35 protein-coding genes and 2 pseudogenes are annotated in these 57287 nt (G+C 71.0%); 12 read left to right on the plus strand and 25 right to left on the minus strand.

The window, feature by feature from the left end:
• Positions 1-270: isocitrate/isopropylmalate family dehydrogenase (locus tag MCBG_RS34055; RefSeq protein ID WP_043325991.1), on the minus strand; the 270-nt coding region annotated here is incomplete at its 3' end.
• Positions 271-489: 219 nt separating this feature from the next.
• On the opposite strand from MCBG_RS34055, the gene MCBG_RS13595 reads away from it, so the two are divergent.
• Complete coding sequence (locus MCBG_RS13595) at positions 490-1362, plus strand: FAD:protein FMN transferase (RefSeq protein ID WP_043325992.1); 873 nt, start codon at positions 490-492, stop codon at positions 1360-1362.
• A gap of 296 nt (positions 1363-1658) precedes the next feature.
• A complete protein-coding gene (locus MCBG_RS13600; protein ID WP_030500876.1) occupies positions 1659-2012 on the plus strand; it encodes a hypothetical protein in 354 nt (117 codons plus the stop codon).
• Positions 2013-2073: 61 nt separating this feature from the next.
• Here MCBG_RS13600 and serA read toward each other — a convergent pair whose 3' ends face one another.
• The 5 genes from serA to MCBG_RS13625 form a co-directional block, all read right to left on the minus strand.
• Positions 2074-3672 (minus strand): phosphoglycerate dehydrogenase, encoded by a 1599-nt coding sequence (gene serA / locus MCBG_RS13605; RefSeq protein ID WP_043325995.1) that lies wholly within the window; start codon positions 3670-3672, stop codon positions 2074-2076.
• Between the two features lie 315 nt (positions 3673-3987).
• A complete protein-coding gene (ilvC, locus tag MCBG_RS13610) occupies positions 3988-5001 on the minus strand; it encodes a ketol-acid reductoisomerase (RefSeq protein WP_043325996.1) in 1014 nt (337 codons plus the stop codon).
• A 59-nt stretch (positions 5002-5060) separates the two neighbouring features.
• Complete coding sequence (gene ilvN / locus MCBG_RS13615) at positions 5061-5576, minus strand: acetolactate synthase small subunit (protein ID WP_018786257.1); 516 nt, start codon at positions 5574-5576, stop codon at positions 5061-5063.
• A complete protein-coding gene (locus tag MCBG_RS13620; protein WP_043325998.1) occupies positions 5577-7472 on the minus strand; it encodes an acetolactate synthase large subunit in 1896 nt (631 codons plus the stop codon). It lies immediately after the preceding gene.
• 180 nt (positions 7473-7652) lie between these two features.
• A complete protein-coding gene (locus MCBG_RS13625; RefSeq protein ID WP_043325999.1) occupies positions 7653-10100 on the minus strand; it encodes a putative bifunctional diguanylate cyclase/phosphodiesterase in 2448 nt (815 codons plus the stop codon).
• Positions 10101-10210: 110 nt separating this feature from the next.
• Between MCBG_RS13625 and ilvD the strand changes: the two genes are divergently transcribed.
• Positions 10211-12058 carry a dihydroxy-acid dehydratase gene (ilvD, locus tag MCBG_RS13630; RefSeq protein WP_083296934.1) on the plus strand — a complete coding sequence of 616 codons (1848 nt, stop codon included), beginning with the start codon at positions 10211-10213 and terminating at the stop codon, positions 12056-12058.
• Positions 12059-12108: 50 nt separating this feature from the next.
• On the opposite strand, the gene MCBG_RS13635 is transcribed toward ilvD, so the two are convergent.
• From MCBG_RS13635 to MCBG_RS13675, 9 genes are all read right to left on the minus strand, one after another.
• Complete coding sequence (locus MCBG_RS13635) at positions 12109-14226, minus strand: DEAD/DEAH box helicase (protein WP_043326002.1); 2118 nt, start codon at positions 14224-14226, stop codon at positions 12109-12111.
• Entirely contained in the window at positions 14223-15524 is a 1302-nt protein-coding gene (brxD, locus tag MCBG_RS13640; RefSeq protein ID WP_043326004.1) for a BREX system ATP-binding protein BrxD, read from the minus strand. Before brxD ends, MCBG_RS13635 begins: the two co-directional genes overlap by 4 nt.
• Positions 15521-18265, minus strand: a complete 2745-nt coding sequence (gene pglZ, locus MCBG_RS13645; protein WP_043326006.1) for a BREX-2 system phosphatase PglZ — start codon at positions 18263-18265, stop codon at positions 15521-15523. The genes brxD and pglZ overlap by 4 nt, the downstream gene beginning before the upstream one ends.
• Positions 18262-22050 carry a phage resistance protein gene (locus MCBG_RS13650; RefSeq protein ID WP_043326008.1) on the minus strand — a complete coding sequence of 1263 codons (3789 nt, stop codon included), beginning with the start codon at positions 22048-22050 and terminating at the stop codon, positions 18262-18264. Before MCBG_RS13650 ends, pglZ begins: the two co-directional genes overlap by 4 nt.
• A 228-nt stretch (positions 22051-22278) precedes the next feature.
• Entirely contained in the window at positions 22279-23751 is a 1473-nt protein-coding gene (locus MCBG_RS33015; protein ID WP_198033299.1) for an HNH endonuclease, read from the minus strand.
• 2 nt (positions 23752-23753) lie between these two features.
• Positions 23754-23927, minus strand: coding sequence for a hypothetical protein (locus tag MCBG_RS13660; RefSeq protein ID WP_157560782.1), 174 nt, complete (start codon positions 23925-23927; stop codon positions 23754-23756).
• A gap of 13 nt (positions 23928-23940) precedes the next feature.
• On the minus strand, positions 23941-27462 hold the full coding sequence (gene pglX / locus MCBG_RS13665; RefSeq protein ID WP_043326011.1) for a BREX-2 system adenine-specific DNA-methyltransferase PglX: 3522 nt from the start codon (positions 27460-27462) through the stop codon (positions 23941-23943).
• The gene (gene pglW, locus MCBG_RS13670; RefSeq protein WP_043326013.1) at positions 27459-31568 is read right to left on the minus strand and encodes a BREX system serine/threonine kinase PglW; all 4110 of its coding nucleotides are present in this window, start codon (positions 31566-31568) and stop codon (positions 27459-27461) included. Before pglW ends, pglX begins: the two co-directional genes overlap by 4 nt.
• A gap of 120 nt (positions 31569-31688) precedes the next feature.
• A complete protein-coding gene (locus MCBG_RS13675) occupies positions 31689-33707 on the minus strand; it encodes a DUF2075 domain-containing protein (protein WP_043326015.1) in 2019 nt (672 codons plus the stop codon).
• 192 nt (positions 33708-33899) lie between these two features.
• Between MCBG_RS13675 and MCBG_RS13680 the strand changes: the two genes are divergently transcribed.
• The 3 genes from MCBG_RS13680 to MCBG_RS13690 all read left to right on the plus strand — a co-directional run bounded on the left by MCBG_RS13680 (position 33900) and on the right by MCBG_RS13690 (position 37045).
• Positions 33900-34610, plus strand: a complete 711-nt coding sequence (locus MCBG_RS13680; RefSeq protein WP_043330571.1) for a hypothetical protein — start codon at positions 33900-33902, stop codon at positions 34608-34610.
• Positions 34611-34931: 321 nt separating this feature from the next.
• Entirely contained in the window at positions 34932-35816 is an 885-nt protein-coding gene (locus MCBG_RS13685; protein WP_043326017.1) for an inositol monophosphatase family protein, read from the plus strand.
• On the plus strand, positions 35762-37045 hold the full coding sequence (locus tag MCBG_RS13690; RefSeq protein WP_223201212.1) for a hypothetical protein: 1284 nt from the start codon (positions 35762-35764) through the stop codon (positions 37043-37045). The genes MCBG_RS13685 and MCBG_RS13690 overlap by 55 nt, the downstream gene beginning before the upstream one ends.
• Before the next feature lie 258 nt (positions 37046-37303).
• Here MCBG_RS13690 and MCBG_RS33020 read toward each other — a convergent pair whose 3' ends face one another.
• Both MCBG_RS33020 and MCBG_RS13695 read right to left on the minus strand, forming a co-directional pair.
• Positions 37304-37477: a hypothetical protein gene (locus MCBG_RS33020; RefSeq protein WP_181373735.1), complete on the minus strand. Its 174-nt coding sequence runs from the start codon at positions 37475-37477 to the stop codon at positions 37304-37306.
• A 53-nt stretch (positions 37478-37530) separates the two neighbouring features.
• On the minus strand, positions 37531-38235 hold the full coding sequence (locus tag MCBG_RS13695) for a TetR/AcrR family transcriptional regulator C-terminal domain-containing protein (RefSeq protein WP_084789519.1): 705 nt from the start codon (positions 38233-38235) through the stop codon (positions 37531-37533).
• An 85-nt stretch (positions 38236-38320) separates the two neighbouring features.
• Here MCBG_RS13695 and MCBG_RS13700 point away from each other — a divergent pair, with 85 nt between their 5' ends.
• Positions 38321-39004, plus strand: a complete 684-nt coding sequence (locus MCBG_RS13700; protein ID WP_043326021.1) for a DUF4386 domain-containing protein — start codon at positions 38321-38323, stop codon at positions 39002-39004.
• On the opposite strand, the gene MCBG_RS13705 is transcribed toward MCBG_RS13700, so the two are convergent.
• The 6 genes from MCBG_RS13705 to MCBG_RS13730 all read right to left on the minus strand — a co-directional run bounded on the left by MCBG_RS13705 (position 39001) and on the right by MCBG_RS13730 (position 46768).
• Positions 39001-40695, minus strand: coding sequence for a SulP family inorganic anion transporter (locus MCBG_RS13705; protein WP_043326022.1), 1695 nt, complete (start codon positions 40693-40695; stop codon positions 39001-39003). The genes MCBG_RS13700 and MCBG_RS13705 overlap by 4 nt on opposite strands.
• Complete coding sequence (locus tag MCBG_RS13710) at positions 40692-41030, minus strand: ArsR/SmtB family transcription factor (RefSeq protein ID WP_043326024.1); 339 nt, start codon at positions 41028-41030, stop codon at positions 40692-40694. The genes MCBG_RS13705 and MCBG_RS13710 overlap by 4 nt, the downstream gene beginning before the upstream one ends.
• A gap of 81 nt (positions 41031-41111) precedes the next feature.
• On the minus strand, positions 41112-43559 hold the full coding sequence (locus MCBG_RS13715; RefSeq protein ID WP_043326026.1) for a glycoside hydrolase family 2 protein: 2448 nt from the start codon (positions 43557-43559) through the stop codon (positions 41112-41114).
• On the minus strand, positions 43556-44416 hold the full coding sequence (locus MCBG_RS13720) for a carbohydrate ABC transporter permease (protein WP_043326027.1): 861 nt from the start codon (positions 44414-44416) through the stop codon (positions 43556-43558). The genes MCBG_RS13715 and MCBG_RS13720 overlap by 4 nt, the downstream gene beginning before the upstream one ends.
• A complete protein-coding gene (locus tag MCBG_RS13725; protein ID WP_043326029.1) occupies positions 44413-45414 on the minus strand; it encodes a carbohydrate ABC transporter permease in 1002 nt (333 codons plus the stop codon). Before MCBG_RS13725 ends, MCBG_RS13720 begins: the two co-directional genes overlap by 4 nt.
• A 70-nt stretch (positions 45415-45484) precedes the next feature.
• On the minus strand, positions 45485-46768 hold the full coding sequence (locus MCBG_RS13730) for an ABC transporter substrate-binding protein (protein ID WP_043326031.1): 1284 nt from the start codon (positions 46766-46768) through the stop codon (positions 45485-45487).
• A 339-nt stretch (positions 46769-47107) separates the two neighbouring features.
• Here MCBG_RS13730 and MCBG_RS13735 point away from each other — a divergent pair, with 339 nt between their 5' ends.
• A complete protein-coding gene (locus tag MCBG_RS13735) occupies positions 47108-48133 on the plus strand; it encodes a LacI family DNA-binding transcriptional regulator (RefSeq protein ID WP_043326033.1) in 1026 nt (341 codons plus the stop codon).
• An 11-nt stretch (positions 48134-48144) separates the two neighbouring features.
• Here MCBG_RS13735 and MCBG_RS13740 read toward each other — a convergent pair whose 3' ends face one another.
• The gene (locus tag MCBG_RS13740; RefSeq protein WP_223201213.1) at positions 48145-50502 is read right to left on the minus strand and encodes a bifunctional diguanylate cyclase/phosphodiesterase; all 2358 of its coding nucleotides are present in this window, start codon (positions 50500-50502) and stop codon (positions 48145-48147) included.
• A gap of 307 nt (positions 50503-50809) precedes the next feature.
• On the opposite strand from MCBG_RS13740, the gene MCBG_RS13745 reads away from it, so the two are divergent.
• Positions 50810-51193, plus strand: a complete 384-nt coding sequence (locus MCBG_RS13745; RefSeq protein WP_043326035.1) for a PH domain-containing protein — start codon at positions 50810-50812, stop codon at positions 51191-51193.
• Here the strand turns inward: MCBG_RS13745 and MCBG_RS13750 are convergent.
• Positions 51187-52112, minus strand: a pseudogene (locus tag MCBG_RS13750) (2-hydroxyacid dehydrogenase). The gene MCBG_RS13745 and the pseudogene MCBG_RS13750 sit on opposite strands and share 7 nt — an antisense overlap.
• 142 nt (positions 52113-52254) lie before the next feature.
• On the opposite strand from MCBG_RS13750, the pseudogene MCBG_RS13755 reads away from it, so the two are divergent.
• From MCBG_RS13755 to MCBG_RS13765, 3 genes and pseudogenes are all read left to right on the plus strand, one after another.
• Positions 52255-54059: pseudogene (locus MCBG_RS13755) on the plus strand (SpoIIE family protein phosphatase).
• 45 nt (positions 54060-54104) lie between these two features.
• Entirely contained in the window at positions 54105-55280 is a 1176-nt protein-coding gene (locus MCBG_RS13760) for a PQQ-dependent sugar dehydrogenase (RefSeq protein ID WP_043326037.1), read from the plus strand.
• 53 nt (positions 55281-55333) lie between these two features.
• Positions 55334-56953, plus strand: coding sequence for a metallophosphoesterase family protein (locus MCBG_RS13765; protein WP_043326039.1), 1620 nt, complete (start codon positions 55334-55336; stop codon positions 56951-56953).
• Positions 56954-57287: the final 334 nt, after the last annotated feature.

A 57287-nucleotide genomic window follows, 5' to 3' on the forward strand; every position in this document is an offset into this window, starting at 1 on the left:
GGCGAACCGGAGCTTGAGCAGCAGGCCGCGCTCCAGCACGCCCGGCGGCACGGTCGGGTCGCCGACCGCGCCGAGCAGGATCGCGTCGTGACCGGCCAGCTCGTCGAGGACGGAGTCGGGCAGCGCCTCGCCGGTGCGGTGCCAGCGCGCCGCGCCCAGGTCGTACTCGGTGGCCTCGATGCCGGGCAGCACCGCGTCGAGGACCTTGCGGGCCTGCGCGACCACCTCGGGTCCGATGCCGTCGCCGGCCACCACCGCGATGCGTGCCACCTGATGCTCCTCGTCTCGACGTTCCCGGCAACGGTACGTCGGTGTCCCGTCCCCCGGTACGAATCTTCCACCATTCGGGAACGCGAGTCACAGGATCCTCCCAGCTGACACCCATGGCGCGGTCATCTCCACTGCTTAGGGTCGGGTTTCATCGGGTCGACGCAGGCCCGGAACCGGCCACCGCCGCGACACGGCGGCGACCACCGAGGGGCAGGTGTCATGCGGATCGAGCACCGGCGGACCCACTGGGCGGACGAGCAACCACGTACCCGCTGGGTCGACCAGTCCGCGTTCCGCCCGGTCCGTCCGGACCTGCACCTGGGCGCCAGCAGCCACCGCGTCGAGCGGCCCGGCGCCGGCGCGTCCGGCCGGATCACCGTCCGGCACACGGTGGCCACCTCGACCGCCGACTACACACTGCTGCTCAACGCGCCCGAGTGGCTGGGCCACCGGGTGGTGGGCGAGGCGCTGCGGGACGCCGTCGCCGAACTGCGCGCCATCGACCTCACCTACGGACCGAACCGGCCGGACAGCCTCGTGTCCCGGCTGCGCCGCGACGAGATCAGCCCCGACTCGTACCCCCCGCTGGCCGACCTGATCGACCTCTGCGCGTCGATGCGGGCGGCGACCGACGGCTGGTTCGACGCCTGGGCCGTGCCCGGCGGCTTCGACCCGGGCGGCCTGCTCGGCGGCTGGGCCGTGGAGCGGGCCGCGGCGCGGTTGCGCGCCGCCGGCATCCACGACTACGCCGTGCTCAGCGGCGCCGACCTGACGGTACGCGGGCGCGCGGCGCACGGCGGGCCGTGGCGCGTGGCCGTGCACCACCCCACCGACACCCGGCGCACGCCGCTCGTGCTGGAGATGACGACCGGCGCGGTGGGCACCTCCGGTGTCACCGGGCGGCGGGGGCACGTGATCGACCCGCACACCGGCGAGCCGACCGACCGCCTGGCGGCCGCCACCGTGATCGGCCCGGACCTCGCCGTCGCCGACGCCTACGCCACCGCCCTGTACGCCGCCGGACCGGCCGGACTGGCCTGGTTCCGCCAGGACTCGGACTACCGCCCGCTGTTCGCGCAGCACCGGCGCTGAGCCGCGATCGGCCCCCGCGGTCTCGGCAACGACCGTGGGGGCCGGTCAGCGACGAGTGCGCGTGGCTCGCGCAATCGAGGGGTGCGGGCCGACGGGGCGGACGCCCGACCGCGCCACCCGAAGACGGGCCGGGGAATCGACTCAGCCGGAAACCGCAACGGTACGCTAGCGAATCGACGCAACTCGACGCAAGAGTCTCCACAGCGGACGCCGGGGAATCGGTGTCGGCAATCAGCCGGTGAACGCACGGTGGGGCAGAGGTGACGGGCCGGGCCCGGGATGGCACGCTGTCCGCCGTGAGTTTCGATCTGAGCGTGTGGGCCCTGCCGAACGGGGCGACACCGGAGCAGGTGCGGGCGGCGGTGCAGCAGTGCCGCGAGGGCTGGCACGGCAAGCAGCAACCCGACCCGAGGCTGGTCGCCTTCTACCGGGCGATCACGGCGAGCTACCCCGACGGTCCGACCCGGCCGGGTACGCCCTGGGAGGCGCCGCTGCACACGGCCGCCGACCACATCGAGATGAACCTGAACCCGACCTGCCCGGACCAGGTCCTGCTGGACATCGAACGGCTGGCCGGCGAACACGACCTGATGCTCTTCGACGCGCAGGACGGCTCGGTCTACCCGCCACCGGCCCGCGTGCGTTCCTGACCGGCCGGAACGACGAAGGGCCCGGCCGCATCCGGCCGGGCCCCGATGTGTCCTGTCCGGACTACACGTCGCGCAGGTCGGCCGCGCTGGCCGCCACCGCGCCGATCGAGTCGGCGGCGGAGGTGAGCAGGTCGGCGCCGAGCGCCTGGTCGACGGTGAGCGTCATCAGCGTCTCGCCACCGGCCTCACGGCGGGCCACCTGCATGGCGGCGATGTTGACGCCGGCCTCGCCGAGCAGCGTGCCGACGGTGCCGACCACGCCGGGCCGGTCGGCGTAGCGCAGGAAGACCAGGATGCCCTCCGCGCCGATCTCGACGTCGAAGCCGTCCACCTCGGTCAGCTTGAACACGTCCCGGGCGCCGGTGTGCACCACGGTGCCGGACACCCGGACGGTACGGCCGTCCGGCAGCGCGCCGCGCACGGTCACCAGGTTCGGGTGGTCGACCGTCTCGCCCGGCGTGGCCAGCGTGACCTCGACACCCCGCTCGGCCGCCAGGTGCGGCGCGTTGACGTAGGTGACCTGCTCCTCCACCACGGAGCTGAACAGGCCCTTGGTCGCGGCCAGCTTGAGCACCGACACGTCGTGGGCGGCGATCTCGCCGCGCACCTCGACGGTGACGCTGGCGGCCACCCCGCCGGCCAGGGCGGTGAACGCCCGGCCCAGCCGCTCGGCCAGCGGCAGCAGCGGGCGTACGTCCTCGGCGACCACGCCGCCGGCCTGCACGTTCACCGCGTCCGGCACGAACTCGCCCTGCAGCGCCAGCTTGACGCTCTTGGCCACGGCCAGACCGGCCTTGTCCTGCGCCTCGTTGGTGGAGGCGCCCAGGTGCGGGGTGGCCACCACGTTGTCGAAGGCGAACAGCGGCGAGGAGGTGCAGGGCTCCTTGGCGTACACGTCGACGCCGGCGCCGGCGACCCGGCCCTCCGCGATCGCGTCGGCGAGCGCCTGCTCGTCGACCAGCCCGCCCCGGGCCGCGTTGACGATCCGGACGCCCGGCTTGACGATCGCCAGCTCCTTCTCGCCGATCAGGCCCACCGTCTCCGGCGTCTTCGGCAGGTGGATCGAGATGAAGTCGCTCTCCCGCAGCAGCTCCTCCAGCCCGACCAGGCGGACACCGAGCTGCGCGGCGCGGGCCGGCTGGATGTACGGGTCGTACGCGATCAGCCGGGTGCCGAACGCGGCGATGCGCTGGGCGAACAGCACGCCGATGCGGCCGAGGCCGACCACGCCCACGGTCTTGCCCTGGATCTCCACGCCGGTGTACTTGGACCGCTTCCACTCGCCGGCCTTGAGCGCGGCGCTGGCGCTGGCGGTGTTGCGGGCCACCGCGAGCAGCAGCGCGACGGCCTGCTCGGCGGCGGAGACGATGTTCGAGGTGGGCGCGTTCACCACCATGACGCCCCGGGCGGTGGCGGCGGGCACCTCGACGTTGTCCAGACCGACGCCGGCCCGGGCGACCACCTTGAGCCGCGGCGCGGCCGCGATCGCCTCGGCGTCGATCTGGGTGGCGCTGCGTACGATCACCGCGTCGGCCTCGGAGAGGGCGGAGAGCAGGGCCGGGCGATCGGTGCCGTCCACGTGCCGCACGTCGAAGTCGTGGGCGAGCACCTCGATGGCGGCGGGGGCGAGTTCTTCGGCGATCAGTACGACAGGATTCATCGGTCCTCGTAGACGCTCGGTAATGGTGCGGCCTGGGACGCCGGGGCGCCGCGCTGCGCCCTACGCCGATCCGTGCCATGGCCGTCGGGTGCGCCGGGGCACCACACCAAGGATGGTAGGTGGCTGCCCGCCCGGCGTGTCCCGGAGTGCGGGGTGAGGGCCCTCACAAAGGCCCGTCGCACGCCCGTCATCCCCCGTTAACGGGTGCGGTACGGGACGAGGCGCTACTCACCGTGTCTCAACACGTGAACGCACGGCGGCCCGCAGCCGGACGCCGGGGAGAGCGTCGGGCCACGGGCCGCACGAGGGAAGAACTCAGGCGGTCTCGGTGATCGGCCGGTCGACCCAGCTCATCATGCCGCGCAGCTTCTGCCCGGTCTCCTCGATCGGGTGCGCCGCGCCCTCGGCCTGCCACTTGGCGAAGTTCGGCCGGCCGGCCTCGTCCTCGGCCACCCACTCGCGGGCGAACTCGCCGGACTGGATCTCGCCGAGGATCTTGCGCATCTCCTCCTTGACCCGCGAGTCGATCACGCGCGGGCCACGGGACAGGTCGCCGTACTCGGCGGTGTCGGAGATGCTGTAGCGCATCCGGGCGATGCCGCCCTCGTACATCAGGTCGACGATCAGCTTCAGCTCGTGCAGGCACTCGAAGTAGGCCACCTCGGGCGCGTAGCCGGCCTCGGTGAGCACCTCGAAACCGGTCTGCACCAGCGCCGCCGCGCCGCCGCAGAGCACCGCCTGCTCGCCGAACAGGTCGGTCTCGGTCTCCTCGGTGAACGTGGTCCGGATCGCGCCGGCGCGGGTGCCGCCGATCGCCTTGGCGTACGCCAGGGCCAGGCCGAACGCGTTGCCGCTGGCGTCCTGCTCGACGGCGACCAGGCAGGGCACGCCCTTGCCGTCGACGTACTGGCGGCGGACCAGGTGACCGGGGCCCTTCGGGGCGACCATCGCCACGTCCACGTCGGCCGGGGGCTTGATCAGGCCGTACCGGATGTTGAAGCCGTGCCCGAAGAACAGCGCCTTGCCCGCGGTCAGGTTCGGCGCGATGGCCTCGGCGTAGATGTGCCGCTGGGCCGTGTCCGGCGCCAGGATCATGATCACGTCGGCCTCGGCGGCCGCCTCGGCGGGCGTGAGCACCCGCAGGCCCTGCTCCTCGGCCTTCGGCCGGCTCTTCGACCCGGCGGGCAGGCCGATCACCACGTCGACGCCCGAGTCGCGCAGCGACAGCGCGTGCGCGTGGCCCTGGCTGCCGTACCCGATCACGGCGACCTTGCGGCCCTGGATCAGGCCCAGGTCGGCGTCGTCGTCGTAGAACACCTCAACGCTCATTGACTTCCCTTTCGTACGGCGGAGCCCGTCGGCCCGTCGAAAAAACTTGTGGGTACGGATCAGGCGGCGCGCAGGGCCGGGCCGGCGGTGATGGCCCGGGAACCCCGCCCGATGGCCACCGTGCCGGACTGGACCATCTCCTTGATGCCGAACGGCTCCAGGTCACGCAGCAGCGCGTCGAGCTTGTCCGGCGTGCCGGTGGCCTCGATCGTCAGCGTGTCCGGCGCGACGTCGACCACCCGGGCACGGAACAGGCCGACCGTCTCCAGCACCTGGGCGCGGGCCGTGCGGTCCGCGCGGACCTTGACCAGCAGCAGCTCCCGCGCCACCGACACCTGCGGGTCCAGCTCCACGATCTTGAGTACGTTGACCAGCTTGTTGAGCTGCTTGGTCACCTGCTCCAGCGGCGAGGACTCGGCGTTGACCACGATGGTGATGCGGGAGACGTCCGGGTTCTCGGTCTCGCCGACGGCGAGGCTGTCGATGTTGAACCCGCGCCGGGAGAACAGCCCGGAGACCCGGGCCAGGACGCCCGGCTTGTTCTCCACCAGCACGGACAGCGTGTGCATCGTCATTTAGAGTTCGTCCTCGTCGAAAGCAGGGCGCACGCCCCGCGCGAACATGATCTCGTCGTTGCTGGTGCCGGCGGCGACCATCGGCCAGACCATCGCGTCCTTGCCGACCACGAAGTCGATGACCACCGGCGCGTCGTTGATCGCCATGGCCGCCTCGATGGTCTTGTCCACGTCGGCGGCGTTCTCGCAGCGCAGCCCGACGCAGCCGAGCGCCTCGGCGAGCTTGACGAAGTCCGGGATGCGGTGCTTGTGCGTGCCCAGCTCGGTGTTGGAGTAGCGCTCCCCGTAGAACAGGGTCTGCCACTGCCGCACCATGCCCAGGTTGCCGTTGTTGATCACGGCGACCTTGACCGGGATGCCCTCCAGCGCGCAGGTGGCCAGCTCCTGGTTGGTCATCTGGAAGCAGCCGTCGCCGTCGACCGCCCACACGGTGGTGTCCGGCTTGCCGACCTTGGCCCCCATCGCGGCCGGGACGGCGTAGCCCATGGTGCCCAGGCCACCGGAGTTGAGCCAGGTGTGCGGCTTCTCGTACGAGATGAACTGGCTGGCCCACATCTGGTGCTGGCCGACGCCCGCCACGTAGATCGCGTCCGGGCCGGCGATCTCGCCCAGCCGCTTGATCACGTACTGCGGGGAGAGCGTGCCGTCGGCCGGCTCCTCGAAACCGAGCGGGTACCGCTCGCGCAGGTCGTCGAGCTGCGCCCACCAGTCGGTCAGGTCGACCGACGGGTGCGCGGCCTGCTCGGCGGTGACCGCCGCGATCAGCTCGTCGATGACGTGCCGCGCGTCGCCCACGATCGGGACGTCGGCGTGCCGGTTCTTGCCGATCTCGGCCGGGTCGATGTCGGCGTGGACCACAGTCGCGTCCGGCGCGAACGAGTCGAGCTTGCCGGTCACCCGGTCGTCGAAGCGGGCGCCCAGCGCCACGATCAGGTCGGCCTTCTGCAGGCCGTAGACCGCGGCCACGGTGCCGTGCATGCCCGGCATGCCCAGGTGCTGGCGGTGCGAGTCGGGGAACGCGCCGAGCGCCATCAGCGTGGTGACCACCGGGATGCCGGTCTGCTCGGCCAGCTTGCGCAGCCCCTCGGTGGCGCCGGCCTTGAGCACGCCGCCGCCGACGTAGAGCACCGGACGGCGGGCATTGGTCATCAGCCGGGCCGCCTCGCGGATCTGCTTGCCGTGCGGGTGCAGCGTGGGCCGGTAGCCGGGCAGGTCGAGCGCGGGCGGCCAGGAGAAGGTCGCCGGCGCCTGGAGCACGTCCTTCGGGATGTCGACGAGCACCGGGCCGGGCCGGCCGGTCGCGGCCAGGTGGAACGCCTCGGCCAGCACCCGCGGGATCTCGTCGGCCGTCTGCACCAGGAAGTTGTGCTTGGTGATCGGCAGCGTGATGCCCTGGATGTCCGCCTCCTGGAAGGCGTCCGTGCCGATCGACGGCCGGGCCACCTGGCCGGTGATCGCCACCATCGGCACCGAGTCCATGTAGGCGTCGGCGATCGGCGTCACCAGGTTCGTCGCGCCCGGGCCGGAGGTGGCGATGCAGACGCCCACCCGGCCGGTGGCCTGCGCGTAACCGGTGGCCGCGTGCCCGGCGCCCTGCTCGTGCCGGACCAGGATGTGGCGGACCGTGGAGTCGTAGAGCGGGTCGTACGCGGGCAGGATCGCACCGCCCGGAATGCCGAAGACCACGTCGACGCCGAGCGCCTCCAGCGACCGCACGAGCGAACCGGCGCCCGAGACCTGCGCGGTGGCGGGCTCCCGTACGGGCGTCTCGGTGGTGGCGGCCGCCGGGGCGGCACGGCCGGGGCGGGCGGCGGAGTCGGAGTCACCGGCCGCGCCGGTGCCGGAACGGGCACGGCGGGCGGTGTGGGCGAGGGTCTCTGGCGTGGGTCTCGTCATGGCGGTTCAAGCCTTCGGAAGTGAGTGGGTGACGCGCTTCTCAGGATGGGACGCGGAGGTCCCGCGATGGGTCCGACGGCAACAAAAAAGCCCACGTGCAGGATGCACGGGGCCAGCGCACTCTCGGTGGGAGAGTGCGCTCAGGTAAGTACTCGCGGCGACCGGTTCGACGACATGCGGCTAAGCCTGACGCATCTCACGCGATGAGTCAACTGATCCCACATTTTGGTTCACGGACGTGGGCGTTTCGGTACCCGGCATGCCCTCCACCCCCGGTGCCACCTGCGAAGATCCCTCCATCGGAGGACGCTGCGCGGGCACCGTGGCCGGCGGGTTGTTGCGCAACCGGGGCAGCAACGGCGACGGGCTGTGCGCCGGCGGCGCGGGTGGCGTCTGCGGCATCGCGGTGTGCCGGTTCCCGGGCGCGGTCGCCGCCTCCAGCATCGCCTCCAGGTGCTCGGCCGGCACGCCCCAGCCGAACAGCGCCCCCTGACCGAACCGGCAGCCGGCGGCCACCACCGCGGCCAGCTCGGTCGGATTGGTCACGCCCTCGGCGATCACCTCCAGGCCGAGCTGATGCCCCAGGCGCATGACGATGTCGACCATCGGCGCGAACGCCGGACCGTCCCGCCCGACCGGCCGGACCGGCTCGTGCTCGGCGACCAGACTGTGGTCGATCTTGAGAATGTCGATCGGCAGCCGCCGGAGCTGGCCGAGCGACGAGTAGCCGGCGCCGAAGTCGTCCAGCGCGATCCGGACGCCGGTCAGCCGCAGCGCGGTGAGCCGCCGGATCAGCTCGTCCAGGTCGGTGGCGACCGCGTGCTCGGTCACCTCCAGCACCAGCCGCTGCGGCGGCACGTGGTGCGCGCGCAGCGCCTCGGCGACCTGGACCACGTACTCCGGCGCGTGCAGCTCGCGCGGTGAGACGTTCACCGACACCCACACGTCGTGCCCGTCGGCGAGCCAGCGGGAGAGCTGGTAGCAGGCCTGGTGCAGCACCCACGCGCCGAGCTTGGCGATCATCCCGCACTCCTCGGCGAGCGGGATGAACTCGTCCGGCCGGACGTTGCCCAGCTCCGGGTGCCGCCAGCGCAGCAGCGCCTCGGCGCCGACCGGGCGCACCGACGGCAGCGAGGCCACCGGCTGGAAGACCAGCCGCAGCTCGTCGCGCTCGATCGCGCCGCGCAGCTCGTGCTCCAGCCGGGTACGCCGGCTCAGCAACTGGTCGTACGTGGCGTCGTAGCGCTCGATCCGGTTCTTGCCCCGCTGCTTGGCGTAGCGCAGCGCCAGGTCGGCGTTGCGCAGCAGCAGCTCCACGTCCGCGTCGCCGTGCCCGGCCGCCACGCCGATGCTCACCGACAGGAAGACCGGACCGTCCCCCTGCTCGTACGGGCGGCCGAGCACCCCGAGCAGCCGGTCGGCCACCGGGCCGGGATCGGCCGACCCGTGCATCAGCACCGCGAACTCGTCGCCGCCGAGCCGGGCCGCCAGGTCACCCGGCCGCAGGTTGCCCCGCAGCCGCCGCCCCACCTCGATCAGCACCGCGTCGCCGACGTCGTGGCCCCGCATGTCGTTGACGTTCTTGAACCCGTCCAGGTCGAGCCCGAGCAGGACGCAGGGGACGCCCGACTCGGCGCAGCGGTGCAGAGCCCGCAGCAGCCCGCGCCGGTTCGCCAGCCCGGTGAGCGGGTCGGTGTGCGCCAGCTCACGGAAGTGCGCCTCCCGCTCGGCCAGCCGGCCCGCGTAGCCGCGTACGTCGTTGAGCGCCAGGTACTGCCGGGTGACCAGGGCGAAGCCCTCGACCGTGCCGGCCACGATGGCGTACCCGTCGAACCCGCCACCCTGCACCAGGTGGTACATCGCGGAGGCGGCGATGGCGAACATCGGCACGAAGGCGTACTCGCCGTCGCGGCGGATGAGATCGACGTCGAGCTGCGTCAGGTCGGCCCGGCGTCCGGCCACGGCGGTGGCGAGCAGGCCGGCGGCGGTCAGCGTGGCGCCGGTCAGCGCCAGGCCGGGACCGGCCTGGCAGAGCCCGGCCGAGACGCCCAGCCCGCCCGCGGTGACCGCTATCGCGCCGACGCCGAGCAGGGTCAGCCACCCGCGTGGCGGCGCGACCCGCAGCACCAGGATCACGGTCAGCCCGGTGGTCAGCGCCGCGATGATCGAGGCCAGCACGATCGGCAGGCAGGCGACCGGGGTGGCGTCACCGAGCAGCCGGGTCGGCTCGCTGAACGCCACCCAGCCGACGAACCAGAGCGCGCTGCCCATGATCAGGCCGTCCAGCAGCAGCCGGGCGGTGGCGGCGCGGGTCGCGGCGGCGCCGGGCAGCCGGAGCACGGCGGCGCCGAGGCCGAGCCCGGCGAGCGTGGTGCCCACCGCGACCACTGCCGCCCAGCCGGTCCGCTGGCCCTGCCGGTGCGCCCAGTGGTCCCCGGCCGCGAGCAGACCGCCGAGACCGACCAGCAGGCTGAGCAGGGCCGCCCCGGCGGCGACGGCCAGCAGCAGGTGGGCCTGCCGCCGAGGGCCGGTGCGACGCCGCGCGGACGCGGCGAGCAGCACCGTGGCGGCGGCCGCGGCGATCCCGCTCAGCGCCGCGACGGTGACCATCCCCGGGGACGACTGCACGCGTCAACTGTGCCGGATGAGCGCCCCCCGTGGGGCACCGGGTGTGCAACTGTTGGGACACAGGGTGCGCGGCGGGGGCGCGCCGCCGGGATGGTGTCAGACTGGTTGTCATGCCTGAGCTGCGGTCGAGGACCTCCACCCACGGTCGGACGATGGCCGGCGCCCGGGCCCTGTGGCGGGCCACCGGGATGACCGACGACGACTTCGGCAAGCCGATTGTCGCCATCGCCAACAGTTTCACCCAGTTCGTACCCGGTCACGTCCACCTCAAGGACCTCGGCGGCCTGGTCGCCGACGCGGTGGCCGAGGCCGGCGGCGTGGGGCGGGAGTTCAACACCATCGCCGTGGACGACGGCATCGCCATGGGCCACGGCGGCATGCTCTACTCCCTGCCCAGCCGGGAGCTGATCGCCGACGCGGTCGAGTACATGGTCAACGCGCACTGCGCGGACGCCCTGGTCTGCATCTCCAACTGCGACAAGATCACCCCGGGCATGCTGCTCGCCGCGCTGCGGCTCAACATCCCCACCGTCTTCGTCTCCGGCGGCCCGATGGAGGCCGGCAAGACGGTGGCGATCGAGGGCGTCGTGCACTCCAAGATCGACCTGATCGACGCCATGATCGCCTCCTCGAACGAGGCGGTCACCGACGACCAGCTCGGCGAGATCGAGCGCTCCGCCTGCCCGACCTGCGGGTCCTGCTCCGGCATGTTCACCGCCAACTCGATGAACTGCCTCACCGAGGCGATCGGCCTCGCGCTACCAGGCAACGGCTCGACGCTCGCCACCCACGCCGCGCGCCGGTCGCTGTTCGTCGAGGCCGGGCGCACGATCGTGGAGATCGCCAAGCAGTGGTACGAGAACGACGACGCCTCGGTGCTGCCGCGCTCGATCGCCGGCCGGGAGGCGTTCGAGAACGCGATCGCCCTCGACGTGGCCATGGGCGGCTCCACGAACACGGTGCTGCACCTGCTCGCCGCCGCCCGCGAGGCGGAGCTGGACTTCGGCGTCGCCGACATCGACGCGATCTCCCGCCGGGTGCCGTGCCTGGCCAAGGTCGCCCCGAACTCGCCGAACTACCACATGGAGGACGTGCACCGGGCCGGCGGCATCCCGGCCATCCTCGGTGAGCTGGACCGCGCCGGGCTGCTGCACCGAGACGTGCGCGCGGTGCACTCCCCCGGCCTCGACAAGTGGCTGGCCGACTGGGACGTGCGCGGCGGCGCGGCCACGCGAGAGGCGATCGAGCTGTTCCACGCCGCCCCGGGCGGCGTGCGCACCACCGAGCCGTTCTCCACCACCAACCGCTGGTCGTCGCTGGACACCGACGCGGCCGGCGGCTGCATCCGGGACCGGGAGCACGCGTACAGCGCGGACGGCGGCCTGGCCATCCTGCACGGCAACCTCGCGCCGGCCGGCTGCGTGGTGAAGACCGCCGGCGTGCCCGAGGAGTGCCTGACGTTCCGCGGCCCGGCCAAGGTCTACGAGTCGCAGGACGACGCGGTGACCGCGATCCTCGCCAAGGAGATCGTCGCCGGGGACGTCGTGGTGATCCGGTACGAGGGCCCGAAGGGCGGCCCCGGCATGCAGGAGATGCTCTACCCGACCTCGTTCCTCAAGGGCCGCGGGCTGGGCCGCTCCTGCGCGCTGCTCACCGACGGCCGGTTCTCCGGCGGCACCTCCGGCCTGTCCATCGGGCACGTCTCCCCGGAGGCCGCCTCCGGTGGGCTGATCGCGCTGGTCCGCGACGGCGACGAGATCGTCATCGACATCCCGGGCCGGTCGATCGAGCTGAACGTGCCCGCCGACGAGCTGGAGGCGCGCCGGGTGGCCGAGGAGAAGCGGGACCGCCCGTACACCCCGGTCGACCGGCAGCGTCCGGTGTCGGCGGCGCTGCGCGCGTACGCCTCGATGGCGACCTCGGCCAGCGACGGCGCCTACCGCCGCGTCCCCGAGTGACGTAAGGAAGGGCCCCTTCTTAACGCCTCCGGTAGAGGAGGGGGCCCTTATTAACACCCGACGTCCGTGAAGCGAACCGGTTCGGCCAGTACGGCTGCCGCCGCATCCAGGTCGGCGAGGCGTGCCGCCAAGGTCGCGACGGCGAGCCGCTCGGGTAGGGCTGCGCCGAATTTGAGGCCGGCGACAGCCCGCCTGTCGATGTCGGGAAGACACAACCGCTGACCGGCGTCGGTCACCAGGGCTCGCCACTGGGCCCTTGTCACATCCCGGCGGAGGCGGATGGCACAGTCGTCGAAACGCTGCGAGGGGTCGACCACCTCACTGAGCGTGGCGGCCAGCGTAGCGTTGCCCCGTAGACCCGCCCAGGTCCACCAGTGCAGATCTCCGCGAGAACGCACCACACAGGTGCCGCCTGGGTGTACTTGGGACGAACGCTCCTCACGGATCGCCGCGAGCCGGTTCGACGCCCGCGTGGTCAATCGCACCGGCGGGTCCTTCCCGAGCAGTACCTGCCGCATGGCTTGAGTCACCGGAAAGCTCGACCCGAGCCAACCCTGCGACGTCCACCGGGCCCGGCCGCCGCCGTCCGCGGGTTCCACGAAGCAGCGCCGCCGTCGCCAGTCGACGTAGTTGACCCGCCAGCTCCGGCCGCCCAGCAGCAGTCGGCGGTCTCCCCGCACCTCCTCGGTGAGCAGGCTCGGGTCGATTCGCCCCAGCTCCTGCCGCCCGTGCAGGACGGTGAACTCCGGCGGACCGGTGAATACAGCGGTCAGCTCCATGAAGTGCCGCCGGCCGAACCGCTGTTCTGCCTGCAGGCCGATGAACAGCAGCCCGCCGTCGCTGTCGAGGTAGCCCTGGTCCGTCAGATGGCGCATGACCGGCTCGGCGCTCCGGTCGAACGGGGGCAAGCCGTTCCACGCCTGCGCCCAGAGCCGGTCTCCGACGCGGCCTTCCTGCAGACAGAGCGCGAGCATCTGCTGGGCGACGATATGGCGAGGTTCAGGCGGGGGGAGGACGGGCTCCACCCAGCCTTCGCCCCACAGCGACAGCAGAGCGGCGGCCCTGGTCAGCTCCATCGCGCTGCGGCAGAGGAAGAGGCAGTTGCGCGAACTGCCCGGTCTGCGCCCACTGCGACCGAGCCGCTGCAGGAATGACGCGACGGTCGTCGGAGAGTCGATCTGGATCACCCGATCCAGGTCACCCACGTCGATACCGAGTTCCAGCGTGCTGGTGGACACGATGACACAATCCCGGGCCTCGGCGAATGCGTGCTCTGCCCGGCGTCGCTCGTCGAGTGAGAGCGAGGCGTGGGACAGGAAGGTGGTGACGCCGCGCTCGCGGAGCAGCTGTGCCAGTTCCTCGACCGTCTGCCGGGACTCGCAGAAGACCAGCCGCTTTTCCCCCCGGTGCAGGGCGGCGATGACAACGGCCGCGTTGGCCAGCGATCCCACGTAGTCGAGTTCGACCTCACCTGGTGGAGGCCCACCAACGGGACGAACGTCGGTGACCTGGCCGGGGGCGACGACGGTGCCCGGACGGCTGCCCGCTCCCGACCCCTGCAGCCAGGTGAGAAGCTGTTCCGGGTTGCCCACGGTGGCGGAGAGTCCGACCCGCTGCAGAGGCCGGCCGGTCACCCGCACCAGTCTTTCGAGCAGTGCCAGCAGGTGCCAGCCACGGTCGTCGCCGGCGAAGGCATGCACCTCGTCCACCACCACCGCACGCACCCCGGCCAGGAAGAGCCTGTGGTCCACGTTAGCGCTGACCAGCATGGACTCGATCGATTCGGGTGTGGTCAGCAGAATGTCAGGGTGTTGCCACAATGCTCGGCGGCGAGCCGTCGCGCTCACATCACCGTGCCAGAGTGCGACGGTGCGCCCCAGCCAACCGGCGTACCGTTCCAGTCGCGGATGCAGGTTGTTGAGCAGCGCTTTCAGTGGGCACAGGTAGAGCAGCGAGGTGCCGCTCCAACGCTCGCCCGCCATGCGGGTGAGCAGCGGGAAGATCGCAGCTTCGGTCTTGCCTCCGGCCGTCGCGGCGAGCAGCAGCGCGTCGTCGCCGCGCGCCACCGGCGCGAGGGCGGCACGCTGCAGCGGACGTAGGTCCGGCCAGCCGAGGCTGTTGACCACGTGATGCAACAGCACCGGGTCCAGCGGGACGCCCTCGCTCACATCGACAGCTCGACGTCGTCGGCCGCGACCACGTTTCGCTCGACGTCGGTCAACTCATCGGGCCGCAGGGTCAGTCCGTAGTGCTGGCGCGGGTCCCAGTCGGGGAACTGGTCGACGCGGTCGAAGACGTCCGCGACGAGCTTCTTGAGATAGACCCGGGGTGCCACCCCGACCTGGCCACCCAGCCGTCCGGCTACCGCGCGGGCAAGTTCGCCGAGGTAATCATCGTCGACGCGCGCGGAAACCCGATCACCACCGTAGATGTCCCGCACTCGCACGCCGAGGTGAACCAGGGAGTCCTCGGTGAAGCCGGGGAGCCGGAGCTGCGTGGCGCGGGGATTGTCCCAACGGTGTTCCGGGCCGAAGTCGGTGGCGAGTCGTTGAGCAAGCGGGGCGAGCCGCTGGACGCCCTGCGGGCCGTCAAAAAACGCCGGTGTGCCAGTGATCATCAGGAAGAGCCCGGGGAATCGGCCAGCGTAGATGTCGTCGACGAGTTGCCGCAAGGCGTTGAGTGCCTTGTCCCGTGCATCCGCGCGAACCCGCTGCAGCGTCTCGACCTCATCGAGTACCAGAAGCAGACCAGGGTGGCCGCTGTCGCGCAGCACGGCCAGCAGGCCACGTAGGAAGTTGAGCGCACCGAAGTGGTCAAGATCGCCCTTCACCCCAGCGACTCGCCGGGTGGCCGCAGCGACGTGCGGCTGGCCGCCCAACCAGGCGGCGAGACCACCCGCAGTGACATCGTCGCCGTCCGCGAGCGCGGTGCGGTAGCCGCGCAGTGCCGCCGCGAACGCGGGGGTGCTCCGCGAGATGTCCGCCAAGCGGCTTTCGAGCAGCGCACCTACCGCGCGGTCGAGCGCTTCGGCGTCCGCCTCGGTAGCCGTGCCGGCCGCCAAGACATCTTCCTCCAAGGCGAAGATCCAGTTGTCGAGTACGGGCCGCAGCGCGCTCGGTGTGAACTGTTCGGTGGACAACTGCTCGACGAGTCGCCGGTAGACCGTCTCCATCCGGTGCAGCGGCGTCTCGAGTTCGGAGATCTGCACTTCGGCCACCGCGAAGCCGCGCCGTTTCGCCCGTTCGCCGAGCCACCGGGTGAAGAAGGTCTTCCCGGCCCCGTACTCACCGCGGACCGCCTTGAACACGCTGCCCGCACCGGCCACCCGGTCCAGGTCCTCGTCGAGGGCTGCCGTGAACCGGTCCAGACCGACCGCGAGCGCGTCCAGGCCATTGGCCGGCACTACGCCCCGGCGCAGCGCGTCGATGATGTCCCGTCGGCGGCGGGCGCTGACCTCGACCGTCATGAGGGCCCCAGCACAAACTGCTCGATCATCAGGGGGATATCCAGTTTCGCGGTCCGTCCGTCCGGGTCAAGGCTGAGCACCGGATAGCCCTCGACCTGCAACAGCCGCCGGAGCGCGGTGAAGGTGGCGGAGATGCGGTGCACCGGCACCTCCGCCCGGGTGGCAAGCGTCTCCAGCGTCGCTCGGCCGTTGCCGGCGAGCAGCGCGGTGACCATCGCAGCCACCCGCTCGTCGGGGACGGGTGCCCGACTTCCCCGCCGGTCGGCGTAGACCGGGCTGGCGAGCAGCGCCTCGACGAGCGCGGACGATGGGTCGATCGGGGCCGGCGGACCGGCGGGCGGGGGCAGGACCGCCGCCACCGGCGCCTGGGGCGGCACATCGAACAGGCTCTCGTCCTGAACCGCCGCACGGGGACGGCGGGTCGGACGGGCCGCCGCCGTGCGAGGGACGGGCAGTGCGGGCTGCTCCTCGGGTGCGGTCTGCCGAACCGGTTCCCGCCACCAGTCCGGGCTGGCGACCGGCGCTCCCGACCATCCGGGGACGGCCTCATCGTCACCGGAGGCGAAGAGCAGCAGTGGGATGACCGCCTCGGCCGGGCTCGCGCCCCCGTGGTAGCCGGCCTTGCGGGGGCCGTACCGCAGTTCCTCCCTCCAGGGCAGAATCAGGTCGCCCCCACCGAGCGCCACCCGGCTGCCGCGGAAGCGCAGCTCACCGTCGGCCGGCTCGCCAGTGGCGGGACGCCATCGGTTCTCACTGCTCTCCGACCGGCACAGCAGGGCCTCGGAGCCGCGGTCGACGACGTGCCCGTGGTCGGAAACCAGCACCACTACCCGGTCCTGGGCGACAGCAATCAGGTCACGCAGTCCTCTGACCGTGTCAGCGCTCCACTCGACGGTACCCGGGTCGCTGCGGTCGAGCGCATCGTCGATGGTGTTGATGACGGCGGCGACCAGTGGCACCGCCGGATTCTCGATCGCCGCGGCGACCTCACGGTCGACGGCGACACCGGCCGACGTACGCAAATCGGCCTTGTGCAGCAGCACCCCGTCCGGGAACCGGGCCGCGAAGCCCTTCACCTCGTCGTTGCGGTCACCGACCCTGATCATGCCGCTGAACAGGCTGCACCGGTTGACGGCGGTGACCGTCGGCAGCGCGGCGAGGACGCCGGTGCGCTGCCCGCCGTGCGGGGTGAGTTCGGTCCAGGCACCGCTACGCCCCAGTGACTCGGCGATCTCGATACCCGCCGCCGCTCCCATACCGTCGAGAAGCAGCAGCAGAACGCGCCGGCCGTGGTCCAGGATCGGCTGGACCACTCGGTCCAGCAGGTCCTCCACGCGCAACAGGGCACCGGGGTCACGCTCCGCGCCGGTGGTGTCCTGCAACAGCTCGGCAAACTCACGGTCGTGACGGGACCTGCGGGCGTGTACTGCCTGGTGCAGGATCCGGTACGCCTCGGCAACCTGCTGATCCACGTCACCGTCGAACACGTCAAGCCGTGCCCGGTCGACCCAGCCGTCCTCGCGGATCTGCCGGTGCACGGCGTCGGGCATGGTGGCGGGCGACGCCTGATCGGGTGTGGCCAACCAGCGCAGGAGCCGAACCGCCATCCGGGCGGTCTCCACCCGTGCCCGGTCCGCCGACCGGTGGGCTTCCACCTCGGCCAGCCGATCCTGCGCCCGTTCGATCAGGTCAGCGGCGGGCGCGGCACCTCCGGCAACCGGCAGTGCCAGCCGTACCGCGGCGCCGAAGGCGCGCATCCGCTGGGTGAAGCCGGCCGGCAACAGGGCGGAAGCGGCGAGCCGGCCGGCCACTCCGATCTCCCCGGCGACCTCCTCGGCCCGGCGCAGCAGCCGGTGCGCGTCGTGCCGGACCGCCTCGTCGTCGAGAGCCCGGTAGATCCACGCCTCGGCGGCATCGGTGAACGCCCATGCCTGCGTTTCGGTGAGCCGGGTACCGGCGAAACGCGGCTCCAGCCGGGTCCGGGCCACCGCGAGTTCGACATCCGACGCCTGCGCGGAGTCACGCGGCCAGAGCACGCCGGTCAGCAGGCCCAGCGGGATGGCATCGACCCCTTGCCCGGCGCGCACGGCCGCCAGCACCGGTACGGCGACCGGACCGGCAACGTCGACCATGAACGTGCCGAGCCCGTCGATCCATTCGGCCGGCAGTTCGCTGAGGCGCATCTGCGCCGCAGCGTCGGTGCTCCAGTGCAGCAGTCCCGCGGCGTCCAGCCCGTCGGGTTCGAGTCCGAGTACCGTCCCGGCGAGGTGCCTCAACGCGTGGTCGCGGGTCAGGATGGTTCCCGTCGGCGGCGGCCAGCCCTCGGCCGGCGCCAGTTCGGTGAGCGCGTCGGCAACCCAGCGACCGATGCGCACCAGCGTCGAGTCCGGTCGCACCTGGCCACCGAACGCCTGGCTGACCAGGTCCCAGGGATCCACGCTGCGTCCGGTCTGAAGGCTGACGTGCGCCAGCAGCCCGTCACCCAGCTCGCTGTCGGTGAGGTCGGTGAGCAGGACGAGCTTCTCCTGCGCCGACCGGTCCGCCAGGGCAGCACGCGCCGCCAGAGGCGTCGGGCAGGGCACCACCCGCACGGTTCTGCCACCCACGGTCAGCACGGGCTCATCGGTCCAGTACGGCCGGGCCAGCAGCACGATGGCGTCGGCGTCGTCCCGCTCGGCGAGCCACGCCTCCACCTTTCGCCGCACCGCAGCCGGACGGACGGCGGCCCTTGGCACGCTCATACCTGCTGCTCCGGAAGGACGACCCGCCAGACGATCGAAACCGGACGTCCGGCGGAAACCACCGCTCGAATCCCAAGGACAACTTCCTCCAGCGCATCCAGGTCGTGGACTGTCGTCTCCCCGGGGACCGCCGGTGTCGGCTCGACGGGCGTGTTGCTGCCGTTCCCTCGCTGTCGGGGGATCAACGGCTGGACGACGTCCGGCCCTGAATCGACGACCGGGTCATGGTTCCCTCGTGCGACGCCCTTCCCCGGAGGGGGCGGGGGCGGCGGGGTCACCGGTCGCTGTGCCGCGAGCATCTCGACCGACGCTTCGACAGCTCGTCGCACCGCCTCGGCCAGATCCGTACCGTGCTGCTCGTCACGCCCCGCGGCGTGCAACTGGTCCATGATGCTTCGGGCGCGCGGGTCGTCCTGCGCCGCTGACAGCCGGCTGATCGCGTCGATCACCGACCACTGCGCGTCGGTCAGCGCGTCGGTGAGTTCCTGCGCCCGCTTGAACACCTGGCTCGCGGCGTGGCCGTCCACACCGCCGAGGCGCCGCTCGCCCTCGGCAACCACGGCGACGAGCACCACGTCGTCGGGTTCCTGGGCGACCTCGGTGAGTAGCTGCGCGACCCGCCGTGCGGTGGCCAGGCGACCGCACTCGGCGAGCGGGTCGAGTCCGAGACGCGTCGCGTTCGACTCCAGCTTCTCCACGAGCTGACCGGCGGGCCGTGCATACCGGGTGGCGACCTGACGCATGGTGCCGGCCAGAGTGCCGAGGTTGGCAGGGTTGCGAAACCGAGGCAGCACCTCGCCGAAGAAGGGCTGGCCGAAACTCACCGCCGCCTTCCAGGTCTCGTCGTCCGGCATCGGCGGGTGGCGCAGCTCGAAACGGTCCTCCACGCCGTTGACCGCCGCTACGCTGATCTTGCCCCCGGTGTCGTACCAGCTGAGCTGCTGCTCGAACGCGAAGACCGCAATGATCAGATTCTGCAGCTCGCGATCGAAGCCGCGGGCCTTGGGCAGGTCGAGCAGCTTGCGCAGCGCGTGTACCGGCCAGCGGTCCCGGTAGTCCTGCCGGGCCGCCTCCTGCAGCAGGTGCCGGCTCCAGAAGCAGGTGCTGATGTCGAGAACGTAACGGTGGTCGACCACCTCACCGAGCTGCAGCGGGTTGCAGATTCGGCGCAGCGTCTTCTGGTCGGCCGGGGAGTCGATGGAGACGCCGTGGGTGGGGTCCGCCGCCGCCCTCTTGGCGTACTCGAACACCTTCGCCAGGTCGGCACGAGCCAAAGGCTTCTCGTCGACGGGCAGCGCCGGGCTGCCCGGGTACGACCAGTCCAGCAGCTCGCCGGTGAGGTTGCGGAACGCGTCGGCGAGCGTGCCGCCTCTCGGGTCGCCGATGCGCAGCCCATCGGCCAGGGTGTGCAGCACGCCGACGCTGTCCGGGTGCACGTCGGAGGGTTGCGGACTCGCGGCCCCGTACGCCTGCTTGAGCGCGGTGATCAGGCCGTCGCGGAGCTGGGTCTGGCGCTGCAGCAGGTAGACCCGGCCCTGCTGCCGGTCGGCCTGGGGCCAGTCGGCGGCAAGTGTGTTGAGCCGCTCCCCCGCGCCGCCCACGCCGAGCAGGTAGTTGATTTTCGCGAGCTGGGCGACCCGGCTCATCATGTCGTCGGTCAGGTACAGCGGCAGCCAGAACACGGTGTTGGAACCCCGGGGCAGCTCGTCGATCCGAGCTCGGTCCGCGTTCCGGGGAAAGTCCTGCGGATCGAACGGATAGTCGATGACGATCCGCCAGGACTCGCCAGGAGCGATCAGGGCGGCGACCGGCATGGTGAGCGGGTCGCGGACGTTGCCGAACTTGACCTGTACGACGTGCCGCCGCCCCCGCCACTCGCGGGGGTGCTGCAACTCGCCGTGGCTCCCCTCGGTGCCGGTCAGGCCCATCTCCGCACTAATCAGCTCGCGGAGCAACTGCTGCCGTACGCCCGCCGAGGTCTCGTTGTGCGGCACCAGGTCCAGCAGCTTGTCGAAGTCGACGGTGTGCAGCTTGAGCGACACGACCGGGTCGTGGTCGTCGGTGAGGTGCAGCTCGCCGGCGTCCTGCGAGATCTTTCGCAGCCGGGTGAGCACCATGGTGTTCTCGTAACCGGGGATCGGCGAGGCGATTGATCCGAAGTTGAGCGCGTGCAGCTTGGCCGCGGTCAGGTTGTGCAGCGCCGGCACCTCGGGCACCAACGCGCCGAGCAGGACGGTCTTGACCAGCTTGTCGTCGAGCTGGAACTGGGTGTGTGTCGCTGCCCGTTCTTCGTCGATGCCGTTGAGGGTGAGCAGTAGCGGCCGCAGCTTACGCAGATAGAGGTTGCGGGCGGCGTCGAACTGCTGACGTAGCTTCGGCCGATCGGGCAGTTCGCCGTGCAGCACCAGCGGGTCGAAAAGCGCGGCGACCCCGATCAGGTCGTTGACCTTCAGCGTGTCCCGCCGCTCGACCAGCAGCTCGGTCATCACCTTCAGCGCGGTGCGCTCACGCTGCAACGCCTGCGACAGCGCGACCAGGGTGGCGACCAGAGCCGGCGAGAACGGGTAGAGCTGGCGGAAGGCGGTGGCGTCGGACCCGATGCCGGCGTCGCCGTACTGTGCGCCGAGCAGCAGGATGTCCCACACCTCGCGGTTGTGCCGTACGGCGGCGAACGCATTGTCGATGACCGCCCGCGCCGCCTCGTCGTTGGGGTGCAGCAGGCGCTTCTCGGTGATCTCCGGCAGGTTCGTGTCGGCGAGGACGATCTCCCCGAGCCGGCCCTGGACGCTGCGCATCACGTGTGCCAGTGCTTCCCGCTCGGTGCCGCCGACCTGCGGGCCGAGGAACTCCTCCAGGTTGCGCTGCCGGGCAACGAAGGAGATCAGCGGCAGCGGCCGGGCCGCGTCTGCGGACTCGACCAGCTTGTTGAGCTTGGCTCCCTCGGTGTTGACGAACGTGTAGTCGGCGATGCGGCCGGACAGCCAGAGGATCAACTCGTCGAGGAAGAGGACGATCCCGTCGTACCCGAGGGACTTGGCATGCCGGGTGATGACCGCGAGGCCGCTGTCAAGGTCGAGATATTCGGCGCTGTGCACCGCTCCGCTGAAGAACGTCTGGGTGAGCGCACTCACGAGCGCGTCGCGGTCCTTCGTGCCGGGTGGCTGAGCGGCTGCCTCCGCGTACCGCTGCGGGGTCCAGCCCTCGGCCTGAGCCCGCATCGCGGCCAGGCCGAGACCGCCCGCGCCCGGCACGGCGGCGCCACCGCGCAGCGCGGCGAAGAACTTGTCGTCGCCCAGCGTCCGCCGCAGGCCCGCTGCGTTGTCCAACAACGCATCCGACCGGTGTACGGCAGGTACCGGTGCGTCCGGGTGCGCGGCGGTGATCTGGCGTAGGTAGCCCTCGAGAATCGCCTGCTCGACCGAGCGCGCGTCGAGCATGTGCAGCGTCAGCGTGAGGAACTTCCGGCCGGGGAGCCAGGAATCGGCCGCGACCACCGGACCCTCCAGCCCTTTGATCTTCCGGGCGTCGGGGTTGTGCGCCAGGATCTCCCGCAGCACGGCCATGAAGTGCGACTTGCCGGAACCGAACGAGCCGTGCAGAAACATGGCCTGGGAGCGACCGGTCGTGACCGCGTGGCCGATCCGCTGCAACGCGGTAGCGAAGTTGTCGCGAAGCTGGTCGGTGACGACGTACCGGTGAAGGTCGGCGCCCTCAGCCGCCTTCACCACGAAGTCGCCTTCGCCGACGGACGTCGGAATGTCGATCAGGTCGCGCAGCAGCGTCACAGGTGCTCCTCCAAGCCTCCCCACGGTGCCCGACACGCTACCCATCGACCTGATTGCTTGGCAGCGCCCCGATTGGACGCTGTCCATGCTGGATGGGGGAATTCGTCGTGATCCGTCGAACCCGCCCTCCACCGATCGTGGGAGGAACCGCAGATCAGCATGCGTCGTACCCGACCATCAGTAGATGAAAGTAAGTCGGATTCCGGACAGTCACCTGCGCCTGGGACGTCACTTTGGGAGGCCACAGAATCGGCGATGATGCCGGAGATGAGCTTGGTCTATGTGATGCTGCGGGTGCCGACGTAGCTCACTGATCCGCGAGTCGTCACTCGTCCGTCGCACCGTGAACTTCTCATCAATGTAGAGGGCAAAGAAGTCGAACTGGGTGTGGTGGTTGGGGCAGAGGCAGAGCAGGTTGCTCAGGTCGTCCGTACCGTCGTGCGGCTTGCCCAACCCACGGATGTGCGCCGCCTCGCTGTAGTAGCCGTCCCGGATCTCCAGCCGGACTCCGCAAATCTGGCACCGATGGCCATGGAGCTGCTTCACGGCTTTCGCATCCCGGCTGCTGCGGACGATGCGGTCGATCGTGACGAGCTGTCTCTCCGCCGGATTACCCGAGCCGGTGGGCGCGAAGAGGTTCGGTTCGAGCGTGCCGGCTGCGGAGTCGTAGCCCGCGAGCCCTACCTGAGCCAGCACCGCGGCGCGGTCGACGTTGGAGGTCAGCGTCCGGGACAGCATCGCCACGGCGCGCCCCCGCATGTCGACGTCGGCCAGCAGCCCGGCGACGTCTGCCGACAAGTCAGATGTGGCGGCGTCCGGAGCGCTCGATGCCCGACCACCGTGGAAGCCGGAGCGGTCGATCTCCCATTCCTGTGCCTGCTTGTGTTCCCACAGCCCGCTGTCGATCAAGGGCAGCAGCGATTGCTTGTCCGCGCCGCCGTGACGTGCGAGGAACGCTTCCAGGGACGTGAGGGTGTCCGCGTGGCTGCTCGGCTCCGCAGCGGCAGCCGTCCGCCCGATCGCCCACAGCATCGCCAGCGGTATGCCGGGCGCCGAGCCGTCGCTGCTCTCGTCGAGCACCTGCCGCAGCACACGGAAGAACTGCTTACGGCCCATCCGCTTTCGCGCGGTCCGACCGTGCGACGAGCCGATGCCGGGCACATTCGGGAGGAAGGGCAGGATCGAGTCGTATCCGTCAGCGTCGACAAGCGTGAGACTCCGCAGCGGAAAAGGGAGTCCGAGTTGACGCAGTACGGGCTCGGCCGGCAAGGCATGAGCGAGCTGTTCGATCGCCCCCAGCGCCATGATGTGTTCCCAGGTCTGGCCCTCGTCGTCGGTCTGCCACACCCGCTTCGCGACGGCCTGACTTCGAAAGAGGTGCAGGATGCGGGCGCGGGCGTAGAAGACCTTGTCGGCGTAGAACAGCACGTGGTCGCCGGCATTGCGCTCACGGAGCGCACGCGCCTTGGGGTTGTTGACCTGCTGGGTCGGCGTCGACCCCCATAGGCGAGCGACGCCGTCCGGATAGAGCCGCTGCAGTGCCGGCAGTTCGGGCCCCAGTTCCGCCGCAATCTCGGCGAGCCGTACGCCTCGAATGATGGAGTGTTGGTAGTGCTCCGGGCCGCGCACCCTTGCGCCGCCCCGCAGTTGCAACACCAGTTGCGGTCGGTATCCGGCATCACGTCGTTCACGGTCCCGCACGGCTACTCTCCATCGCCCGGGTTGTCGACGATCGAGCGCGGCACGACAAAGCCATCCGCCTTGCCGCTGCGCGCGACGATGCCTGTTCGGAGCACCTGATCGAGATCCGCTCGCTCCACATTGCGGTAGCCCTCGAAGCCGTCGTACAAACCGCCCAGACTTGCCTGGTTGCTCATGTTCCCGCTCCTGCTACTCGCCGCGATTGCCGGCATGGCCACCAAGCCCTCGCAACGTCAGGAGAGCTGGCCGGTCAGCGCCGAGCTGGGACAGTTCGGTGTCGATGAGGTCGGTGAAGAACTGGGCCGGGATGCCGGGGAAGTCGGGCCGCTCCTCTGTGTGCCACTGGTGCAGCCACGGCTCCAGCTCCGCGATGCCCGCCAGCAACGGCAGCAGGCGTTCCGCCGGCCATGCAGCCTGCAGGTTGCGATCCAGGTAGACGGTCGCCAGCGCCTGGGCCTGGGCGAGGTGGTCCCACCCCGCCCAGCCGAGCAGTTCCGTACCGTCACCGTCGCGACCCGCCTTCGGGTACGAGATGAAGCGCTCCTTCGGCACGTCGAGCTTGCCGCGCGCCCGCCAGTAGGACGTCTTGGCGAAGTCCGCCGACGTGTACTTCGGCGGCACCTTGATGTCCACGTCCTCGCCCGCGTCCTCCAGCCGCTGCTGCGCCCACGTCCGCTCCCACTGCGCGCGCTTGCGCAAGCCGGACGGCTTGTAGCGGTAGGCGGGCAGGAAGGGGACGTGCTCGTCGGCGACCAGCTTCGCCAGCGTCTTCGTCAGGTCGTAGTCGTCGCGGCCGGTCCACAACTCCAGCACCGCGCGGAAGTCGTCGTCGTGGCGTACCCCGTCCGCGAGCTGCGCCACCGACTGCGGTATCGGCCGGTCGCCCCACAGCTCGGGTGCCTCCAACCGGTCGAGCAGCCAGTCACGCAGCGCCTTGGCCTGCATGGCGTCCCAGCCTTCGGTGGCCCACCGCCGCTTGCACTCCGGCCGCTCGATCAACGCGATGTTCCGGTCGGACTCGATCGCCTCGATCCGCCGCTGGACCAGCGCCCGGTAGTCGTCCGGCCAGTGCGCCGGCAGCTCAGTGATCGGCGTCGACCCGTGCCGCGCGAACCACTCGGGCTCGGCCCCCTTTCGAGCCAGCACGATTTCGAACGCCCGCTCCCCCAGCTTAAGTCGCGGCGGCTCGGCGCAGGTCAGGTCGTCGTCACGCAGCCCATAGAGCCGGTAGACCTCCCAGTCCAACTCCTCCTGCAACGCGATCATGCGCGCCCGGGTGTCGTCGTAGTCGGCCTGCGCCGCCGCCAACCGCTCCCGGGTCGGCACCCCGGACCCCGCGACCGCCGCCGGGGTCAGGCCGGCAAGCCGCTGCGCAAGCGAGTCGAGCAGTCGCGCCCGCTCCAACGGGTACGCCGCCGGCAGCGGAAACTCCTGAAGCTTCGTCCCGGTGAACTCATAGAAGTTCTCCCAGGCGATAGTCGTCTGCCTAGCACCACGCTGATCGACTGTGCTGCCCTTGTTATGGCTGACCTGCTTAAGCCAAAAGCAGGCGGTGGAGCTGTTCAACAACCCGAGCAGGCGAAGGTGCTCGTCCTCCGTTGCCCCCTGCGGCAGCTTGAGCACCGGTGCCGTCTGTTTGAACACTTTGCCGCCCCGGTCTAGCACAAATTGGTTATGGGTCGACACGAACGCGAGCGCTATAGAGTGCGGGACCTTGAGTTTAGCCACGGTCAGGCGACCATACTCAGTCCACCGAAGCCCTGCCTCGACTTTGGATTTATTACCAAACATTCTACTATTAGATAGGTGCGCTTTTCCTGGCCACAGGAACCTGAGCAGTCCGCCACTAGGATCAACAGGGCGGAGGTCCTCGTCATAGGGGAATGCCGCAAACTCAGACGCTTGAAGGCCCCAGTCTCGAATATCCTCGCCGACAACCATGGGTCGCGTATATTCGCTAGGCACAGCCCCACGAGCGAAGGTCCCGGCTGGCTGGATATAGAGATCGTCGCCGAGAGTAAAGCTGGTGATACCAGCAGAAGCGATTACGTCGGACAGCGGGGCCGTCCTCACTTTGTCAATATGCGCCATCAGGGCCGGTGATTGACCACCAGAGAGGCTCCACGGATGAGTAGCCAATCTTTGGCGGTCAAGGTCTAGAACAGTAACCCAAGCAGATTCTGAGCCTGGGTTGTCGATCTGTCCGGCAATCGCCTTCCAAACCCGGCCAGAGCTAGGTGGATTTGGCACAGAAGGCTCCCCACGGATCCCCAATACAGCCCGAATCCGCCCACTATAGCGCCTACTTGCTAGTCGATTAAGCCCTACCACGATCACGGTTGGCGTTCCATGCCCCGGAATGTAGGCACCCGACGTATCAATTACTTCAGCCAGATCCACCATTTCACTGAAGAACTGCGTGATGAGATTCCTGCCGAACTCTCTCTTCATAAACCCATTGCCGGTAATCTGACCTACATGTCCCGCATTCATTCCAACTTCATCCCCACGCTTCGCTAACTGAAAGAAGCGTTCAGCGAACGGGACTGTCAAGGCGTACTTTCCCGAGCAGGTTTCGTAGATCTTCCTGTATAAGCGATTTCGAGCAGCATCAGCGACAGTGATGTACGGCGGGTTGCCGACCACCACGGTGTACTGCCCCTCGCGCAGGTAGTCGGCGAGCACGTCGGCGTCCTCAGTGGCGTACGCGAAGGCGTTCTGCCCCTCCAACATCGCGATCAGGTCGCCCTGGTGCCGCGACTTGCGTCCCCACTGCAACAGGGAGTCGCCCGTCGCCACCCGGACCGGCCAGGACGGCGTGCGCTCCAGCGACCGCAGGTCGCACTCCTTCATCGCGGCGATCAGCAGCCGGAACCGGGCGATCGCCACCGCGAACGGGTTGATGTCCACCCCGGTGACCTGGCCGAGCGCCCGCTCCACCAGCACTCGGATATCGGTGGCGGGCTCGCGCTCCCGCCATTTGCGCACCAGCCGACCGAACGAGCCCAGCAGGAAGTGCCCCGAGCCGCAGGTCGGATCGATGACCGACGTCTCCGGTAAGCCAAATTCGCGCACCGCCGGCTCGAACGTGCGGTCGAGGATGAACTCCTCGACGAACTCCGGGGTCTGCAACAGCGCGTACGTCTTCTTCGCGTGCGTCGACAGGTCCTGGTAGAGGTCGCCGAGGAAGCGGGTGTTCAGGTCGTCGACGCGTAGCGATACCAGACCCGGCCCGCGCCGGAAGAACTCTGACAGCTTCTCCGCCGCCGCGCCGGAGATGTCGAACCGCCACACCGGGTTGTGCTCGTCGAAGATCTTGCCGGTGGCGCGCAGCCCGCGCAGGTAGGTGAACGCCTCGCGCAGCCAGTGCCGGTCGTTGTGCCGGGGGTTGTCGATCAGGTGCTGCTGGCGGTGCTGCATGGCCCGGCCGACCGGCGCAACCGGCTCCGGGCCGCCGAGCCAGAGCGGCTCGACCAGTTCGTTGTCCTCGCAGAAGCGGACGAACACGCAACCGAGCACCCAGGCCACCGCCGCCTGGTCTAGGACGTCTTCCAGCCAGGTCTCGAACGTCCCCGCCGTACGCCGGGCCTCGGTCGCCTGGGCGTGTTCCTTGCGCAGCGACGACTCCAGTTCGGAGTCCGCGGTGACCCGCCCACGCAGGTCGTCGGTGAGGGCGGTGACCTGGGTTTGCAACGCCTTCAGCGGAATCATCGGGGGGCGGTCCTCTCCAAAATGGGGGTGTCCCACTCGTCCGGCAACCACAGCGACTGGCTGGATGGCGAGGTGAGGGGTAGTTGTTGCCCGTCGAGCAGCACCGGCTCGGTGCGGCGCACCGGCACCAGCAGTAACCGGGCGGCCGGACGGGGACGGGTCGGGTCGGCCAGTTCCTGGACCAGCTGCAACTGCTGGTAGCGGGCTAGCGGCGCGGCCTCCGTGATCAGCACTGGCCGCTCGGTCTCGGCTAGCGCGGTCTGGACCGCCGGCATCACCTCGTGCTGGAAGAGCTCCACAAGGGAGCGAAAGTCAGCGTCCGTCGGCGAGCCGGTATCGGCGGCGACGATCGTCTCCCAGGGAAAGCCGAGCGCACGGAGCCGCTCCAACATGACCGCGGTCACGTCGACCTCGGTGAGGTCGTAGCGGTCCAGCAGGGCCTGGCGGGCGCGGCCCGGTCGCCGGATCGACGTCAGCACCACCAGGAAGCCGCGCCGGTCGATCACCTCGGCGAGCCGCCGCCGGGCCCGGGCGGCGGCGCCCGGCGTCAGGATCGGCCCAACTGTGCTGACCGAGCGGGTGCCGGTCAGCGACGAGGTGCGGTCCGGCGGGACGTAACGGCCGGTACTCGCGTCCCAGAACAGCGGGATCTCCCGCAGAAGTTCGTCCAGCTTCGGCCGTGCCGGTAGTTCCTGGGCGCGGGGGAACCGGGCGCGCACTCTGGCGCGTACCGTCTCGGGGTCGAGCTTCTGACCCACGAGCGCGCCGGCGGCCAGACGGAGCGCACGCTCGGCGGTCATCCGTTCCGCCGGGTAGAGCTGGCCCTGCGCGTTGACGGCGGCCTCGCCGCCGCTACCGGCGGCGGCGAGCTGGAGCAGCCGGGCCTCGTTCAGCGGCGGCATCCCGGCTGGCGGCGTCTCCAGCGCACGCAGCTCCTCCACCGCACGGCTGCGGCTGGGCAACGGGTCCGCGCCGGCCAGGGCCGCCGCCCGGCGGCCCAGACGGGTCACGTATCCGAGCAGGTCGTCGGCCGTGCGCTCGGTGCCGGGGTCGTCCGGCTCCCGGCCGATCAGGACGGTGTCGCCGCCGCGCAGTCGCTGCATCGCCAGCCGCGCGTCGCCGCCCCGGGCCAGCTCGGTCTCCACCGCGGCGCGCACCAGGCCGATGGCCTGCGCGGTGCGCTTCGGCTCGGCCGTGTAGGAGCCGCGGGTGACGTTCAACGCCTCGGCGATCTCCTCGCTGGAGGCCGCCCCACCCCGCGCGTCCAGCAACGCCACGATCTCGTCGCCGATCAGGCCGAGGGCCGGGTTGGGCTGCCAGTCGCGGGTGAGGACCCGCCGCAGCAGGATGGAGATCTGCGGCTGTTGCTTGCCGACGACCCGCGCCACGTCCGCCTGGGACGGCCAGCGCAGGTAGTGACCCTTTTCGTCGGCGGCCTGCCCGAGGAGCACCTGCACGGCCGTGCGGTGCCATGAGGTCCGACCGGTCTCGGGCGGGAGCAACGTGGCACAGAGCGCCTCGACGTGCTGCGCGTCCGGGCTGGCGGGAGACGGCGGCGCGTCGGTGGCGAGCAGGTCGCGCAGTTCCCGGCTGCGGGCCAGGATCTCCTTGCGGGTGGCGTCCGGCACGCCCCGGGCGCGGGTCAGCGCGGACGGCTCGGCGTCCAGCAGTTCCCCGACGGTACCGATGCCGAGGCGTTCCAGGGCCGACCGGGCGCGGGCGGTCAACTCGGCCGCTTCCAGCGACGAGTCCCGGCTCAGTGGCGCCGGCCCACCGGTGTCGTCGGTGGGCGGCATCGGTTCGGGGATCTCCCGGAACACCGCCCGCCACGCGTCGGTCATTTCGTCGAGGGTGTCGAATCGATCCGCCGTGTCCCGGGCCAGTGCCTTGGCGAAGTAGGCGACCAGACGGTCCGCGACCGAGGGGTCGAACGCCGCCGGATCGAGGGTCACCTCGTCGCTGATCGCGGCCGGGTTCGCGCCGTTGCCCCAGCGGGGCAGCGTCCCGGTGGCCATCTCGTAGAGCGTCACGGCGACGGCGAACCGCTCGGCGGCGGCGTCGTAACGCAGCCGGCGCGGCGGGCCGAGGAACGGGTCGAGGTAGGCGGTGGTGCCGGCGGTGAGCTGGTCGGCCGGGACCGCAGCCAGCGAGAAGTCGAAGATGCACAGGTGCGGTTGCTTGTCCTTCGGACGGGGGCGGGATGCCAGGTTCGCCGGTTTGATGTCCCGGTGCCACACGCCCTGCCCGTCCAGGAAGGCGACGATCTCCAGCAGGTCCCGGCCGTACCGCTCCAGCAGGTCCAGCGCCAGTCGACCGCCGCGCAGGTCCTCGGCCAGCGTGCGTTCACCGGCGTTCTCCAGCAGCAGCGCGGTCCGGCCGCCGACCTTGACCGGGCCACGCACCAGCGCGGCAACTCGCGAGTCCCGCAGCTTGTCCACGGCGCGGGCCTCGGCCGCGAAGCGCTCCGCGTACTGCTCGTCCCGGGCGACCTTCAGCACCACCGGCCGCCGGTCCGACCCGGCGTCCTCGGTCACCAGCAGGGCGACCGCCGTGGAGCCGCTGCCCAGCCGACCGAGCACCGTCAGCCCGCCGTCGAGTACGTCACCGCGGTGGGCGCGCAACGGATCCACCACCGGCTCCGGCTCGGGCGCGGTCAGTTCCTCCCAGACCAGTTCCAGGCCGGCGAGAAAGTCAGTGACCCGCCGCATCCGCGACCCCGGGTCGCCTTGGGTGGCGTCGTAGACGATTTCGACAAGCGCCTTGGGCATGCCGTCGGCGACCGCGTCCAGCCGCAGTCCACCGCCGGCCACCGCCGCGACAAGTTCCTCCGCCGACGCCGCCGGCTCCACGCCCGTGAAGATCCGGTACGCCAGCGCCCCGAGCGAGAACATGTCGAGCTGATGGCCTGGCAGGTCGTCCAGGGTTGCTGCCTCAGGTGCCTGGTAGCGCCGGACCGAGTCGTCGAAGAAGAGCTCCAGCGAGGCCGGGTCCGTGGGCGAGCCGAGGGAAGTCATCCGAGTGCCGGGCAGCCGCCCACCGGTCTGCCAGTCGGTGACCACCAGGATGGGACGGGCGCTGTCCGGGTCACAGACGTAGACCGCCCGGGGATTCAGCGAGCGGTGTGACAGCCGACGCGAGTGGGCGTGCCCCACAATCTCGGCGAGATCCTGCACCAGTTGCAGTCGCTGGGCCAGTTGGAGCCGGCCGTCCCGCTCGGCCAGCCACTGGTCGAGTCGCTGCCACTCGGGCCGGTGGTCGAAAACCACCGCCGGACCCCAGGGGTGGTCGACCAGGTCCAGCGCGCGGGCGATGCCCGGATGGTGGATGCCCTGTAACAGCCGGAACTCGCGTTCGGCGGCCCGCCGGATGGCGGGCACGTCCTCTTCCGCCGCGCGGCTGGTCAGGTAGAACCGCACCCGCCGCAGCAGCGAGGTGTCCACGGTGTGGTCGGCGAGGAAGTCCTGCCAGCCGATGCCCTCGGCGAAGGGCCGCTGGTGCAGCATGAGCTGGTTGACCCGCCGCTCGGCCACCGACGGCCGGATCTTGGCGCCGCGCACCAGCTCGACGATCTGCCGGGCACGTACCGCGTCGACGAGATGGCGAGAATCCGCCGGCGACGCCAGCAGCATCTGCTTGAGGCTGGGCAGTTGGCTGTTGTTGTCGTCCAGCCCGTAGACGTGTTGACGCCCGATGTCGTCCAGCTCGCAGCGCATGTTGCGGGCGTGCAGGAAGACTGCCGCGTTCACGAAGGGGATCCGGGCGCCGGGCGGGGCGTACTGGCCGATGACGCTGCGCAGCCGCTTGGCTTTGCGGTTGGTCAGGATCAGTGGACTGTCCACGTGGGATCGGCCATGCCGCCACCGCTGGCCGTCGCCCGAGATCCGGCCCTGCCAGTGCTTGAGTTCGAGCACGTAGAGGCCACTGCGGGTGAGCACCAGGGCGTCGATCTCGTTGATGGAGCCATCGGTGCCGACGAACTCGACGTTGGCCCAGACGTGATACGGCTCGGCGTCCGGCAGATACGAAGCCAACTCCCGAAGGCCGTCCTGTTCATGCAGGTAGGCAGTGGGATTGATCTGTTGCCAGCGCGGCGAGTCCTCACGCATGACGCACCAAGCGAATCTGCGCAGTCATGACGGCCACTCCCCACGTATTCAACTGTGTTGGATCCGGTGCACGGTACCGGCCGTCGAACAGCGACAAAGTCGAATATCCGACACTTTTTCTCATCCCGCGCCGTGAGACCCACTGGTGCCCGTACTCGGGGCGCTCAGGTTCTGCCCGGACGACCGATCCGGTACGGAGGAAGTCTCGTCGGCGGGCGCTCCGATCCGCTGTACCCCTTCGGCCACGAACGCTCGCGGCACCTGCGCGGCAGGCACCAGTGAGGCCAGGAATCGCTGAGTCTCCGGGTCTACCGAGTAGATCAGCGTCCCCCGCATCCCGCGTGTGAGCAGGACCTTGTATGTGTTACGGATGAGCCGATCGGCATCCCTTGCCGCGACTCGCCGCCGCCGGTCGAAGATGGCGCTGTCATGTGACTCCGACGGTTGACTGATCAGCCTGCCGTTCCGGAACACCAGATCCGGGCCGAGAATGACACCCGACCAGTCGTACTCAAAACCTTGTGCTGTGTAGATGCATCCCACCTGTTCGAAGCCGGCCCGGTCGATGGCCCAGAAGGAACTCGACGGAATGCCCCGGGGCGGATGCTTGCCGGCCGCGTTCCACGGCTTCGACCAGGCTCCGATGCGGATATCCTGGACGAGGTCCCGACCCCGCGGCTCTTCGGTCCACGGCCAGCAGAAACCGGCCGAGATGCGCGCCGACGCCTTCCGGTTGTGGGTACGGCGTAGCAACATCTCCATTTGACTCGGTGAGGCGGCAAGGGCAAGCCGGAAGGAGTCGTCCCCGCTCCAACGGTACGGACGACCTTCGGCAAGGCCCAGCAGGTGCCGCACCCATCGTTCGTAACGTGGGCTGCCACCACACCGAAACTGGGCCCCGAGATGAACGAAGTCGACCTCAAGGTCCAGCCGCTCCGCCGCGTCACGAATCATCGCAACGCTGCCCACCTCGTTTGGCCGCACCACCTGATCGTCGTCGAGCAGGAAGACGGGCACCTTTGCCACTTCGATGAGTTCCCGGACCTGCGGCTTTCGTCCTCGGCGGCTGCCACGAGAGGACTGGGCGCGGATCCGATGCGCCTCGTCGCAGATCAACACGTCCAGGCTGTCGGCCGGCTCATCCATGAAGTCCATGAAGTAGTGGAACAGCGCTGCGGTGCGCTGGTCGGGGCTGCGCGGCTGGCTCCTGGCGTACCGCCGCAGACTCTCCCGGAACGCCTTGGACCCGGTTGCGTGGGCAACCGATCGACCTTCCCGTGCCAGGTCGGTGAGTAGCGTCAAGGCGATGGCGCTCTTACCGCTGCCGGGCCCGCCCGCGACCAGCACCACTCGCTTCCGCCGGCCCTGGTCCGCCCAACGCATGCCGCGCATAGCCAGTTCATAGGCCGCGCGCTGTTCATCGAGCAGGACAAGATGCCGTCGGCTGTCCAGGTCCTCCGCACTGAAGGTGAGGAGTCGTCGACTGGGCTGCACTGTGGCCGTCAGCAACGCTCGTGCGGCCGCCTCGTCCCGCCAGGGAGCGAACCGTCCGCTCAGATAGCGGCGCATCTCCTCGGTACGGTCGCTGGTGAACACCATTCGCCGGTCATTTCGGTCTTCATCATCCTCTTTGATCAGTGCCGGAATGTGCCGCTGCTCCGCGTTGTGCAGGTACGCCAGGCCGTGCACCCGGTCGGGCGACTCGGCGAACATAGGCAGGAAGTCGGTCAGGTATGAGCAGTAGTTCTCAACCTGTACCGCAGGATGGACCTGGGGCTCGGCCATGCCCGGCACCTGCACCAATTTCTCAACTTCGTCGTAGGTGGTCGCAGCGCTCCACTGCTTGAGCTCCACGACGAGGTATGCCGGGCGTCGGGTGAGTGGCTCCATGCCAGCGAGGATGACGTCGATACGCTTGCTGCTACGTGGCAATTGGCACTCCACGAGCAGGTCGAGTGCCCCAAGACCAGCGCCGACGAGCTCCACTGCCAATGCTGGAAGACTCTGCTGCCAGGACGATTGCTCACTGTCTGAAATCCGGAAGCCAGCCCGAGCGAGATGAGCCCTCAGCTGCTCGGCGAGCTGCGCCTCCCTCGCCAGGTCCAGGATCTGCGTGGCGCTGGTCTGAAAGGCGAGCAATTGAGTGGCCCCCAGGCACGAAGATCTCGTGCGGTGGGGGCATGTCCCGGGGGAAGCCCGTCGATCCGCTGAACCGCCCGCCACTCTAGCGGCCTCCTTTGGACAGAGGCCACCCATTCATCAAGGTGCCGCATCCACTCGGCCACATGACACGCCTTCTGGTCGCTAGGGTCTGGCGGCGTGGAGACGACGGTGAGTTACTCGAGACTGGTCCGGCCGGCGATCGACCGGGTCTACGTTGGCGCCCGCTGGGCAGCTCGCGCCCGGATGGAGGCGTTCTACGCCGAGCGGGGCTGCACACTCGGTGCGGAGAACAGCTTCTTCTCCGGTGTGCTGGCCCGGCCGATGCCCGCCGAGGCGCTGGCCGACGGCCTGATCTACACGTCCGGCAGCATGGACGAGGAACTGGAGCAGGGCGTCGTCGTCCGGGACGCCGAGGGCGCGTGGCACCTCACCGAACTGGGCCGGGAACTGACGCTGTTCGCCCAGCGGGCCACCGGCGAGGCCGCCGAGGAACTGTGGGCCATGCTGCCCGGGGTACTGCCCGGCCTGGGCATCGTGCCCCGGCTCGCCGACCTGGTCGGCCGGGTGCTGACGCACGCGCAGGCCACCGGCGGGCCGGTGTTCCGGGCGATGTCCCCGCCGTACGAGCCGGCGGGCGCCTCCCCGGCGCTGCTGCTCGTGACCCGGCTGGGCTCGCTGCGGCACCACCGTGCGGACGCGCACCGGGCCGCGTGGCGGGCCGCCGGGCTGACCGCCGACGAGATCCGTACGCTGCCGGACGGCCCAGAACGCGCAGCGATCGAGGCGGACACCGACCGCCGCGACGAGCCGGCGTACGTGGTGCTCACCGAGGCCGAGCGATGGGACCTGCTGGCCGGCCTCGCCGCCCTCCCCAACTAGAAGCCCTGTGGCGTACTCGGCAACGGTGGGCGGGTGCGACCAACGGGCGTGCCGACGCAGGGTCAGGGTCAGCGCCCGGGTGGTTCGCGGCGGTGTGCCGGGCCCGCTCCAGCGAAGGATCCCCGACCAATGGCGAGGCGTAAACCGGTATCGGCAGCGGCTGCATCGGGACCCTGCTGAACCAGTTGCTGGCCGATTCGCACGAAGGGGAGCCGCGAGGAAGCGCGGCGAGCCGGTCGCTCCTTTCCGCAGACAGGGATAGTGGTGAAAGGATGGGCCTCCGTTGGCAGGCTGGTCCCACACGAACGTGTAGGAGAGTCGATGAATCTTGAGCAACTGTGGTCCGAGTTGACGACGGAGCTTCTGGACATCCTTGCTGCCAATCGGTCCCGGATCGCGGAGCTCGATGTACGGGAGAAGGCCGACCAGACTTTGCTCACCGAAGCTGACCTCGCGGTTGAACAGCTGATCATGGCCAAGATCCGCGCCTTGGATCCTGCTGCCCGTGTCCTAGCGGAGGAGTCGGGTAGCGGTAGTTGGCGGCCCGGCATCGATGAGGAGCCTGCGCGGATCTGGATCATCGATCCGATCGATGGTACGGCTGAGTTCGTCCATCCGAGGAGCGCCGAGTTCTGCTCCGTTGTATGCCTGTTAGAACAGCGGACGCCAGTCGCCGCGCTCATCGTCGCTCCCGAACTCGGTACCGGCCGCACGCCGGTCGTCGTGCAAGCATCCCGAGCCGACAGCACGATCCTCGTCAACGGTCGGCCCGCGATGCTTAACAACCATTCCGAGCCCGCACTTGTCGCATCTCTGACACGCAGTTCGGGGTCCGAGGCACCGCCCTACGAGTCGGCCATGGTGAAGGCTGGCTACCGGCTGAAGACCCGCACCACGTCACAGACGCTCGACATGCTCCGCACAGCGCTGGATCTCACAGATCATGTAGACGGGGCCCCACGTTTCGACCTCTTCCATCGCAAGCAACAGAAGGTCTGGGATGGCTTGGCGGGGTTGTGCCTCGGTGAGATCGTCGGTCTAATGTGCACAGACGGTGAGGGAAACAAGCGCTTACCAGTGTCTATCGATACGCTCGCTCAGCCAGAACCGGCTTTCGCCAGCACCGTGATGGGTCGTCCGGAGGCAGTCAAGTGGTTCGTGGAGTTGGCGCGGGACTCCCGCACCGAAACACCGAAGTCCTCGTAGACGTAACGTCGATCATCGGTGCCGATGACTTCATCGCCGCCCAGAACCGCCGCGTGCAACCCGGTGATCCGTTCGCGCGCCAAGCCTTCGTCGAACTGATCCAGTCCTTGATTTTCATGGACCGGGTATGGGTTGCCCACCCAGTGCTCGCTCGACCCACTGCTGCGGATTTCGGCACAAAACCCTTCCTGCTACGGGCGTTGGCGGAGGCAGAGCTACTCCATCCGCTACAACTGGATGCCGATGAGAGCCGAACCGCTCGGACTGCTGAGGAGTCTGCTCTTCAGGATCTGCAGAGCTGGCAGGGGAGCCAGGCGCTCGGGCAGTTCATCGAGCAGGCGCTCGTCTGCGACGACGCCATGCCGGGGCCTCGCAACTCGCTCTCGAAGCGCATCCACGGCTGGTCCACGTTCCAGGCCGCCCATGTCCGGGTGGCCGGCCATCACGCGGATCGGATCGCGACGTCGGACGGCGTTGAGGATGACCCGTTCGGTGAGTGGGCGAGAGCAGCCTCAATCGTCCTGCGGGGTCCACTGCGGTCGATGGCTCCGCCAGGTGAGGAGGTCTACGTCGCAGCCACCCTTGCACGAGGGCTCAAGTACCGGTCGAGAGCGGACGCCACGGGGCTTTCATACCAAGCACACCCCATTCGAAGAGACTTCCTCCTTACCTTCGACCTGTCCCGCGAGGGCGCGGCCGAAGGAGTCGTACTCGACGTCATCAAGGCTATTCGCGGTATCCACCAATCCCTCGCCACTGCCGTAAGTGAGAGCGACACCCATCAGGTGCGGTTGCTTGAGTTGGAACTACCACTACTCGGCGGTCGACTCTGGCAGGCGTCGGAAACCGGCAAAATGGGAGACAACGCGTGGGTCGACTTGGTCGTCAACCGCATCGGTGAGTATCGAAAAAAGGCAGCCGACCTACGGGCAGCTGTCGCCAGGTGCGTCACCGACGAGGACTACCTACGCCTTGCGCGGGACATCGACGAAGCAAAGAAGCAACTACTCGAACGCCTCGGGCTACGCAAGATCGCCTTGTCGACGGTAGAGCAGGAACTCGTGAATGGCGTGGCGTCCGTGGCTGAGTCGGTGCCGGGAATCCCGAAGGTTTCGGGAATGTGGATCGGTGCCCGGGTGATCGGCAAGCAGGTCTCTGCGACCGGCACCCCGGTACAGCGATTCCTGTACAGAGAGTTCTATCGGGCGTGGAAGCGGGCAGGACGCTGAGGTGAATTCCGCGTCGAGGCGATCCGCGCGGCCAGACGATTGGAGCGCGCGGCGATCGAGGCGGACACCGGCCGCCGCGACGAGCCCGCGTACGCGGTGCTCACCGGCACCGAGCGCGGGGAGTTGCTGCCGGCCTCGCCGCCCTGCCAACTAGTGCTCGCCCACAGAGCCGTTGGGTGGAACGCCATGGGTGTCTCCGGCCCCGTTTGACACCCATCGCGTTCCACTCACCGCGAGGGCGCGCTGCGCAACGGCAGGTCAAGCGCGGGGCGGGTCCTCCTCGGCCGGGGCGGTGCCATCTATCGGCAGGCCGAACTCCGCCGGTGAGTTCTCGTCGGTGCCGTCCAGGTCCGCGTGCGGCTCGTCCGGGATGACGTCGTCGGGATCGGCGCCTCCGGCGTGCAGTTCGGACAGCTCAACCGGATCAGTCATGCCGCCCTGGTACCCGCCCGGCGCCGCCCGAACCCGCCCGAGGGCCGACGGGGTCAGGCGCGCTGCAGGTGTCGTTCGAGGCCGTCGAAGAGCAGGTCGAGGGTGAACTCGAACTCGGTCTGGGAGTCGCACCAGCCCAGCGTCGGATCGGCCGCGTCGTGCGTCTCGGCGGCCACCATCGCGGCCAGGTGCGGCAGCCGTTCGGCCAGCGCCACCATCTCCGCTTCCGCGGCTGCGGCGTCGGCCGCCCCGCCCGCGTCCGGGCGGAACACCTCCTGGGCGAAGCCGAGCGCCATGCTGCCGAACGCGTGCAGCGCCCGGTGGGCGATCCGGTACGAGAAGCCGCCGTCGACGAGCGTGGCGAGGATGCCGTCGTAGTAGGCGTACACCCCGGCGGGGACTGTCGGGCGCGAGCTGAGCAGCGCGGGGGCCCACGGGTGCCGCAGCATGACCGCGCGCGCGGCGAGGAAGCGCAGCCGCAGCCGGGTACGCCAGTCGCCGCCGGGCGCGTCCGCTTCGGCACGCTCGGCGGCCGAGGTGATCTCCGTGGCGACCGCGTCCACGAGGCCGTCGAGCAGTCCGGCCTTGCCGGGTAGGTGGTGGTAGAGCGACATGGCCTCGACGCCGAGTTCGGCGGCGAGCCGGCGCATCGTGAGCGCCTCCATCCCTTCCGCGTCGACGAGGGCGATCGCGCTGGCCAGGGCCCGCTCGCGGCTCAGCGGCTCCCGAGGTTTCCGCGCTCCCATCCGGCTCCCCATCTCCCCTTGACCTTACAACGTATGGTTGGCCTTACGGCGTAAGGCAAGCCCCGCCACCGCGTCGTTCACCCCCGAAGGAGCCGCCATGCACCAGCTGATCCGTACCGCCCGGGTGACCGGGCTGTTCTACCTCGGGCTCGCCGTCACCGGCGCGCTGGGGTTCCTCACCGTCCGGCCGATGATCTTTAACCCGGACGACGCGGGCGCGACGTTCGCCAACCTGGTGGCCCACGAGTCGCTGGCCCGCGTCGGCATCGTCCTCGAACTGCTCGTCGTCCTCACCCAGGCGCTCACCGCCGTCTGGTTCCACCGCCTGTTCCGGACTGTCGACAGCACCGCCTCGGGCAGCATCGCCGCCTTCGGGCTCGTCAACGCGGTCGCGATCCTGGGCAGCGCCGCAGTGCTCGCGGCGGCCCTGGGGGTGGCGACCGGCGGGCCGGGCGACGCCGACACGGTCCAGCTGCTCTACCTGGTCAGCGGGAACCTGTGGGAGGTGGGCGGCCTCTTCTTCGGGCTCTGGCTGGTGCCGATGGGCTGGTGCGTGCTCCGGTCGGGCTGGCTGCCCCGGCCGCTGGGCCGGCTCCTCGTCGCCGGTGGCGTCGGCTACGTGCTCATGACGTTCGTCGCGTACCTCGCCCCCGGCGCCGGCATCGTCGGCGATCTGCTGGTGGTGCCCGCCACGGTGGGCGAGGTGTGGATCCTCGGCTACCTGATCGTCTTCGGCGTGCGAAAGCGCGCGGAGACGGATGCCAGGGCGACCGCAAACTAGGCGGGGCTCGCGGCCAGGGCGACACCCCGGGCGTACCGGATGGCGGCCGGGGTGTCCGCGAACACCAGGCCCTCGCGGCGCAGCTCCTCGGCGACGCCGAGCGTGCTGAGCACCTGGTCGTGGCCCGGGGTGATGCCGGAGAGCAGCACCGTGATCCCCCGGGCGCGCAGCCGGGCGATGGCGTCGCCGAGCACCTGCGCGCCGGTGGCGTCGATGGTGGAGACGCGGGACATCCGCAGGATCACCACCCGCACGTCGGCCACCTCGGCCAACTCCAGCAGGAACGTGTGCGCGGCGGCGAAGAAGAGCGGCCCGTCCAGCCGGTACGCGACGATGTGCTCGGCGAGCAGCGCGTGCTCCTCGGCGCTGTGCTCGCCGGTGTCCAGCGGCACCTGTTCCAGCTTGGCGCTGCGGGCCACCGCGCGCAGCGCCAGCACGACCGCGACAGCGAGCCCGACGACCACAGCTGTCACCAGGTCCCAGATGACGGTGACGGCGAACGTCAGCACCAGCACCACCGCGTCGGCGCGGGTGGCCCGCATCAGCGCCAGCAGGGAGGCCGCCTCCACCATCCGTACCGTGGTGGCGAGCAGCACCCCGGCCAGGGCGGCCAGCGGGATGCGCCCGACGAGCGGGGCGGCGGCGAGCACGATCGCGGCGAGGGCCACCGCGTGGGTGAGCGCGGCGAGCTTCGAGGACGCCCCGGCGCGGACGTTCACCGCGGTACGGGCGATGGCGGCGGTCGCCGGGATGCCGCCGAAGACCGGGGAGGCGAGGTTGGCCAGGCCCTGGCCGAACAGTTCGCGGTCCGGGTCGTGCCGCTCGCCGACTGTCATGCCGTCGGCCACGGTGGCGGAGAGCAGGCTCTCCAGCGCGGCGAGCGCGGCCACGGCGAGGGCGCTGGGCAGCAGCACGCCCAGCGCGCCGAGGTCGACGAAGTCCAGCGACGGCGCGGGCAGCCCCTGCGGCAGCTCGCCGATCCGGGCCAGGTCGATCGGGGCCAGCTCGGCGAGGAGCGTCGCGGCGGCCACCCCGACCAGGGAGAACGGCACGGCGGGCCGCCACCGGCCGCCGAGCAGCATCAGCGCCGCCACGCCGAGCGCGACAGCGATCGCGGCGGGCCGGGGATGCGCGGCGAACCGGGCGACCGCGTCGGCGGCCACCGCCCACACCTTCTCGCCGTGCGCGCCGGTGACGCCGAGCGCGGCCGGCACCTGTTGCAGCGCGATGACCACGGCGATGCCGGCGGTGAACCCCTCGATCACCGGGGACGGCAGGTAGCGGACGTACCGGCCGAGGCGGGCCAGGGCGAGCGCGATCAGGATCAGCCCGGCCAGCGCGCCGACCATCAGCACGCCACCGGCGCCGAACTGCTGCACCACCGGCACCAGCACGACAGTCATCGCTCCGGTGGGGCCGGAGACCTGGAGGTTGGAGCCGCCGAAGACCGCCGCGACCGCTCCGGCGACGACGGCGGTGACCAGTCCGGCCTGCGCGCCGAGGCCGGAGGTGACGCCGAAGGCGAGCGCCAGGGGCAGCGCCACCACGGCGACGGTGAGCCCGGCGAGCAGGTCGCGCCGGGGCGAGCGGCGCGCCGCCGCCCAGTCGGCCCGGCCGGGCAGCAGCCCGCGGAACAGCCGGCCCGTCTGCCGTACGACGTCACCGGCGCGAAGGGCAGTCGCCGCGCTCACCGGTCCGTCCCCGAGGCCCGCAGCTCGTCCAGCAGGCCGTCCCGGTCGGTGAGGACCGCGCCGAGGATGCGCCGACCGGCGGCGAGCAGGTCCGCCACGTCGGGGGTGCTGAGCGCGTACATGACGAGGGGGCCGTCCCGGTACGAGGTGACCATGCCGGCGCGGCGCAGCACGGCGAGCTGCTGGGAGAGGTTGGACGCCTCCACGTCGATGGCGGCGAGCAGGTCGCGGACCGGTTTCGGCCCGTCCTGGAGCAGTTCGAGCACCCGGATGCGCACGGGGTGCCCGAGGGTGCGGAACAGCTCCGCCTTGGCCTGGTACAGCGGCACCGACACGACACACCCCTCCGACGACGACTCTGAAGACTTTAGCACTTGCATAAATCTTCACATCGACGGAGATGAAGGGCGTCCCGCTCAGGCCAGGTCGTTGACGCAGCGCAGCACCGGCCGGGAGGTGAGCGCCTCGGCATCCAGCGGGCACGTGGTGCTCACCGTGAAGACGACGCTCTCCCCCGGCAGCAGCGTCACCAGGGCCGCGTCGACCTGGGCGGACGGGTCCAGCCGGTCCGGGAACAGCGTCAGGTCGCGCAGCACCGTCCGCGCGGTCACCCGGACCCGCCGGCCGCCGTCCACCGGCTCGACCGCCGCGTCCCACTGCGCCGCCGGCCACCGCACGTCGCGGTCCTCGGCGAAGAACCACAGCGCGCGCTCCGCGGCGTCCCCGGCGTCCGCGACGAGCAGTTCCGCGCGGCCGTCGTCCGGCCGCGCCAGCTCCGCCGGCAGTTCCACCACGACCGAGGAGTACGCCGGGACGTCGAGGTCGACCGAGGTCTTCGCCCTCGGCTCCCCGGTGACTGTCAGCCGGGTGACGGTGGCCGGCCCGCGCCACGCCTGCGCGGTCTCGTTCACCGCCACCAGCGCCGGCCGGCCGTCGCGCGGCTGCACGGTGAGCAGCCGGTCGGCGTAGGCGCGGCGCAGCGCGTACCACAGGGGTTTGCGGCGCCCGTCGCCGTCGATCGCCGACCACGACGTGACCGGCCAGCAGTCGTTGAGCTGCCACACGACGGTGCCGGCGCAGACCGGCCGGTGCGAGCGGAAGTGCTCCACGCCGAGCTGGATGGCGCGGGCCTGGTTGAGCTGGGTGAGGTAGTGCCAGTCGTCGAAGTCGGCGGGCGGCGGCAGGTGGGCGTCGAGCCCGCGCCGCAGCTTGCCGTCCCCGTCGGTTGCCTTCTGGTGGTGCGTCATGCCCGGCGAGTCGTGCGCGAGCGGGTCGTCGGAGAGGGCCCGGCGCAGCGTCGCGTACGCGGGCGGCGCCTGGTAGCCGAACTCGGCCACGAAGCGCGGCACGTAGTCCCGGTAGCGCGTGTAGTCGTCGGTGTTCCACACGTCCCAGATGTGCGTGGTGCCGTGCGCCGGGTTGTTGGGGTGAAGTTCCTCGCTGCCGGACCAGGGACTGCCCGGCCAGTACGGGACGGTCGGGTCCAGCTCCCCGACGACGGCGGGGAGCAGCTCCAGGTAGTAGCCGCGTCCCCAGGTGCGCCCGGCCAGGGGTTCCTGCCAGTCCCAGTCGTGCCAGCCCCAGATGTTCTCGTTGTTGCCGGTCCAGAGCACCAGCGACGGGTGCCCGGCGAGGCGGGTGACCTGCTCGCGCGCCTCCGCCTCGACCTCGGTGCGGAACGGTTCCTCCTCCGGGTACGCGGCGCAGGCGAACAGGAAGTCCTGCTGCACCAGCAATCCCATCTCGTCGGCCAGGTCGTAGAAGTCGTCCGACTCGTACCGGCCGCCGCCCCAGACGCGCAGCAGGTTGACGTGCGCGCCGGCCGCCTGGCCGAACCGCTGCGCGAGGCGCTCCCGGGTGACCCGGTTCGGGAACGCGTCGTCGGGGATCCAGTTGACGCCCCTGACGAACACCGGCACGTCGTTGACGTGCAGCGCGAACGGGGTGCCGTGCGCGTCGGGCGTGGTGTCCAGGCGTACCGAGCGGAACCCGATCCGGCGGGACGCGGCGTCCAGCTCCCGGCCGTCGGCGGCGTGCAGGGTGGCGTCGAGGTCGTAGCGGGGCTGGTCGCCGTACCCGATCGGCCACCACAGCGCGGGGTCCGCGACGGTGAGCGTCACGACGGCGGTCCGCTCCCCCGCCGGTACGGCGATCTCGGCGGTGACCCCGGCGACGGTGGCGCGGACGGTCAGCGGCTCGTCGCCGGTCCGCTCGACCTCGGCGTGCAGCTCGACCCGGCCGACGCCGTCGACCACCGTGACGATCGGCCGGACCGACGCGAGCCGGGCGGTGGACCAGGCGTGCAGGCCGATGTCGCGCCAGATGCCGGCGGTGACGAGCGTCGGTCCCCAGTCCCAGCCGAAGTTGCAGGCGGTCTTGCGGATGAAGTGGAACGGCTCCGGGTACGCGTTCGGCCGGTCACCGAGCCGGTCCCGGTGCGCCTCGGCATACCGGTACGGGGAGTCGAAGCGTACGGCCAGGGTGTTGCCGTCCGGGCGCAGCAGCGCGCGGACGTCGAAGCGGTACGAGCGGTGCTGGTTCTCGGTGCGGCCGACCTCGACGCCGTTGAGCGTGACGGTGGCGACCGTGTCCAGGCCGGCGCAGACCAGGTCGACCCGCTCTTCGTCGCCGGGCTGCCATCCGAACGTCGTCTCGTAGACCCAGTCGGTGCGGCCGATCCAGGTGAGGCGGTTCTCGTTGTCGTCCAGGTACGGGTCGGGGATGAGGCCGGCCGCGAGCAGGTCGGTGTGCACGCATCCGGGCACTGTCGCCGGCACCGCCGTCCCGGCGATCTGCGGCGGCACCGCCGGACCGGGCTCGGCCCGCAGCGTCCATCCCTCGTGCAGCAGAGTTCGACGGCTCACGACTTCACCGCGCCTTCCATGATTCCGCGGACGATCTGACGTCCACCGATGAACAGCATGACCAGCAGGGGCACGGTGGCGATGAACGCACCAGCGAGCACCCGCCGGTAGATCACGTAGTTGCCGCTTGCGAGGTCGGAGACCGCCACCATCGACGTCGGGTAGTCGGTGCCGCTGAGCGTGATGAGCGGCCACTGGAAGTCGTTCCAGGTGGCCACGAACGTGAGCAGGCCGAGCACCGCCAGCGCCGGGCGGATCGCGGGGAGCACGATCGTCGCGTACACCCGCATGGTCGTGGCGCCGTCGACCCGGGCCGACTCGATCAGCTCGTCCGGGACGGTGTTCAGGATGAACTGCCGCATGTAGAACACGCCGAACGCGGTGACCAGGCCGGGCGCGATGACGGCGAGCAGCGTGCCGTTCCAGCCGAGCTTGCCCATCACGATGTAGAGCGCCACGATCCCGAGCTGGTTGGGCACGGTGAGCGTGAGCACCACGAACAGCATCAGCGCGCGGCTGCCCCGGAAGCGCAGCTTGGCGAACGCGAAGCCGGCCAGCGAGCAGAAGAACAGCACCGAGGCGGTCACCACCACCGAGACGATGACGCTGTTGATCAGCGACGCGGCGAAGTAGACGTCTTGGAGGGAGAAGACCTCCTCGACGTTCGTCAGGAACCGGTCGCCGGGGATCACCGCGGGCGGCAGCTTCGCCAGCGCCTCGTCGTCACTGGTGGCGATGACGAACATCCAGTAGAGCGGGAACGCGGCGAACAGCATGCTGACCGCGAGCAGCAGGTAGGTCCAGAGCCCGGCCGGGGTGTCCTGCGGGGCCCGGGCCACCACACGTCGGGTCGTCACCGGCGGCCTCCGGAGAGTCGGTTGGTCAGCAGGTAGTTGAGGCCGGCCACGATCAGGATGATCAGGAACAACGCCCAGGACATGGCGGCGGCGTAGCCGAGGTTGAGGTCCTTCCAGCCGACCTTGTAGATGAGCTGGGCGATGGTCTGCCATTCGCCGTCCGGCCCGCCGGTCGCGGCCTGCGCGTTCGGGTCGAACAGCATCGGCTCGGTGAACAACTGCAACCCGCCGATGGTGGAGAGGATGACTGTGAACAGGACCACCGGCTGGATCATCGGCACGGTTATCCGCCAGAGCTGCTTCCACTGCCCGGCGCCGTCGATGGCGGCGGCCTCGTAGACGTCGCGCGGGATGGACTGCATGGCGGCCAGGTAGAGCAGCGCGTTGTAGCCGATCCACTTCCAGTTGACCATGGTGGCGATGGCGATCCAGGCCTGGAGCTTGCCGGCCCGCCAGTCGATCGGGTCGTCCGCGCCGCCGATGCCGAGCAGGCCGAGCACCCAGTTGGCCATGCCGAAGTCGCGGGAGAAGAAGACGCTGAACACCATCGTGGAGGCCACGATCGGTGTCACGTACGGCAGCAGGACACCCACCCGCCACCAGGTCTGCGCCCGCAGCTTGCGGTTGAGCAGCGACGCGACGAGCAGCGCGAGCAGCAGTTGCGGCACTGTGGAGAGCAGGAAGATGCCGAACGTGTTGTAAAGGGCGTTCCAGAAGTCCTCGTCGGCGGCCAGGCGGCTGAAGTTCTCCAGGCCCGCCCAGTACGGCAGCGTCGGGTCGTCCAGGCGGTAGTTGCGCAGCGACACGACCGCGTTGAACAGCAGCGGGAACAGCCCGAACACGAGGAAGAGCAGGAAGAACGGCGCGATCATCAGGTACGGCACGTAGCGCATGTCGAAGCGGTACAGCCGGTCGCGCCAGGTCATCCGCCGGTCGCCGGCACTGCCGCCCTGCGGCGCGGGTGGGCGGCGGGGCGGTGCGGCACGGGTGCTGGACATCTGTTCACTCCAGGGCCGGGAGATCGGACGGTGACGGGGCGGGCCGGGCCGCCACGTCACCGCTGACACGTCAGGACTTCGCGGCCTTCTCGGCCTCCTTGACCGCCTCGTTCCAGGCGGCGCCGGACTTGAGCGACTTGTTCTCCACCCGCCGGATCACGTTCTCCACCGCCACCCGGGTCGGGCCGTTCTTGCGGCCCAGGTACTGCGGGGTGAGGCCCTGCGCCATCTTCGGGAAGATCTGGCCGACCGGGGCGTCGTTGAAGAACGGGTTCTTGAAGTCGGCGATGGCCGGGTCGGTGTAGAGCGCCGGCTGCGACGGCAGGTTGCCGACCTTCTTGAAGATCTCGATCTGCTGTTCCGGCGCGACCAGCCAGGTCAGCAGCTTGTACGCCTCGTCGACGTTCTTGCCCTGCTTCGGCAACGTCAGGAACGATCCGCCCCAGTTGCCGCCGCCACCCGGTACCGCGGCGATGTCCCACTTGCCCTCGGTGCCGGGCGCGGTGTCCTTGATGTGGCCGAGCATCCAGGCCGGGCAGGCGAGCACCGCGAACGCGCCGCTGGTGAAGCCCTTGTCCCAGTCGGCCTGGAAGCTGACCAGGTTCGCCGAGAGCCCGGCGCCGACGGCCTTGACCGTGTAGTCGAACGCGACTTTCGGGCCCTGCTCCATCCGGAGCTGGTCCTGCTCGTCGTAGAACCCGACCGGCTGCTGACCGAGGATCGGGTTGAACAGGTTGGTGCCGGCGTCGATGAACTTCTTCTTCGTCGTGGTGGTGTACTGCTGGCCGACCTCGATGAACCTGTCCCAGGTGGGCCAGAGCGCTGACACCTGGTCGCGTTCGGTGGGCAGGCCGGCGGCCTTGAACAGGTCGGTGCGGTAGCACATGGCCAGGCCGCCGACGTCGGTGCCGAGGCCGATCTGCGTCTTGCCGTCCGCCGACAGCGACTGCTTCCACTTCCAGGGCAGGTACTTGCTCTCGTACGAGCCGGCGCCCTTGTCGAGCAGGTTGACGAACTTGTCGGACTGGCTTCGGAACTGGACCATGAAGCCCTCGTCGATCGCCGCGATGTCCGGCGCGCCGTTGCCCGCGACGAGCTTCTTCTGCAGGTCCTCGTGCTGGGCGTTGTACTCGCCCGAGTTGAGCTGGATCTTGACGTTCGGATGTTCGGCCTCGTACCTGGCCTTGAGGTCCTGGAGCCCGAAGTCGCCCCAGAAGTTGATTTTCAGCGTGACCTGACCACCGGCCGGGTCGGAGCCGCCGGTGGTGCTCCGGCCGCTGCAGGCGGCGATCATGACCAGGCTGACGGCACCGACGGCGGTCACCCGCGCCAGGTGCGTCCAGGACCGTCTCATCTCATCCTCCACGCCGAAATGGGAACGCTCCCGAATATCGAGAGACGTTGACTGAACCGGATAAGTGACGCCACCGTACGGTTCCCATTCACGACTGTCAACGGCCGGTTACCGATGTGCCGATCCGGTAACCTCGCCGCCGCTCACGACCACGCTGCGGGCGGTCTCGTCGGGTCCGCGCTCTAAGCTGAACCGCACAAGCGACTGCCGCCGGATGCGGTCCACCGATGCCGCCCGCGGCACCCGGACCCGGCACCGCGTGCAGTAGCGTCACCAGACGCCGGTGATCCGGCGACCGGAAGCGCCCGCGAGGGCCGGACACAGTGGAGGAACGCTCCGGTGAAGCGGCCGACCATCGCCGACGTCGCCCGGCGCGCCGGGGTCTCCAAGGGCGCGGTGTCGTACGCGCTCAACGGCCAGCCCGGCGTCTCCGAGGCGACCCGCCAGCGCATCCTCGCGATCGCCGCCGAGATCGGGTTCCGGCCCAGCAGCGCCGCCCGCGCGTTGTCCGGGGCGACCGCCAAGGCGGTCGGGCTGGCGCTGTGCCGCCCCGCCCGGATACTCGGCATCGAGCCGTTCTTCATGGAGCTGATCAGCGGCGTCGAGGCCGAGCTGTCGGCCCGCTCGTACGCGCTCACGCTCCAGGTGGTCAGCGACCAGGACGCCGAGATCGCGGTCTACCGGCGGTGGTGGGCCGAGCGCCGGGTCGACGGCGTGCTCGTCTGCGACCTGCGCACCGACGACCGGCGGGTGCCGGCGCTGGAGGAGCTGCAACTGCCGGCGGTGGTGATCGGCGGCCCCGGCCACACCGGCGGCCTCGCGAGCGTCTGGGCCGACGACGCGGCGGCGCTGGTCGAGACGGTGGAGTACCTGGTCGCGCTCGGCCACCGGCGCATCGCCCGGGTCGGCGGGCTGCCCTCGCTGCTGCACACCGAGATCCGCACCGAGGCGTTCACCGGCGTGTGCCGGCGGCTCGGGCTGGAGGAGGCGCAGACGGTCTGGTCCGACTACACCGGCGAGGAGGGCGCGCGGGCGACCCGCCGGCTGCTCAGCTCCGCCGCCCGCCCCACCGCGGTGATCTACGACAACGACGTGATGGCGATCGCCGGGCTCTCGGTGGCCCAGGAGATGGGCCTGGCCGTCCCCGGCGACCTGTCCATCGTGGCCTGGGACGACTCGCCGCTCTGCCGGCTGGTGCACCCGCCGCTGACCGCGCTGGGCCGGGACATCCCGGCGTACGGCGCGCACGCCGCCCGGCAGCTCCTCGCCGTGATCGCGGGTGAGCCGGCCGCCGTGGTCCAGGACGAGACCGCGCACCTCACGCCGCGCGGCAGCACGGCCCCACCTCGTACGACAGAACGCTGAACCGGTTCAGCTCAGCGGGCGGCGGAGGGGAACTCCTCGAACCACGCCTCGACCCGCTCGGCGGTCGCCGGGCGGGCCAGCGCGAAGCCCTGCCCGTACCGGCAGCCGGCCCGGCGCGCGCCCGCCACCTGGCCCTCCGACTCCAGCTCCTCGACCACCAACTCGACCCCGAGCCGGTCGGCCAGGTTCGCCACCACGTCGATGAGCGGACGCTGCCCGTCCCCACCCGGCCGGACCAGATGCGGGCCCACCTTGAGCAGGTCGATCGGCAGGCGGCGGAGCTGGGCGAGCGAGGCGTGCTCGGCGCGGAAGTCGTCGAGCGCGGTCCGCACGCCGATCGAGCGGAGACCGGCGAGCCGGGCCACCACAGTGGACAACTCGGCGCCCACCCCCGGCTCGGCCACCTCCACCACCAGCCGCTCCGGCGACACGTCGTACGCGGCCAGCGCGGTCGCCGTACGCGCCACGAAGTCCGGCGCGGCCAGCTCACGCGGCGTCACGTTGACAGCCATCCACAGCTCCCGGCCGCCCCCCGACCACGCGGCGAGTTGGCGGCAGGCCCGGTCCACCACCCACCGCCCGATCTCGCCGACCAGATCGAGGTCGGCCGCCACCGGCAGCAACTCCGCCGGCAGCACGGTGCCCAGCGTGGGACTGCGCCAGCGCAGCAACGCCTCGGTGCCGACCGGTGTCCGCTCCGCGAGCGCCACCACCGGCTGGTAGACCAGGTCCAGCTCACCGCGCGCCACCGCGCCGGGCAGCTCCCGTTCCAGATCCAGGCGCCGGACCAGTTGCTCCTCCAGGTAGGCGTCGTACCACTCGACCCGGTCCCGGCCGAGCTGCACCGCCCGGCGGCGGGCCAGGTCGGCCTGACGCAGCACGTCCTCCGGCTCGCCGCTTCCGGTCTCGGCCAGCCCGACGCTCACCCGCACCCGGGCCACCCCGCCCGGCCGCGGGTACGGCTCGGTCAGCGCCGCCAGCAGCCGGGTGCCGAGCGCGTACGCCAGCACCGGCCCGACATCGGTGAGGACCGCGTACTCGGCGTCGCCCAGCCGGGCGACCAGGTCGTGCGCCTCGACGCCGGCTCGGAGCCGGCGCGCGACCTCGGTGAGCACCGGCCCCTCCGGCACGGCCGCGCCCTCGCCGTGCAGGTCGACCACGAGCAGGGCGCCACCGTTGCGCTGCGCCAACGCCCGGACCAGATCCGCGCGCGTCAGTGGCGCGGGCTCGACGGCCCGGGCATCAGGCCCGAGCCTGCGCCGCAGCCACGCCTCCCGGGCCGCCAGTCGTTGCACGCGGCGACGCTGGTCCGCGGCGGCGAGCAGCTCACCCACCATGATCGGCGGAACGACCGTCAGGCCCAGGGCCATCGCGCCGGTGCTGAACTCCCCCACCACGCACAGATGGACACCGGCGGCCAGCGCGGCGATCCCGGCCGGCGCGGTGAGGCGGGGCCAGGCGGCCGGCGCCACGTCCCGGTCCGGCCGCTCCCCGGCCAGGCACGCCGGAGGCCCGCGACGGTCAGCAGCGCCCCCGCCAGCAGCGGCGCTGCGACGACCGGCAGCGCCCGGTCCGGCGCGCCGTACGCCAGCAGCACCACAAGCAGCGTCAGCCCCGCCGAGCGTCAGCGCGGCCCCGGCGTGACAGCGTGCGGCGCCCGGCCGGCGGTGACGTTCGGCGAGGGCCGCCACCACGAGCACGGCCAGCACCACCGCGCCGCCCGACGCGGCGATCCCGGCGGCGGCCGGGACCGGGCCGCCCGGCAGCAGCATCCAGCCGGCGAAGACCAGGCTGACGCCGAGCGCGAGCACGTCGACGGTACGGCGTACCAGCTCGGGCCCGGACAGCCGGGACCGGCCGGGCAGGCGCAGCAGCGCCGTCACGTACAGCGGCGCGGTGAGGCACAGCCCGGTCAGCGCGATCGGCAGCCGGTACGCGGGATCACTCAGCGGCAGCACCGCCACGGAGAGCCCGGCGACCAGGACGGCGGCGTCGAGGATCGCGGCGACCCGGCGGGACAACGCGACCCGGCGCGCCTGCCGCCCGGTCGTCACGCCCGCCGCGAGTGCGTCCCGGCGCTCGGGTGGGCCGGTTTCGGTGCTCCGGGCTGGTGATTCGGCGGTTCGGGCGTCGACGGTCGGCGGCGCGTTCGGGGCGAGGTCGCTCGGAGCGGGCAGCGCTCCACCGGCCAGCCAGGCGAGCCGGACGCAGGCGAGTGCGGATCCACCGGCGACGGCGAGCGCGGTCGCGGCCGGACCGGGTAGGAGCCCGGCGACGCCCGCCAGGAGAAAGACCGCGCCGGTGAGCGACACGGCGACATCGGGCAGGGGTGGCCGCCGACGGGGACCGGCGGGAGGAGGGACGGGCACGGCGGTCGCCTTCGTGAGGGGGCACGGGGGCGGTGCGGTTGCGGTTCGCGGTAACGACGTGCGGGGTCGGGGCGGGCGGGACGCATCGGCGGGGACCGCTGCGGCCACGCCTAGAAACGATCCCGGAAGCGCCCGGTGACGTCATCCCACCAGTGACATCCGTCACACCCCCGCCTCCCGACGAGCCCGCGCCAGATCTTGGTACGCAGTCGCCCTCGGGAGGGCGGAGACGTACCAAGATCTCCGGGGTTGGCGGGGCTGCCGGGGCGCGGGGTGGCGGGAGTCGGCCGGGTGGGATCATCGGAGGGTGAGCCGTGCCGATACCGTCCGTTTCCGACACAACCAGGCCATCCTGGTCGCCGCGATCGTCGCCACCATCGGCGCGCTGCCGCTGGCCTCCGCCCGCTGGTGGCTGCTCTGGGTGCTGCTCGTCCCGCTCACCGTCGCGGTCTGGGCGTGGCGCGCCGGCACCGACGCCGACGCCGCGGAACTGCGGCTGCGGGCGATCGCCGGGCAACGCCGGGTGCCGTGGACGCGCGTCACCGAACTGGCCGGCGATGCCCGGGGCCGCGCGCTCGCCCGGCTCGACGACGGCGAGGTGGTGATGCTGCCGGCGGTACGCGCCACCGAGCTGCCCCACCTGATCGCCGTCACCGGGAAGGAGCTGCCCGGTGAGGCGAACGCTCAGTAAGCCTCGACCACCCGGTTCGTCAGCTCCTCCCCGGCACGTACCGGCGCAGCTGCTCGGCCACCAGGCGGTACGCACGGGGCAGCAGACCGCGTACCGAGCCGCCGATGTGCGGGGTGAGCAGCAGGTTCGGCAGCTCCCACAGGGGATGGTCGGCGGGCAGCGGCTCCGGGTCGGTGACGTCCACCGCCGCCCGCAGGCGCCCCGAGGCCAGCTCGGCGAGCAGCGCCGGGGTGCTGACCACCGGCCCCCGTGCGGCGTTCACCAGCAACGCGCCGTCCGGCATCGCGGCCAGGAACTTCTCGTCGACCAGCCCCCGGGTCCGGTCGGTCAGCGGCACCAGCAGCACCACCACGTCCGCCTCCGGCAGCAGGGCGGGCAGCTCGTCCACCCCGTGCACACCCTGGTCCGGGCGCGGCGTACGGGCCACCAGCGTGAAGCTCACCTCGAACGGGGCGAGCCGGTCACGCACCGCCGTGCCGATCGAGCCGGCGCCCACGATCAGCACGCGCTTACCGGCAAGTTCGTCGGTCGGCGCCACCTCGTCGTACGCCCACTCGCGCCGCGCCTGCGCCCGGGCCAGCGGCGCGAACCCGCGCAGCGAGGCGAGGATCGCGGCCACCACCCACTCGGCGGTGGGCGAGTCGTGCACGCCCCGGGCGTCGCAGAGCGTCACACCGTCCGGGACGCGCCCCACCCAGGCGTCCGCGCCGGCGGAGAGCAGCTGCACCACCTCGACGTCCGGCAGGCGGGCCAGGAACGCGCCGGCGTCCGGGCCGGACAGGAACGGCGGCACCCAGAACCGCACCCCGGCCGGGGACGACGGGGGCCGTTCCGGGTCCTCCAGCAGCTCCACGGTGACGCCGGGCGGCAGCTCGCCGAGCAGCCGGAGGCCTTCGGGGTGCGGGATCCATGCCTTCACGACCGCCGACCATATCGGCAGCCCCGGGCCGGCATGGCGTGGGCCGTGACGAACGCCCCGCCCGGGGTCGATTGACAGTGCAGCGGGGTATAACCGAGGACGGGATGCCGGTCGGGTGTTCCGCTTGCTGAGGGCGGTGGCGATGAGCGAGGACGGCCGGGGCCGGGTGGCCGTGCCGATTGCCGCGCTCACCGATCCCGACCGGTTGCGTGCGCTCGACGAGACGCGGCTCGACGCCGTACCCGACGAGGCGTTCGACAGGTTCGCCCGCCTGGTCGGCGACCTGCTCGACGTGCCGGTCGCGCTGGTCTCCCTGGTCGACGCCGACCGGCAGTTCTTTCCCGGCGCGACCGGACTGCCGGAGCCCTGGGCGGCGCGCCGGCAGACACCGCTGAGCCACTCGTTCTGCCAGCACGTCGTCGACATCGAGATGCCGCTGGTGCTGCCCGACGCCCGCCTCTACCCCCGGGTACGCCTCAACCTGGCCATCGAGGACCTGGGCGTGGTGGCGTACGCCGGAATGCCGCTCACCGACCTGGACGGGCGGGTGCTCGGCTCGCTCTGCGCGATCGACAGCAAGCCCCGGGCCTGGACCCCCGAGCAGCTGCGTACGCTCGCCGACCTGGCCGCCGCGTGCTCCTCGGAGCTGCGGCTGCGCATCGCGGTCCGCGGCGCCGAGCAGGCCCGCCGCCGCGCCGAGGAGGCGCACGACCGGCTCGCCATGCTGGCCGGGATGAGCGAGATGCTCGGCGGCACGCTCGACGTGGCCACTGCCGTCGACCGGCTCGGGCACGCGATGGTGCCGCTGCTCGCCGACTGGTGCCTGATCACGCTCGTCGACCCGGCGGGCCGCCCGCGCACCGTCACCGGCGTACACCGGGACGCCGAACGCGAGGCCGACCTGGCCCGCTTCGCCGAGTTGCTGACGACCGGCCTCAGCGCGGAGTCGCAGATCCGTTCGGTGCTGCGTACCGGGCGGCCGGCGGTGCGGGCCGTGGCCGGACTGGACGACGTGGCGCGCGGCACCACGCGCCCGGAGCTGGTGCCGCTCGCCGACCGGCTCGGCATCGGCTCCCACCTGACCGTGCCGATCACCGCCGCCGGGGACCGGGTGATCGGGGCGGTCACCCTCGTCAACCGCCAGGGGCGGCGCGGTTTCGACGACAGCGACCTGCGCACCGCGCAGGACATCGGGGTACGCGCCGGACAGGCGGTCGGCAACAGCCGCCTCTACGGTGAGCAGCGCCACGTCGCCGAGGTGCTCCAGCACAGCATGCTGCCCACCCTGCCGACGGTGCCGGGGATCGAGCTGGCCGCCCGCTACCTGCCGGTCGCGGACCGGGTCGAGGTGGGCGGTGACTGGTACGACGCGTTCGTCCAGCCCGACGGCGAGCTGGTGGCCGCGATCGGTGACGTCGCCGGTCACGACATCGAGGCGGCGGCCACCATGGGCCAGTTGCGCAACCTGGTGCGCGGCAACGCGTACGGGCGCGACGACCCGGTGGAGTTGCTGGTGGCGCAGCTCGACCGGGCGATGGGCGGGCTGCGGGTGCCCACCGTCGCCACCGCGGTGCTGGCCCGGATCCGCCCGGACGGGGACGGGCTGCGGGTCTCCTGGTGCAACGCCGGGCATCCCCCACCGGTGCTGGTCCGGGCGGACGGCACGGTCTCGGTCGCCGAGGGACGCGGGCCGCTGCTCGGCCTGGCCCGGGCGCCCCGGCGTACCGGCCGGACACTGGTCCTCGCCCCCGGCGACACGCTGCTGCTGCACACCGACGGCTGATCGAGCGCCGGGACCGGTCGATCGACGAGGGACAGGCCGACCTGCTCGCCCATCTCCGCGCCGACGGGCCGGGCGTACCGCTGGACCTGCTCTGCGACCGGCTGCTCGCCGCCGCCCACCGCCGTGAGGACGACGTGGCCCTGCTCGCCCTGCGTGCCGGCTGAGCTGAGCGGCCCGGTTCGGCGCTTCGCCCGGCTAGGCTGGGCCGGGTGAGAGCGCGTCTTCCGTACCCCCGTGCCCGCCGGCTCCGCACGGCGCTGGCGGTGTCCTGCGCGGCGCTGCTGCTGGGCAGCGCCGGTTGCGCCCTCGGCGAGCCCGAGCCGGACCCGGCCGGCGCGCCGCCCAACCTGCCGAGCCCGTCCAGCACCGCCAGCCCGGGTGGGGCCGGCCAGCAGGTGGTCGCCACCGTGCTGGCCAAGGGCCTGGAGGTGCCGTGGGGCATCGCGTTCCTGCCCGACGGCGCGGCGCTGGTGACCGAGCGGGACAAGGGGCGGATCCTTCAGGTCGGCCCCGAGTCCGGCCCGGACGGGCTGGCCGTGCGGCCGGTGCAGACCGTGCCGGACGTGGCCGCCGGCGGCGAGGGCGGTCTGCTCGGCATCGCGGTCTCGCCGGCGTACGAGCGGGACCGGACGATCTTCGTCTACTACACCGCCGAGAACGACAACCGGATCGCCAAGATGCGGCTCGGGCAGGCGCCGACGCCGATCCTGACCGGCATCCCGAAGGCCGGCACGCACAACGGCGGCGGGCTGGGCTTCGGCCCGGACGGTCTCCTCTACGCCAGCACCGGCGACGCCGGGCGCACCGAGAACGCCCAGGACGCGAAGAGCCTCGGCGGCAAGATCCTGCGGATCACCCCGGACGGCAAGCCGGCGCCGGGCAACCCGACCGCCGGGTCGCCGGTCTGGTCGACCGGACACCGCAACGTGCAGGGCTTCGCCTGGACGCCGGACAAGAAGATGTACGCGGTGGAGTTCGGGCAGAACACCTGGGACGAGATCAACCCGATCAACAAGGGCGGCAACTACGGGTGGCCCCGGGTGGAGGGGCGCAGCGACGACAGGCGCTACGTCAACCCGATCACGCAGTGGCCCACCGGCGACGCCTCCTGCTCCGGCCTGGCCGCCGTGGATCGGCTGCTGGTCGCCGCCTGCCTGCGCGGGCAACGGCTGTGGCTGGTGGAGCTGGCCGGCAACGGGACCGTCCTCGGTCAGCCGCGCGACCTGCTCAACGACAAGTACGGCCGGCTCCGGGCGGCGGCGGTGGCCCCGGACGGCTCGCTCTGGGTGAGCACCTCGAACCGGGACGGGCGGGGCCGGCCCGCCGCCGAGGACGACCGCCTCCTGCGGCTGGTCTTCGCCGACGGGGGCGCCGGCCGGAGCTGATCCGGGTCGGCAGGTTTGTCAAGATCGCTCAAGGGGCAGGTCAGGATCTCAGCATGGACGGCCACGACAACGAAGAGCACCGCGCGGGGGACGAGACGTCGCCCGGGCGCGGGCCTGCCCGCCGCTGGACGGCGTGGCGGCCGGGTCGCCGGCTGCGCCGGCTGGGTGTCGTGCTGGCCCTGTTCGCGGTCACGCTCGGCGGCATCGTGGTCGGCACGTACGCGGGCGGCCACGTCGGCACCGACATCGGCCCGTTCCGGGCCGAGCTGAAGCTCAGCCCGTCACTGAGCGGCGGCACCACCGTCGACATCCCGCCGCTGGGCGCGTTGCTGCTGGACAGCCACGACGGGCCGGCGTACCTGACCGTCGAGGTGGGCGCGCTCGACCAGGGGCGCACCGAGGCGCTGATCGACGACCCGGCCAGCATCAGCCGGGCCAGCCAGTCGGCGGTGCAGGACGTCCGCGACGGCGTGATGCGGCTCGGGCTGCGTACGCTCGCCTCGGCGGTGCTGGCCACACTGATCCTGGCCGCGCTTGTGTTCCGCGACGTGCGCCGTACCGCCTGGGCCGGCGGCCTGGCGCTCGTCATCACCGCCGGCAGCCTCGGAGTGGCCGCGACGACGCTGCGTCCGCAGGCGATCGAGGAGCCACGGTACGAGGGCCTGCTGGTGAACGCGCCCGCGATCGTCGGTGACGCGCGGCGGATCGCCAACGACTACACCAAGTACGCCGAGCAGTTGCAGCGGCTGGTCGGCAACGTCAGCAAGCTGTACACCACGGTCTCCGCGCTGCCGGTGGTGCAGCCGTCGCCGGGCACCACCCGGGTGCTGCACGTGTCGGACATGCACCTCAACCCGACCGGCTGGCAGTTGATCCGTACCGTGGTCGAGCAGTTCGGCATCGACGTGGTCATCGACACCGGCGACATGACCGACTGGGGCAGCGAGCCGGAGGCGTCCTTCGTCGGCTCGATCGGCCTGCTCAAGAAGCCGTACGTGTTCATCCGCGGCAACCACGACTCGCCGCGCACCGCCGCCGCGGTGGCCCAGCAGCCGAACGCGATTGTGCTGAACAACTCGATCACGACGGTGGGCGGGCTGACCATCGCCGGCATCGGCGACCCCCGCTTCACTCCGGACAAGGAGACCTCACCGGCCGGCAGCGGCCTCACCGCCGCCGTCGCCGACCAGGTGATCGGCGCCGGCGAACAGCTCGCCGCGACGGTCGAGAAGTCGCCGCGCAAGGTCGACATCGCGCTCGTGCACGATCCCGCCTCGGCCGGCCCGCTCTCCGGCACCTGCCCGCTGGTGCTCTCCGGGCACACCCACGCCCGGCAGGTGTCGAAGCTGCCGGAGGTGCCCGGCAAGCAGCCGACCACGCTGATGGTGGAGGGCTCGACCGGCGGGGCCGGGCTGCGCGGCCTGGAGGGCGAGAAGCCGACGCCGCTGACCATGACGGTGCTCTACTTCGACCAGCAGAAGCTGCTCCAGGCCTACGACGAGATCACCGTGGGCGGGACCGGGCAGTCGCAGGTCAACCTGGAGCGGCACGTCATCCGCGACCCGGCCAAGGGCGACCAGGTGCCGGTCACCCCGACCCCGACCCGGGGACCCTCCGAGTCGCCGTCGCCGGGTTCGACCACCCTGAGCCCCACCGCCACCCCCACCCGCTGACCGTCCGGGCCTTCTCCGGCCGCCTGCCGCGCGGACGCCCGGTCACCGCGTGTCACCGACCCGTCCGGCACTGGCATGTCCTGCCGCCGCCTTTGCTCTGCACCCATCGGCGCGGCAGGCACCGGGAGTGACCGCACGGACGGCCGCGCGCCGCGGGCACTCTTCGCCGCACCCCAGCTCAGGGCGATGCTGCGGATGTGGCTGCAGAGCAAAGGCGGCGAGAGGCGATCGCCCGGGTCGCCGGAGACGGTCACTCTCAGCAATCGGGCGAAGCCGTCGCTTTCCGTGACCACCACGGCCTGCCGCGGTGCCGGGGTCGAGCCGGACCAGCCCG

It is taken from the genome of Micromonospora sp. M42 (genome assembly GCF_000568915.1).
GTDB lineage: Bacteria > Actinomycetota > Actinomycetes > Mycobacteriales > Micromonosporaceae > Micromonospora > Micromonospora chalcea.

Excerpts from the sequence above, each read along its gene's own strand:
- ilvC (WP_043325996.1), bottom strand. The coding sequence starts at position 5,001 with ATGAGCGTTGAGGTGTTCTACGACGACGACGCCGACCTGGGCCTGATC.
- MCBG_RS13765 (WP_043326039.1), top strand. The coding sequence starts at position 55,334 with ATGGACGGCCACGACAACGAAGAGCACCGCGCGGGGGACGAGACGTCG.
- serA (WP_043325995.1), bottom strand. The coding sequence starts at position 3,672 with ATGAATCCTGTCGTACTGATCGCCGAAGAACTCGCCCCCGCCGCCATC.
- brxD (WP_043326004.1), bottom strand. The coding sequence starts at position 15,524 with ATGACGGTCGAGGTCAGCGCCCGCCGCCGACGGGACATCATCGACGCG.
- MCBG_RS13685 (WP_043326017.1), top strand. The coding sequence starts at position 34,932 with ATGAATCTTGAGCAACTGTGGTCCGAGTTGACGACGGAGCTTCTGGAC.
- MCBG_RS13730 (WP_043326031.1), bottom strand. The coding sequence starts at position 46,768 with ATGAGACGGTCCTGGACGCACCTGGCGCGGGTGACCGCCGTCGGTGCC.
- MCBG_RS13700 (WP_043326021.1), top strand. The coding sequence starts at position 38,321 with ATGCACCAGCTGATCCGTACCGCCCGGGTGACCGGGCTGTTCTACCTC.
- MCBG_RS13660 (WP_157560782.1), bottom strand. The coding sequence starts at position 23,927 with ATGAGCAACCAGGCAAGTCTGGGCGGTTTGTACGACGGCTTCGAGGGC.
- pglX (WP_043326011.1), bottom strand. The coding sequence starts at position 27,462 with ATGATTCCGCTGAAGGCGTTGCAAACCCAGGTCACCGCCCTCACCGAC.
- ilvN (WP_018786257.1), bottom strand. The coding sequence starts at position 5,576 with ATGACGATGCACACGCTGTCCGTGCTGGTGGAGAACAAGCCGGGCGTC.
- ilvD (WP_083296934.1), top strand. The coding sequence starts at position 10,211 with ATGCCTGAGCTGCGGTCGAGGACCTCCACCCACGGTCGGACGATGGCC.
- MCBG_RS13595 (WP_043325992.1), top strand. The coding sequence starts at position 490 with ATGCGGATCGAGCACCGGCGGACCCACTGGGCGGACGAGCAACCACGT.
- MCBG_RS33020 (WP_181373735.1), bottom strand. The coding sequence starts at position 37,477 with ATGACTGATCCGGTTGAGCTGTCCGAACTGCACGCCGGAGGCGCCGAT.
- MCBG_RS13725 (WP_043326029.1), bottom strand. The coding sequence starts at position 45,414 with ATGTCCAGCACCCGTGCCGCACCGCCCCGCCGCCCACCCGCGCCGCAG.
- pglW (WP_043326013.1), bottom strand. The coding sequence starts at position 31,568 with ATGCGTGAGGACTCGCCGCGCTGGCAACAGATCAATCCCACTGCCTAC.
- pglZ (WP_043326006.1), bottom strand. The coding sequence starts at position 18,265 with ATGAGCGTGCCAAGGGCCGCCGTCCGTCCGGCTGCGGTGCGGCGAAAG.
- MCBG_RS13695 (WP_084789519.1), bottom strand. The coding sequence starts at position 38,235 with ATGGGGAGCCGGATGGGAGCGCGGAAACCTCGGGAGCCGCTGAGCCGC.
- MCBG_RS13620 (WP_043325998.1), bottom strand. The coding sequence starts at position 7,472 with ATGACGAGACCCACGCCAGAGACCCTCGCCCACACCGCCCGCCGTGCC.